The 57671-nt window shown below is 43.6% G+C and carries 41 protein-coding genes; 28 read left to right on the top strand and 13 right to left on the bottom strand.

Annotated elements, in window-relative coordinates; all coding sequences use genetic code 11:
• Window positions 1-246: 246 nt before the first annotated feature.
• From L2729_RS15135 to L2729_RS15125, 3 genes are all read right to left on the bottom strand, one after another.
• Window positions 247-1545 carry a hypothetical protein gene (locus tag L2729_RS15135; RefSeq protein ID WP_248989019.1) on the bottom strand — a complete coding sequence of 433 codons (1299 nt, stop codon included), beginning with the start codon at window positions 1543-1545 and terminating at the stop codon, window positions 247-249.
• A gap of 88 nt (window positions 1546-1633) precedes the next feature.
• Complete coding sequence (locus L2729_RS15130) at window positions 1634-5986, bottom strand: EAL domain-containing protein (RefSeq protein WP_346347763.1); 4353 nt, start codon at window positions 5984-5986, stop codon at window positions 1634-1636.
• A gap of 168 nt (window positions 5987-6154) precedes the next feature.
• Window positions 6155-8950 (bottom strand): insulinase family protein, encoded by a 2796-nt coding sequence (locus L2729_RS15125; RefSeq protein WP_428848254.1) that lies wholly within the window; start codon window positions 8948-8950, stop codon window positions 6155-6157.
• 404 nt (window positions 8951-9354) lie between these two features.
• Between L2729_RS15125 and sixA the strand changes: the two genes are divergently transcribed.
• The gene (gene sixA, locus L2729_RS15120; protein ID WP_248989017.1) at window positions 9355-9825 is read left to right on the top strand and encodes a phosphohistidine phosphatase SixA; all 471 of its coding nucleotides are present in this window, start codon (window positions 9355-9357) and stop codon (window positions 9823-9825) included.
• Window positions 9826-9913: 88 nt separating this feature from the next.
• On the opposite strand, the gene smrB is transcribed toward sixA, so the two are convergent.
• Entirely contained in the window at window positions 9914-10444 is a 531-nt protein-coding gene (gene smrB / locus L2729_RS15115; RefSeq protein WP_248989016.1) for an endonuclease SmrB, read from the bottom strand.
• Between the two features lie 79 nt (window positions 10445-10523).
• Between smrB and prmB the strand changes: the two genes are divergently transcribed.
• From prmB to L2729_RS15080, 7 genes are all read left to right on the top strand, one after another.
• A complete protein-coding gene (gene prmB / locus L2729_RS15110) occupies window positions 10524-11468 on the top strand; it encodes a 50S ribosomal protein L3 N(5)-glutamine methyltransferase (RefSeq protein WP_248989015.1) in 945 nt (314 codons plus the stop codon).
• Between the two features lie 107 nt (window positions 11469-11575).
• A complete protein-coding gene (gene aroC, locus L2729_RS15105) occupies window positions 11576-12670 on the top strand; it encodes a chorismate synthase (protein WP_248989014.1) in 1095 nt (364 codons plus the stop codon).
• Window positions 12670-13851: an MFS transporter gene (locus L2729_RS15100; RefSeq protein WP_248989013.1), complete on the top strand. Its 1182-nt coding sequence runs from the start codon at window positions 12670-12672 to the stop codon at window positions 13849-13851. The genes aroC and L2729_RS15100 overlap by 1 nt, the downstream gene beginning before the upstream one ends.
• A 47-nt stretch (window positions 13852-13898) precedes the next feature.
• Window positions 13899-15023 (top strand): ATP-NAD kinase family protein, encoded by a 1125-nt coding sequence (locus L2729_RS15095; RefSeq protein ID WP_248989012.1) that lies wholly within the window; start codon window positions 13899-13901, stop codon window positions 15021-15023.
• Window positions 15024-15107: 84 nt separating this feature from the next.
• Entirely contained in the window at window positions 15108-15377 is a 270-nt protein-coding gene (locus L2729_RS15090; RefSeq protein WP_248989011.1) for a YfcL family protein, read from the top strand.
• Window positions 15378-15440: 63 nt separating this feature from the next.
• A complete protein-coding gene (locus tag L2729_RS15085) occupies window positions 15441-15986 on the top strand; it encodes an RNA methyltransferase (RefSeq protein ID WP_248989010.1) in 546 nt (181 codons plus the stop codon).
• Window positions 15987-16259: 273 nt separating this feature from the next.
• Complete coding sequence (locus L2729_RS15080) at window positions 16260-16958, top strand: DUF3313 family protein (protein WP_248989009.1); 699 nt, start codon at window positions 16260-16262, stop codon at window positions 16956-16958.
• A 76-nt stretch (window positions 16959-17034) separates the two neighbouring features.
• On the opposite strand, the gene mnmC1 is transcribed toward L2729_RS15080, so the two are convergent.
• Complete coding sequence (mnmC1, locus tag L2729_RS15075; protein ID WP_248989008.1) at window positions 17035-18909, bottom strand: FAD-dependent 5-carboxymethylaminomethyl-2-thiouridine(34) oxidoreductase MnmC1; 1875 nt, start codon at window positions 18907-18909, stop codon at window positions 17035-17037.
• 231 nt (window positions 18910-19140) lie between these two features.
• Here mnmC1 and fabB point away from each other — a divergent pair, with 231 nt between their 5' ends.
• Window positions 19141-20352 carry a beta-ketoacyl-ACP synthase I gene (fabB, locus tag L2729_RS15070; RefSeq protein WP_248989007.1) on the top strand — a complete coding sequence of 404 codons (1212 nt, stop codon included), beginning with the start codon at window positions 19141-19143 and terminating at the stop codon, window positions 20350-20352.
• A 959-nt stretch (window positions 20353-21311) separates the two neighbouring features.
• Here fabB and L2729_RS15065 read toward each other — a convergent pair.
• Complete coding sequence (locus L2729_RS15065) at window positions 21312-22484, bottom strand: NAD/NADP octopine/nopaline dehydrogenase family protein (protein ID WP_248989006.1); 1173 nt, start codon at window positions 22482-22484, stop codon at window positions 21312-21314.
• 711 nt (window positions 22485-23195) lie between these two features.
• Between L2729_RS15065 and L2729_RS15060 the strand changes: the two genes are divergently transcribed.
• From L2729_RS15060 to purF, 9 genes are all read left to right on the top strand, one after another.
• The gene (locus L2729_RS15060) at window positions 23196-23387 is read left to right on the top strand and encodes a DUF6435 family protein (RefSeq protein WP_248989005.1); all 192 of its coding nucleotides are present in this window, start codon (window positions 23196-23198) and stop codon (window positions 23385-23387) included.
• Between the two features lie 381 nt (window positions 23388-23768).
• The gene (locus L2729_RS15055) at window positions 23769-24899 is read left to right on the top strand and encodes a 4-phosphoerythronate dehydrogenase (RefSeq protein ID WP_248989004.1); all 1131 of its coding nucleotides are present in this window, start codon (window positions 23769-23771) and stop codon (window positions 24897-24899) included.
• A gap of 2 nt (window positions 24900-24901) precedes the next feature.
• A complete protein-coding gene (locus L2729_RS15050; RefSeq protein WP_248989003.1) occupies window positions 24902-25918 on the top strand; it encodes an aspartate-semialdehyde dehydrogenase in 1017 nt (338 codons plus the stop codon).
• Window positions 25919-26094: 176 nt separating this feature from the next.
• The gene (locus tag L2729_RS15045) at window positions 26095-28995 is read left to right on the top strand and encodes a FimV/HubP family polar landmark protein (protein ID WP_248989002.1); all 2901 of its coding nucleotides are present in this window, start codon (window positions 26095-26097) and stop codon (window positions 28993-28995) included.
• A gap of 165 nt (window positions 28996-29160) precedes the next feature.
• The gene (gene truA / locus L2729_RS15040) at window positions 29161-29946 is read left to right on the top strand and encodes a tRNA pseudouridine(38-40) synthase TruA (protein WP_101091499.1); all 786 of its coding nucleotides are present in this window, start codon (window positions 29161-29163) and stop codon (window positions 29944-29946) included.
• Between the two features lie 4 nt (window positions 29947-29950).
• A complete protein-coding gene (folC, locus tag L2729_RS15035) occupies window positions 29951-31231 on the top strand; it encodes a bifunctional tetrahydrofolate synthase/dihydrofolate synthase (RefSeq protein ID WP_248989001.1) in 1281 nt (426 codons plus the stop codon).
• On the top strand, window positions 31224-31829 hold the full coding sequence (locus L2729_RS15030) for an SPOR domain-containing protein (RefSeq protein ID WP_248989000.1): 606 nt from the start codon (window positions 31224-31226) through the stop codon (window positions 31827-31829). Before folC ends, L2729_RS15030 begins: the two co-directional genes overlap by 8 nt.
• 115 nt (window positions 31830-31944) lie before the next feature.
• Window positions 31945-32433 carry a CvpA family protein gene (locus L2729_RS15025; protein ID WP_101091502.1) on the top strand — a complete coding sequence of 163 codons (489 nt, stop codon included), beginning with the start codon at window positions 31945-31947 and terminating at the stop codon, window positions 32431-32433.
• Window positions 32434-32531: 98 nt separating this feature from the next.
• Window positions 32532-34046 carry an amidophosphoribosyltransferase gene (gene purF / locus L2729_RS15020; protein ID WP_248988999.1) on the top strand — a complete coding sequence of 505 codons (1515 nt, stop codon included), beginning with the start codon at window positions 32532-32534 and terminating at the stop codon, window positions 34044-34046.
• A gap of 457 nt (window positions 34047-34503) precedes the next feature.
• On the opposite strand, the gene L2729_RS15015 is transcribed toward purF, so the two are convergent.
• On the bottom strand, window positions 34504-34776 hold the full coding sequence (locus L2729_RS15015) for a hypothetical protein (protein WP_248988998.1): 273 nt from the start codon (window positions 34774-34776) through the stop codon (window positions 34504-34506).
• Between the two features lie 159 nt (window positions 34777-34935).
• Here L2729_RS15015 and L2729_RS15010 point away from each other — a divergent pair, with 159 nt between their 5' ends.
• The 5 genes from L2729_RS15010 (at window position 34936) to L2729_RS14990 (ending at window position 43544) form a co-directional block, all read left to right on the top strand.
• Window positions 34936-36924, top strand: a complete 1989-nt coding sequence (locus L2729_RS15010; RefSeq protein WP_248988997.1) for a DNA topoisomerase III — start codon at window positions 34936-34938, stop codon at window positions 36922-36924.
• 167 nt (window positions 36925-37091) lie between these two features.
• Window positions 37092-37496 carry a hypothetical protein gene (locus tag L2729_RS15005; protein ID WP_248988996.1) on the top strand — a complete coding sequence of 135 codons (405 nt, stop codon included), beginning with the start codon at window positions 37092-37094 and terminating at the stop codon, window positions 37494-37496.
• A 244-nt stretch (window positions 37497-37740) separates the two neighbouring features.
• Entirely contained in the window at window positions 37741-39096 is a 1356-nt protein-coding gene (locus tag L2729_RS15000; RefSeq protein ID WP_248988995.1) for a TolC family protein, read from the top strand.
• Complete coding sequence (locus L2729_RS14995; RefSeq protein ID WP_248988994.1) at window positions 39096-40391, top strand: efflux RND transporter periplasmic adaptor subunit; 1296 nt, start codon at window positions 39096-39098, stop codon at window positions 40389-40391. The genes L2729_RS15000 and L2729_RS14995 overlap by 1 nt, the downstream gene beginning before the upstream one ends.
• 12 nt (window positions 40392-40403) lie before the next feature.
• A complete protein-coding gene (locus tag L2729_RS14990) occupies window positions 40404-43544 on the top strand; it encodes an efflux RND transporter permease subunit (RefSeq protein WP_248988993.1) in 3141 nt (1046 codons plus the stop codon).
• 68 nt (window positions 43545-43612) lie between these two features.
• Here the strand turns inward: L2729_RS14990 and L2729_RS14985 are convergent, their stop codons facing one another.
• A complete protein-coding gene (locus L2729_RS14985; RefSeq protein WP_248988992.1) occupies window positions 43613-43810 on the bottom strand; it encodes a DUF4250 domain-containing protein in 198 nt (65 codons plus the stop codon).
• A 140-nt stretch (window positions 43811-43950) separates the two neighbouring features.
• Window positions 43951-45240 (bottom strand): alpha/beta fold hydrolase, encoded by a 1290-nt coding sequence (locus tag L2729_RS14980; protein WP_248988991.1) that lies wholly within the window; start codon window positions 45238-45240, stop codon window positions 43951-43953.
• Window positions 45241-45804: 564 nt separating this feature from the next.
• Between L2729_RS14980 and L2729_RS14975 the strand changes: the two genes are divergently transcribed.
• Window positions 45805-46449, top strand: coding sequence for an MBL fold metallo-hydrolase (locus L2729_RS14975; RefSeq protein WP_248988990.1), 645 nt, complete (start codon window positions 45805-45807; stop codon window positions 46447-46449).
• A 63-nt stretch (window positions 46450-46512) separates the two neighbouring features.
• Here L2729_RS14975 and L2729_RS14970 read toward each other — a convergent pair whose 3' ends face one another.
• From L2729_RS14970 to pdsR, 3 genes are all read right to left on the bottom strand, one after another.
• The gene (locus L2729_RS14970; RefSeq protein ID WP_248988989.1) at window positions 46513-47691 is read right to left on the bottom strand and encodes a cystathionine beta-lyase; all 1179 of its coding nucleotides are present in this window, start codon (window positions 47689-47691) and stop codon (window positions 46513-46515) included.
• A gap of 90 nt (window positions 47692-47781) precedes the next feature.
• Window positions 47782-49968 carry a proteobacterial dedicated sortase system histidine kinase gene (pdsS, locus tag L2729_RS14965; RefSeq protein ID WP_248988988.1) on the bottom strand — a complete coding sequence of 729 codons (2187 nt, stop codon included), beginning with the start codon at window positions 49966-49968 and terminating at the stop codon, window positions 47782-47784.
• Window positions 49969-49972: 4 nt separating this feature from the next.
• Window positions 49973-50665, bottom strand: coding sequence for a proteobacterial dedicated sortase system response regulator (gene pdsR / locus L2729_RS14960; RefSeq protein ID WP_248988987.1), 693 nt, complete (start codon window positions 50663-50665; stop codon window positions 49973-49975).
• 224 nt (window positions 50666-50889) lie between these two features.
• On the opposite strand from pdsR, the gene pdsO reads away from it, so the two are divergent.
• The 3 genes from pdsO (at window position 50890) to L2729_RS14945 (ending at window position 54677) form a co-directional block, all read left to right on the top strand.
• Complete coding sequence (pdsO, locus tag L2729_RS14955) at window positions 50890-51639, top strand: sortase-associated OmpA-like protein PdsO (RefSeq protein WP_248988986.1); 750 nt, start codon at window positions 50890-50892, stop codon at window positions 51637-51639.
• Window positions 51640-51711: 72 nt separating this feature from the next.
• Window positions 51712-53997 carry a marine proteobacterial sortase target protein gene (locus L2729_RS14950; protein ID WP_248988985.1) on the top strand — a complete coding sequence of 762 codons (2286 nt, stop codon included), beginning with the start codon at window positions 51712-51714 and terminating at the stop codon, window positions 53995-53997.
• Window positions 53994-54677, top strand: coding sequence for a class GN sortase (locus L2729_RS14945; RefSeq protein WP_248988984.1), 684 nt, complete (start codon window positions 53994-53996; stop codon window positions 54675-54677). The genes L2729_RS14950 and L2729_RS14945 overlap by 4 nt, the downstream gene beginning before the upstream one ends.
• 17 nt (window positions 54678-54694) lie before the next feature.
• Here the strand turns inward: L2729_RS14945 and L2729_RS14940 are convergent, their stop codons facing one another.
• Complete coding sequence (locus L2729_RS14940; protein ID WP_248988983.1) at window positions 54695-55720, bottom strand: diguanylate cyclase domain-containing protein; 1026 nt, start codon at window positions 55718-55720, stop codon at window positions 54695-54697.
• Between the two features lie 191 nt (window positions 55721-55911).
• Here L2729_RS14940 and L2729_RS14935 point away from each other — a divergent pair, with 191 nt between their 5' ends.
• Window positions 55912-57510, top strand: a complete 1599-nt coding sequence (locus L2729_RS14935; RefSeq protein ID WP_248988982.1) for a M28 family metallopeptidase — start codon at window positions 55912-55914, stop codon at window positions 57508-57510.
• Window positions 57511-57671 lie beyond the last annotated feature (161 nt).

Below are 57671 nucleotides of genomic sequence, written 5' to 3'. Positions count from 1 at the left end.
AAATGTTGTAACCCTTCAGGAAGCTGTATTTTTTTACGTAAAGGCTTTCTTAGTCCTAACATCTGCATCAAAGAAATAAGCATGGTCGTTCTCCTTAGGCATTAAACGGGTGTGTACTAGTTCCACCAACCTTTAGCTGGAATGACTTCAAGATGATTTAACCCTTCAGGAAGCTTAACTTTCTTACGAACAGGTTTGCTCAATCCAAGTGCTTGCATTAATAAATCAAACATAATTATTTTCCTTCTATGCCGCAGCTTGGTTAATGAACTTAATATGTGGAACGCCAGCTGTCTGTAGCGGCTTAAACTTCACGTTTGGGATACCAGCTGTTTGCAGCGGCTTAAACTTCACGTTCGGAATACCAGCTGTTTGCAACGGCTTAAACTTCACGTTCGGAATACCAGCTGTTTGCAGCGGCTTAAACTTCACGTTTGGGATACCAGCTGTTTGCAGCGGCTTAAATTTCACGTTTGGAATACCAGCTGTTTGCAGCGGCTTAAATTTCACGTTTGGAATACCAGCTGTTTGCAGCGGCTTAAACTTCACGTTAGGGATACCAGCCGTTTGCAGCGGCTTAAACTTCACGTTCGGAATACCAGCTGTTTGCAACGGCTTAAACTTCACGTTCGGAATACCAGCTGTTTGCAACGGCTTAAACTTCACGTTCGGAATACCAGCTGTTTGCAACGGCTTAAACTTCACGTTAGGAATACCAGCTGTTTGCAACGGCTTAAACTTCACGTTTGGGATACCAGCTGTTTGCAGCGGCTTAAATTTCACGTTTGGGATACCGGCTGTTTGTAACGGCTTAAACTTCACGTTTGGGATACCAGCTGTTTGCAGTGGCTTAAATTTCACGTTTGGGATACCGGCTGTAAACTTCACGTTTGGAATACCAGCTGTTTGCAGCGGCTTAAACTTCACGTTTGGGATACCAGCTGTTTGCAGCGGCTTAAATTTCACGTTCGGAATACCAGCTGTTTGCAACGGCTTAAACTTCACGTTAGGGATACCAGCTGTTTGCAGCGGCTTAAACTTCACGTTTGGAATTCCAGCTGTTTGCAGCGGCTTAAACTTCACGTTAGGGATACCAGCTGTTTGTAGCGGCTTAAACTTCACGTTTGGAATACCAGCTGTTTGCAGCGGCTTAAACTTCACGTTAGGGATACCAGCTGTTTGTAGCGGCTTAAACTTCACGTTCGGAATACCAGCTGTTTGCAACGGCTTAAACTTCACGTTTGGGATACCAGCTGTTTGCAGCGGCTTAAACTTCACGTTTGGAATACCAGCTGTTTGCAGCGGCTTAAACTTCACGTTAGGGATACCAGCTGTTTGCAGCGGCTTAAACTTCACGTTCGGGATACCGGCTGTTTGCAGCGGCTTAAACTTCACGTTTGGAATGCCAGCAAGATTTATAGCTTGCTCTTGATATAGAGAATAATCCTTGTCGTACTCGGCGACTATGGTGTGGCTTGACGCCATCACTGGGAATGAACACGCAAACGCTACAGAGGCAACTAATCCATTAATTATCTTTTTCATTTTAAACCTTTTCGAAGTTTCAGTCTTTTTGACTATTGAAAAGGTTATTGCAGATGTCGTGCCAATGTTTTAGTTGTTGTTGTTGAATTTAGGCGTTATTTAGGGATATGGCTTTTAATGGTTTTGAGTTTGTATCATTTCGTAGCAGAGTTGTGAACTCAGATTCCGTTACTGCTTTACTAAATATGTAACCTTGGATCTCTTCGCACTTGAGTGCTCGGAGAATATTCAGTTGAGATGCTTCCTCAACTCCTTCTCCTACCACTGAAAGCCCCATGTTATGGGCGATAGTGATGATTGAATCGACCATCTTTAAATCGCGGTCGGATTTGTCGATATCATCGACAAATGCTTTATCAATTTTCAAGGTATTAATCGGGAATCGTTTTAAATATGATAGTGATGAGTAGCCAGTACCAAAATCATCTAAGGCTAAACTTACACCCATTTTTGATAACTGTTGCATTACTTTTATCGCTTTTTCTGGCTCACGAATCACGGTGCCTTCCGTTATTTCAAGCTCTAAATTGGCAGCTGGGAGTTGAGTGAGACGTAAAATTGACTCTATACGCTGTTGAAGATCGGGTAAGGCGAACTGTTTCGAGGACAAATTAACGGCTACGCGACCATTAAAGAGTCCTAATGAGCGCCATTTTTGCGCAGCAAAACAGGCTTTCTTTAATACAATATCACCAATCTCAACGATAAGGCCGTTCTCTTCAGCTAATGGAATAAAGTTGTTTGGTGGTATTAGTCCATGTTGTGGATGATTTAGTCTAACAAGTGCTTCCATGCCAGCCATATGACCAGTCTTTAAATCAACTTTAGGTTGGTAGTAAACTTCAAATAGATCATCCTTTATACCCTCGCGGATCAAGTTTTCAACTTCGAGCTGTCTAATGGCATTCTTGTTTAGTGATTCTGAATAGAACTGGTAACGGTTTCCGCCGCCTGATTTTGCGTGATACATAGCAATATCCGCTTTTCGGAGTAATGCTTGCTCGTTTTGATCATCTTCAGGGTACAACACAATGCCGATACTGACGCCAACCACCACTTTTTCTGCTGACAGTTGAAACGAAGTTTCAAATGCGTGGATGACTGTCTTGGCGATAACAGCACTTACACCTATATCGGGATTCTTATCTATTAATATAGCGAATTCGTCACCGCCTAAACGGTAAATGCTGGTGTGATCGGGTACTGCAGCTTGTATTCGCTCGGAAACCAATATGAGTAGTTCATCACCAACTTGATGACCCAAAGAATCGTTAATCTTTTTAAAATTATCCAGATCCAAAACCATCAAAGTATGGTGGGAATCTCTTTTAACTAAGTTACCCAGTGTGACCATCAGGTTTGAGCGGTTTGGCAGATTAGTCAACAGATCGTTATTGGTCAGTTTTCTTAGCTCTTCCTCTTGTTGTTTTCTGCGGCTAATATCGGAGAATACACCGACATAATGCGATAGCTCACCTTGTTCGTCATATATCGCATCAACGGTCAGTTCCATCAAGAAGCTAGTACCGTTGCCTCTGGCTGATTCAACTTCGTTACTCCAACGACCCTGTTGTTTGAGAATGGAACGGATCTGCTCCGAGTAACTGTCGGGGTATAAGTCAAAGTTAAATAGGGTACCAATAAAGTCCTTCTTGCTTAGCATGGATAGATCGCAGCAAGCTTCGTTAACCTCCACGAAATTAAAATCATTATCTAAGATGAACATACCTTCAGAGATATTTTGAATCGCTCGCTCAAATAAGCGAAGTTGTTCTTCAGCTTGTTTGAAATTATTAATATTCTTAATCGTTCCTGTCATTCGCAGTGCATTATCATTCTCATCACGTTCAACAATTTTTGCGCGGTCTAAAATCCATACCCAGTCATCTGATTTGCCTTTTACCCGATATGCAGCCTCAAAATGATCAGTTTCACCGTAAAAATGTTTGTTTAGAGCATCACGGACGCGAGTTTGATCCATTGGGTGGATATTGCTCTCTTCCCCCTCTTGCCCTGATCGTTGTCCATCTCTTGGAAACTCTAATGATCCCCAGATGTTAGAGCGGTATATTTGACCTGTTTCAATATCCCAATCCCACATCTCGTCGCCACTGCCCCATAGTGATAACTTTAGACGCTCTTCGCTTTTGGCTATCTGTCTTTGAATTTCACGACGTTTTAGAGAGAACTTAATGATGGTGACAGACAACAACAGAGCAAAAATAAAGTAGATTATTTTTGCTGGTAGTGATAACCACCATGGTGGGGTGATCTCAATAGTTAAAGTTTTTTCTTCGCCTTGCTTACCGGATATTGGGTCAATAGCATAGACTGTAAACTCATATTCACCGGGAGATAAGTTTGTATAAGTTGCAGAATTTATCCCCTCTGAGTTAATTAATGAATCAGATAAGCCTCTCATTTGGTAGATGTAATTGATATCTTGCTGAGGGACTTTAGGGCTGTTAAATAACAATGTGAATGGGTAGTCTGAGTATTTTAGCTTTATTTTTTTAGTGTTGTTTAATTGATTTGTTAAAACTTTTCCACTAGGTACTACTGGGATGTTGAATATTAAGAGTTGATTTAATGTTACACTGGCCGGCTCACGGTTAGTCAAATAACCATCTAGTTCTTCCAATGATATCAAGCTTATCCCTGTGATTCCACCTATGTATACTTTATCGTTTCGCTTTAGAATTGCGTGAGTATTGTATTCATCTTGGACACCTACCTGTTTATTTAAGATGTACCTGTATCCGTTCTTTTTATTCTTAATAAAAATTTCATTTACCGAAGTTGCTATAATGAACTTATCACTTTGTATAATAGAAAAAATAGGTTTTTTGTTATTGTATATCTCTTCTATAACTTCTGTCCCATAACTAATTTTTTCAAGACTTGTACTTGTCCCAAATAGTATGTGATCATCGAATATATCAACGCTAAGTACCATCTGTTTTGTGTAAAGAGTGCTTACCATATCATTTTCGAGTTTAAATAGTCCTCCCTGAGTAGCGATTAACAGAGCATTATTATACTGTTTTATATCAAAGATAGGATTGCCAGGGTCAACTGAATACGCTTGCGTTAAGCCTGTGTCTATAGAATAGTGTAACACTTGACCTGACGTTGAGCCTATGAATATACTGCCGCCATTATTATTTGCTCTTATAACAAAAAATTGCCCATCAATAATCTTTTCAATTTCCCCATTGTCAGTGTTCAACGAGATAAGACCTTTTAAACTGGCAATATATAAAAACTGACCGAGTTTGACTACTGATTTAGGTCCTTTTACTTTTGAATTGTATTGATTGAAAATATCAAGTTTTGCATCATATATGCTAATCATTGGATCGTCAGCACTAACAGTAATATTTGATTTATTGTTTGAAGAAATGGACCAAACGTTACCACCATCTACTACTTTTGTTTTAACCAAATCACTATTGTCATTTATAATTAAAAACCCATTATTTTGATTGGATATAAATGTTTTAGTACGGCCTCTAAACACTCTAGGGTGTTCTAAGTTTTTTTCGGGTATATTTATATTGCCTATCAACACTGGTCGTTTAATGTTATCTATGTTGAAAAGTGAACTTTTATTTAAACCTAAGTTATAATTGTTTTTTGTTGAAATACTCGAGTAAGCTGAAGTGGTAAACTGGCTTGTTGAACCGTCGTTATACTTTAGTACCCCTTTACTATTGAAAATAAATAACTCATCATTAATAACTTTCATTGCAATAGTATTATTAGCGACTTCAGTTATTTTGTTAGTAACTGAATATATAGTCCCATGATAATTTCTAATAAACATTTCATTTTTGAAAAACAAAATATCTTTTACAAGTCCAAAAGTCCCAGTATATTTATTTCTGATAGATAGTTTTTTATTACTTAGTTCATTTATAATATAGATAGAGTTTTCTGTACTAATGAAAATATTATTTTCATGTTCATATATGGTCCATACAGCTTCATTTATTTCAAAACCTAATACGTTAGAAGATACTATTTTGTCTTGTTTAGGATCGTATACGGATAAACCTTTATCAGTTCCAATGTACATAGATCCAGATTGGCTAATGTAGAGGCTGCGAATGAAAGTGCTGGCTAACTGGTTCCTTTTCGATGGAAAGTAGTGGCGGAAGGTTTTACCATCGTATCTGTTTAGCCCATTAAGAGTACCAACCCAAACATAGCCATCAGCATCTTCGACAATCGATGTAACGTTACTTTGGGAGAGTCCTTCAGGTACGCCTAGAGAGACAGAGTTTAGCGTGAATGCTAAAGAAGACTGCATCGACGAGAAGAGCAGGAACAAAAATAGTGTAACTTTTAGCAGTGTCTTAGGCATATTTATTATTTTATTTTTAACCAATGTCATAAGGCAAAAGTATCTAATGCTCACTTTTTCAGAAAGTGACGTCATTGTCAAAAATCTTCGTGCATTTTGTAGCTAATTATCATTACTCACATCCTTTCAGTATGATATATGTCCACTTTGTATTTTCTCTTGTCTAAACGGGTTAACTTTAATACTTATCCGTTTAGACATTCCATTTTTCATCGTTTTACTATTTACCCACTATGGCGCACTTTAGTAATCAAATTGTTCAGCTTTGAGTTTGAATGCACGGAGATCAAGGATCATATTATCGGACTTTAGCTGCGCTTGATCTTGATGGGACTCACCCGTGCTAAAGAGGACTAGTCGGTCACAGTGTTTAGTCCGCATCTTCTTCATTATAAACTTGATTAAATCAGAGCGAGTTAACGTCTTTATTTGCTCTACAACATTTTCCCTTTGGTTAAAGGCATAGTCTTTGTTACCTATGCTAGACCAGTAACGTTGACTGCGCGTTTTAAGGTTCGCATCATGTTCCATGACTTGGTTCACAAGGCCGGTTTTAGTTGATTCCCACTGCTCATTGGTGATCTGTAATATTGCATAGGTAAAATCTGCAATGAACTCGTCTATCGCCTGTAATAGTACTTGTGGTCCAGAGTTCGGTGATTGAATATAAAAAATAATACCAGGGTATCGATTCAGAGGCAGATAACCCGTGCCAACCATATAACCCAACTGTTTTTGCGTTCTTAGCTCATGAAAAAAGGTAGATGACATAGTGTGGTTTAGCAGACTAAACAGCGCCATATTATCTGGAGTCGCAGTATCAGATTGATAGTAGACAATAATGCCACTGTCTTGATGAGAGGCTGAAACCTCTCTCAACAATGTGCCTTTATTTGAGAGGTCGATAAGCTCCCTTGAAGACTCTGAACTTGGGGAGGTGACCAAGGACAAAATTCTATTAAGCTTACAACCTAGGGCCTTAGCTTCACTTTCCAGCCAGTCGCCATAAACTAAGCCTTCTAAATGTATTTTTTCATAGAAACTTTTAACATGTGCATGTAAGTCTTCTAAGGTGATCTCTTCAAGTAACTCAGCCATCCGAGCCGGTTCAAAACTGCGCTTTTGCAGCGTCACTGTTAAACTGGTAAATAGCTGGGATATTGGCTTAGCTTGAGTATGATTATACCAGCTGCGTAAGATCTGTTTTTTTATCAATTCAAAGCGGTTCTGAGTAAACTTGCGTTCGCGTGCTTTTTCAATAACAAGTGAGAGCAGTGCTTCTTGTTTGCCAGAAAAACCGGTCAAATGTAAGGTGATCCCACCTTGATGAGGGTAAATGTTGTAGCTCAGGCCTGCGACCTCTGCTTGATAGGTATACTCGGTGAGGTAATCAAGCAGCATTTCTACATAAAGTCGCGTTAATGCAGCATGCTTGGGCGATGCAGCGGCTTGAGCTGAGTCCAAAGAAAGATAGAGATGCCCTTTAGGCACGTTAAATTCATCATCTTTTTTATGCCAAATTCGATAGCCTGGTTCTTGTGATACCACGAGTGGCACTGGCCCGTTACTTTTATCTGCTCTTGCGATGCAATGGTCAATAATGAACGGATTAGGCGAGGGTAAGGTGAGCTCGGAGCGCACTTTAGGTGCTGACCAACGAGTGATATCTTCCGTGGCAATTTTACGGATCTGATACGGTGAGTGATACCATGCGGCTTGTTTATCGGTTTCTAACTCAGGAGCAATAAGTTGTAAGCGCATATTAGTCGGAGTCATCATCGCTAATAACTGCTGGGTTTCGATAACATCAAGGCCATCCATGCGGTAATCACCGAAAACCACATCTTCAACATCATAATGATGCATGTTAATGCTCAGATGACTTGCCAAATCCAGTGCCTTAACTTGCTCCTGGTATTGAAAAGCAACTTTGAGCAAAGCAGCCCTTTCTTTGTATCGCCAGTCGCTTAACCCTGTCTCTCTGATTAAAGCAATGTACTCAAAAGCACAATCAATAACATCTTTAAGGTTGTTCAACCCTAGATCTGTAAGTTGGATACTAATATTATAATCTTTGAAATTGTAACCGTTTACACCACCGCCAGCCGATAAATTGTTGGCCAGCCCTCGTTCTTTTAAATAGGAGAGCAAGCTACCTTTACCTTCGTAACCTAGAAGGTGACTAATAAATGTCAAAGGCTTACGCTTATAAAAGCGTTCAAGCGCTGGCAAAGCAAACGTAATCGCAATTCGTCGCTGCTCTTTGAGAGGAACGATGTTGATTTTTGCTTGTAATTGTTCTGCTAGATAAATGGGGGTATCTGGATATTGAGTCGGTTCAGGCTGGTGGCTAATCGCAGCAAAATAAGTGTGAGCAAGCTTGGCCAAATCATCTAAAGAGGTGGGAGCCACGATGCATAATGTCATTATGTTAGCACTGTACTTTTCGTTATAAAAAGCGATTAACTCCTCTCTCAAGTTTTGTTGTTCGCCAGCCAATGTTTCTAGGTTACCCACTGAAAACTTGGAAAAAGGATGAGCTGGGTTAACCGTTTCTTTTTGCACCTGGTAGACACGTCGAATATCGTCTTTTAGCTTCATACTGAATTCAGATTCGATAGCATGACGCTCGCGATCAACTAACGCTACATCAAATAATGGTGCGATGAAAAATTGACTAAAACGGTCGAGTGAAGCTTCAAATTGTGCGGCGTTGATGCTATAAAAAAAGTTAGTGTGCTCAGTGCCAGTCCAGGCGTTGTTGCTTCCGCCATGCTGGTTGATAAAGGCCGAGTATTCTCCTGAGTCAGGGAATTTTTCAGTACCAAGAAAAAGCATATGTTCAAGAAAATGTGCCATACCAGGACGAGCAACTGGGTCGTCAAAATGACCTACGGCCACAGCCATTGATGCTGCAGCTTCTGTTGACTGCAGATCTTCAACCAATAACACCGATAACCCATTTTCTAAGGTGATATTACGGTACTTGCGATGGTCATTTGGACTCGTGATAACTTTTTTGTTTTTTGGCAAAAGCATGGCTCCAATTGATCGAACAGCATCTAACCTAGACACTTACTTTAGTAATCACTTGCCGATAAAGCACGTAAAAGATCCAATTTACATCTCTTGGTCGGCTTGTGATATTGAGTCGATAGGCTAGCGTTGTAAATGATTCTAGGCTGCTGTAATAATGTAACTTGCCATCATTTCTACATATCTTCAAACACAAGATCTCCAAACGGTAAAATAATCTGTTGTTTGGCTGATTTTGGTTCAATTTGATGTTCAATTAACCTTTTGACTCTTTAATGGTTAGTATCTTAAATCCATCACAAGTTATATTCGACTAATTAATAACTAAAAAACGGTATGTTGCTGTCAAGATTCAGACTACAATTGATTAATTAATAAGAATAAAAAGTTGGGAGTAGCAAAGCGGTATGCAGCTATTTTTAATGCGACATGGTGAAGCGGGCTTTAATGCCCATTCAGATAGAGAACGGACATTAACGGATACTGGTCGCCAGCACACAGGCTTGATGAGTAATTGGCTAGGACAGAGCGTTACTGAGTTTGATTTAGTGCTCGTGAGTCCGTATCTGCGAGCGCAACAAAGTTGGCAAGAAATGCATCAGCATTTTCCTGAACCCCGTCAATGGTTAACATTAGATGAATTGGTACCTTCGGGAGACCCGGCGACAGTTGCGGAAACCGTCCTTGCTTATGCTGAACATTATAAAGCTGAAAATGTATTGATTTTGGCACATATGCCACTGCTAGGCTATTTGGTGAGTGAGTTGGTAGCAGGCTTTGAGCCGCCATTGTTTGCCACCTCGGGTGTTACGCTTATTAATAAGCAACCGACGCAAGCCTCTGTAGAATGGCAATATGCACCTCATATGATCTGCTAGCATCGTTTAGGGTTTAGGAAGGAGTGAGTCCCAAAAGACTCACTTTTTTGTGCTCGCAGCCTTAATCTGTATTAATACACTGCAACACTTAACGGCGGTAAGGTTGGTCGCCAATATCAATCAATACCAGTAATGCCGCATCGCCACCCCATTCTTTAGTCGCTTGATGAAAGGCCTTTATGTGAGGGTGTTGCGCTAACCACATTGGAATATTCTGTTTCAACACTCCCGTACCATGCCCATGCATAATGCAGCAGCAATGACTTTGTTGTTTAATACAGGCTTGGATCAAAGCGGCTAGCTCAAGTTTTGCCTCTGATTGGCGTAGACCATGCAAATCTAGTAATAGATCGGGCACGTAATCTCCGCGGCGCAGACGTTTTACTTCATAGCTATCAACGTCATCTCTTGCCCACTTCATTGGGCCAATTTCGGGCAGTAGTGGTTGATAAGTATCAGAGAAGAAGCTGTCAGCATGTAGCTGTTGCTCTTTTTCCTCAATCACTTTGCGGTCTTTTGGGGCTGATTTAAAGTGGCGTTTGTTTTGCTCAAAAGGTTTCACTCCTTTCGTTAGCTCTGCAAATAGCGCCAAATCATCTTTATCGGTTCTTTTATTCATAAGGGTATTTTATTGAATCCGATGCCATATGAATAGAGTTCAGTTACAATGAGTCGGAATTAAAATGTTGGAGTGAATTTTGGATAAGATTTTTGTTGATGAAGCCGTTACTGAATTAAGAACAATTGGTGATATGTTACGCTGGGGTGTCAGTCGTTTTAATGATGCAAATATTTATTACGGACACGGTACCGATAATGCGTGGGACGAAGCCATTGCCTTGGTTTTTCATGCATTGCATTTACCAGAAGAGCTCGGCCAACAAGTCATTCACTCTAATCTGACTATTAGCGAAAAACATAAAATTGTTGAACTCATTATTCGCCGAGTCAAAGAGCGTTTACCTGTTCCATATCTAACCAATAAAGTGATGTTTGCTGGTCTTGAATTTTATGTTGATGAGCGGGTATTGGTTCCTCGTTCGCCAATTGCTGAGTTAATCGCTAACCGTTTCAGCCCTTGGTTATATAACAAACAAGTTAATCGCGTAATGGACTTGTGTACAGGCAGTGGTTGTATTGCCATCGCTTGCGCTTATGAATTTGAAAATGCCGAAGTCGATGCGTTAGACATCAGCGAAGATGCCTTAGACGTGGCGCAGATTAATATTGAAACTCTTGGGGTTATGGACCGGGTGTTCCCGATGGAATCAGATCTGTTTTCTGCCATCCCTAAAGGCCCACACTACGACTTAATCGTCTCTAATCCGCCTTATGTTGATGCCGAAGATATCGGTGATATGCCGGATGAATATCATCATGAGCCTGAAATTGGTCTAGCTTCTGGTCGTGACGGTTTAGATCTCACCAAGCGTATCCTTGCCAATGCAGCTGATTATTTGACTGAAGATGGTCTACTGGTGGTTGAAGTGGGTAACTCAATGGTGCATTTAATCGCGCTATTCCCTGATGTGCCATTCACATGGGTAAGCTTTGAAAATGGCGGAGACGGTGTTTTCATTTTGACGCGTGATCAACTAGTTGAAAATGAATCATTATTTGTTATCTATAAAGATAGTGAATAATAGAAACTAGCCACAATGCTGGTTGTATTGTGGCCATCTAATTTGTGTATCTACTTTTTTAGTCGTAGGTGCTCGTTTAATTTGCGTAATTGAGGTGTAGAAAGCGGATGTCGGGAAACAGTATTGGTCAAAATTTTGTAGTCACTACATTTGGTGAGAGCCACGGAGTTGCCTTAGGTTGTATTATTGATGGTTGTCCTCCTGGGATTGAGTTAAATGAAGCGGATATGCAGCATGATCTTGACCGCCGTCGTCCAGGGACCTCTCGATATACCACCGCTCGTCGTGAGGCGGATGAAGTGCGTATCTTATCTGGCGTGTTTGAAGGTCAAACAACGGGGACTTCAATCGGTCTGTTGATTGAAAACACTGATCAGCGCAGTAAAGATTACTCGAATATTAAAGACTTGTTTCGTCCTGGACACGCCGATTATACCTATCAACAAAAGTATGGTTTAAGAGATTATCGTGGTGGTGGTCGCTCTTCTGCGCGTGAAACCGCAATGCGAGTTGCTGCTGGTGCCGTGGCCAAAAAGTACCTAAAGAAAATTCATGGTATTGAGATAAATGGCTATTTGTCACAACTTGGTCCAATCAAAGCTGAGTCTGTTGATTTCGCCGAAATAGAGAAAAACGCATTCTTCTTCCCTGATGCGTCGAAGCTTGTGGCTTTAGACGAATACATGCGCGATCTTAAAAAAAGTGGTGATTCAATTGGCGCTAAAGTGACGGTGGTCGCCACGGGCGTTCCTGTTGGCTTAGGTGAACCTGTATTTGACCGACTAGACGCTGAAATTGCTCATGCACTCATGGGAATAAATGCTGTTAAAGGTGTTGAGATTGGTGACGGCTTTGATGTGGTTAATCAAAAAGGCTCTGAGCATCGCGATTTGATGTCGCCAGAAGGTTTTGCCTCTAACCATGCGGGTGGCATTTTAGGCGGGATCTCTTCAGGCCAACCAATCGTCGCTCATATTGCGATGAAGCCAACATCAAGCATTAGTGTGCCGGGTGAGAGTATGACTGCCCAAGGTGACACTGCTGAAGTTGTGACTAAAGGTCGACATGATCCTTGTGTGGGCATTCGTGCAGTACCCATTGCAGAAGCAATGTTAGCGATAGTATTGATGGATCACTTACTGCGTCATCGCGCACAAAATATGGATGTGAATAGCAGTACACCTGTCATCGGAATGCGTTAATGTTTCAGCCTAAAAACACAGAGCAGCAATTACGCTGGCTCTGTGCTTGTTATTTCTTTTTCTTCTCTATCCTTGGCGTCATGGTGCCTTATTTAGGTGTCTTTTTTGATAGCCGCGGTTTTAATGCTCAAGAGATTGGCTTTTTATTAGCCATCCTCATGGGGACTCGAATTATCGCCCCCAATTTGTGGGCAATAGTGGCAGATAGAACCGGGATGCGCTCTGAGTTAATAAAAATAGGCGCAGGTGCTGCCGCAGTCTCTTACCTCAGTTTTTTCTATGATGGTAGCTTGACGTATCTTGCTATCAGTCTGGCGGTATATACCTTTTTTTGGAACGCTATTCTAGCCCAGTTAGAAGTGATTACACTTGAAACATTGGGGGAGAATACCACCCGTTATGGTGCAATACGGAGTTGGGGCAGTGTTGGCTATATCGTTCTTGTGGTCGGTGGTGGTTTTGCCATCGGTCATTGGGGGCCTCAGATCCTGCCCTACATTGGTATGGCATTATTTGTCGGTATGCTGGTCAGCGCACTCCCACTACCCGCTAACAGAGCTAAGGTTCAGCGGGATGTTAAACGTCCACCGTTAGTGTTTAATAAAGCCGTTATTTGGTTTCTTATCTCAGCGATGTTATTGCAAATGAGCGCAGGGCCATTCTATGGTTTCTTTGTTCTATATCTTAAACAAGCGGGCTATACCGAAGCGGTAGCCGGTATTTTTGTGGCATTGGGCGTTGCGGCAGAGATCATTATGTTTATGTATGCGCCACGCCTCCTTGGACGTTTTGGGGTGAAATTTTTACTCTTTATCAGTATTGGGTTAACCGCTGTTCGTTGGCTATTACTTGCGTTTGGGGTCGACAGCTTATTGTGGCTCAGCCTAAGTCAAATATTGCATGCGTTCACTTTTGGGTTAACCCACGCTGCTTCAATTCAGTTTGTACATAAGCATTTTGATATTAGTCGTCGTAGCCAAGGGCAAGCGCTCTATGCCAGCTTGAGCTTTGGTGTTGGCGGTGCATTGGGTACTTGGTTATGTGGAATGATATGGGGTGATGGCTCCGGCGCGGTCACAACGTGGATTTTTGCTGCATTCTGCGCAGTGCTTTCAATGATTGCAGTGTTATTTATTCCGTCATCGCAGCGCCCGCCGGCTAGATCGGTCACTGCGGCCTAAACAGCTAATGAGTCCGTCTCTAACTGCTTTTAAATGGAGTCAATGAAGTGAGCACGTTTCGTCTTGGTTTAATTATTAATCCACTTGCGGGTTTAGGTGGCAGTGTTGCTTTAAAAGGCAGTGATGGTGTGGCTGAGTTAGCTATCGCTAAAGGCGCTGTCCCTAAATCACAGTTGCGAATGCAACAAGCTCTGCAAGTCATTTTACCCTATAAAGACCAGCTTGAGATCATAACCGCATCGGGTGATATGGGCGAATCGTTAGCCCGTAAAATGGGTTTTAATGTGCGTGTGGTCTATCATGCGCCCGCGCTCACAGAGGCGCAAGATACTCAATTGGTAGTTGAGAAGCTGCTGAGTGAAACACTCGATTTGCTTTTATTCGCAGGGGGGGACGGCACTGCAAGGGATATTTTTGCCATCGCTGACGATAATATCCCAGTGTTAGGTGTGCCCGCTGGGGTGAAGATTCATTCAGGGGTTTACGGGATAACGCCCCATGCATCAGGCGTGGTGGTCAAGATGTTGTTAGAGGGTGAATTAGTCAGCCTGATGTGCGCTGATGTGATGGATATCGATGAAGTCGCCTTTAGAACAGGCGTAGTCAAAGCCAAGCGGTTTGGTGAAATGCTGGTGCCCGCTGAGCCGCGTTATGTTCAAGCGGTAAAAATGGGGGGTATAGAAACCGACGAACTCGTGCTTGCTGATATTGCCGCTGAAGCGATTGAACTCATGGAAGATGATCTTATTGTTATAGGATCTGGTAGTACCGTCGCGGCGGTGATGGAAGAGCTTGGACTCGACAATACCTTATTGGGTGTCGATCTCGTTCAAGCGCGACAATTAGTCGGCAGTGATTTATCAGCTGATGAATTACTACAATTAACCGAAAAACAATCAGTTAAACTATACATTACCCTTATCGGCGGCCAAGGCCACATTTTAGGTCGAGGTAACCAGCAGTTATCACCTGAGCTAGTAAGACGGGTGGGTAAGAACAATATTGTTATTTTAGCGACAAAAACAAAGTTAAAAGCACTTGAAGGTCGACCCTTAATTGTGGATAGTGGCGACCCAGAATTAGATAAAGAACTTACTGGCTATTATAAAGTGGTGACGGGCTATCACGATTATGTGATGTACCAAGTTGCGAACCCAGATCTAGTTGAGTAATTACGACTGCAAACACTGAGTCGATTGACCGTTATTAATTGTATGTTGGAATGATTCCAATAGTTTGAGAATGTGGAGCCCTCAATGATAGAGAAGTATGAGCAAACACTTCAGGAATGGATTGAAAGTATTGTTGCTGAAGGTGATGATGATGCCTTGTTTGCAAGCGGATACCTTCAAGGCCATTTTGCGGTAGTGTTATCGAAGTTAGAAGTCAAAACCGACCAAGGTACTCAAGCTTTAGCTATAGAGATGGTTGAATGTTTGGCGCTAGCTAGAAAAGAGCTCGATGATAATGACTATGCTTTAGTTAACGATGCATGGTTACAGTTAAGCAGCAAGTTAGCGGCTTAACGTGCTAAGTGTTATGCCGTATTCTTAATGCGGCAGTGAGTTTTTTCGACTGAGTGAGCAAGCATGAGTACCAAACAATATAGCGCAATAGGATTAGTTAATCCTAAAAGCCCAACCAATGTTGGCGGCGTAATGCGCGCTGCTGGATGTTATCAAGCCGAAGATGTGTTCTATACCGGCAAACGCTACCCTTTGGCGGCCAGTAACGGCAATTCGCAATACAATACTGATACTCAAGCCGCTAGCGAAATCATAGCGCTAACCGGCGTTGAGTCTTTAATTGACGCGGTAGAAAAAGATGTCAGCATTGTATGTGTCGATTTAGTGGAAGGCGCCATCCCACTACCAGAATTTCAGCATCCAGAAAAAGCGCTCTATATATTTGGACCTGAAGATGGCACTATTAATCAGCAACTTATCAATAGAGCTGACGCAGTAGTGTATGTGCCGACTGTCGGTTGCATGAACCTAGCGGCTTCAGTTAACGTGCTGCTTTATGACCGACTATCCAAGTCTAACGCGATGATAATCGGTGATGATTTGATCCGTTCTAGTCGTGACAATAATAACCGGATTAAAGTTAAGCGTAGTTTCAATTTCCCTAAGTGATTAACGATTTTAAGCTTATGCGCTGCTAAAGGTGCGTTAGGTTACTTAAGACTGCGTCAATTAAAGGCCACTTTAAAAAGTGGCCTTTTTTATTTAGTCAATTGCAGCTTTAGTAAGTTTAGACCTCTATGTTAATGAACGTACATCAGTGTTGCAGGCTGTTTTGGTGACGTGCTTGCTCTGGAAATCAAAAAATGTGCCGATTATTTAATTGACGTATAGGCCATCGCTACTAATATTTACTAGGACCATTTTAATTAAAGGATTGATTCAATGCGACTATTAAGACAACAAACCGTATTGCTGGCGCTATTGATAGGACTAGCAGGCTGTTCCTCTGTGCCTCCTTCAATGCAATCTGGGCCAGATGCACAAGTGACTAAAGAGGGCTTGGTTAAAATTGACAACTCGGTGTTAGATATCTCTTTCGCCAGGCCAAATGTAGACTGGGGAAAATATCGAAAACTGTATTTTGAACCCGCAGCAGTGACTAACGATCATCCTGCTGATTATAAACCTCCACGTATTGACAGAAGGGCGGATGGGCTTAATGCAACCTACGATCTGCCTGATGAAGCCCTCAAAAGAATGTCGACTGAATTTGCGACAATCGTTGCCAGTGTGTTCAACGAAGATCAACCGTTTGAAATTGTCGATAAAGTAGGACCTGATACCCTGATCATTCAGGTCGCGGTAACCGATATTCGGCTGAGTGCACCGATAGAGTCCTCAAGACGAAGCTATAACTCAATGGGTAAAACCTATACTCAAAACTCAGGCTCCATGATGTTATTGGCAATGATTAAAGACGGTCAGAGTGGCGAGGTACTAGCAAAAGCGGCTGATCGCGGAGAAGGATTTGACCAGTGGCAACTCAATACTCAAGTCTTTAACTGGGGGGACGTTAAAACGGTTTACCGTCGCTGGTTAAATGATTTTAAAAATGCTTTGATGGCAGCAGGTGCAAAATAGCATTTACATGTAAAGCAGAGGCGGAACGTTCGTGCCGCCTCTTCTTAGATCACTATCAAATTGTTAATTTAATCATTTAGCTAATGTCTAATGCTTTGCCTTTTAGCAGTTTGCGCATCCACATTCTGTTTGGGTTTAATAGCGCGATAAAGTCTGTGCTTATCGGCATGGCTTCGCCACAAATTTGAGACGCAAGCGCTTCAGCAGCCAAAAGACCTGAACTTAATCCCCGAGAACCTAACCCTCCTAGTAAATAGAGTCCGTTATGAACGGGGCCGGCCTTACTTTGCCAGAACTTTTTGCTTTCGGGTGTGAGCTGATGTTTATCGTAGAGCGCCATAATGGCCTCTAAATCGGGAACGGGTCCCATCATCGGCGCGTGATCGCGAGTCACCATCCGTACGCCGACTCTGGCACTGTGTTTGGATATATCTATGTCACGATTCCAGTCTTTACCTAGATAGCTCTCTTGGATTTTGTGGAGGTTATCGACTTGCTCTTGCGGACTATAATCTAAGTTGGGAGCATCCTTGACATAACTCGCACCTAAACAATGCAGTGCATTATTCATTGGTGTCATATAGCCATTAGCGCACAAAACAGTGCTTAGCTTAGATAATTTCGCTCTCGTTGGCGCATGACTGACTTGACCTCTAAACCCAGTAACTTGTAGATGCTTAGTTTGCTCAAACTGTGTGAGTGACTTGCCATTGGCGACGACGACTGTTTTATAAGGGCCTAAACGTTGTTGGTCACGGACTAAAAACCAGCCCGCATCGCTCTTTTCTAGCGCGGTTATTTGGCTATTTAAGTGTATGGACACATCTGATAATCGACGTGCTTGGTTGAAGGACGCTTTGGCGAGGTCTTGCGGTGCAACCCAACCGCCTAATGGATAGAATATTCCTGCTTCGTCAATGTCTACGCCCGCCAGCTCACTCGATTGCAGTGGCGTAACGGCGTGTGCAATATCAGCGCACCAATGGTGACCGTTAATAATTTTTTGTACTCGTTTTCTGCTGCGCTCATCATGACCTGTGTGTAACACACCACAAAGGTCAAAGTCGATTGCATGATTTTGATTGGCGAGTGAAGTTAATCGATGCAAGCTAAAAAGATAGGCCTGTTGAAAATACTGACTTAAAGTATTGTTATCGGGTGTAAGGAGTGGATATATAGCCCCTTGTCTGTTGCCTGATGCCGCTAGGGCGAGATCACTATCTTCACAAAACACCGTCATTTTTTGATGACGCTCAGCGAGTGACAACACTAAGCTAGCACAGGCAATGCCGCCACCAATGACAGCTATTTCATCAGCGCTATTTGCTGCATGAATAGGATAGGGGGCTTGCTGACTTAATTGCTGTGCTCTAAGCGCTTGGCGCTCCATCAGAGGCACATTATCTGTGTTGCTTGAATTTAAACCGCTAAAGCCGACCAATTGACTCAGTTTGCATAGTTTTTGCTGAATATCGACTGGGAGCTCATCTGAGATTAAGCAATCGCAGCTATCATTACTGTGTTTGGCCATTTGCCAGAAGAGGGTCTCTTCAATGCAATGTAAATTGATTGCGGCGGCGCAAATCCAATGCGCTATTAAATGTGTGCTGTTGACGGGGATCTGACGTAATTGCTGTTCATAATGACCAAGATGAAAATCAATGATTAGGGCACCTTGGTTTAATTTGACACGCTGACAACCTTCGATAGCCACAAGCTGAGTTTGGGGACGAGTCTGCAACATATCTCTACATGCTTTTGATGCAAATAGTTGTTCAATATGCTCATCAATAGCGCAAAATATTTTAACTGTTAGCCTGGATTTTGATACAGATTGATACTCAATGAGGTCCGTTATTGTGCTTACTGAGTCTAATCCGAGTATGGCTATGACGGTGTCTTTAGTGTTTTTAATGGCTAAGATAGACTGAATAATTTTACTCACTGTCATGATTACGTCTTTAATGTTAAATTAAACCCTCATAAAAACAGGGTAGGGTTTGCTGAACTTGGGTTAAATTGTACATTTTAATCCTACAATTTAGGCAAGGATTTTACTCAATATCCCATATTAGGCATTATTTTTGTGTTCTTTATGGAAAGCTGACCACTTAAATGGAATAAAAGCGCTACCATTGGCTCAGCAAAATGGGTACTACCTGTATAGAATGGATCATTAATAATGAAAAGAGTCGTGATCACCGGACTTGGCGTTGTCTCAAGCATCGGTAATAACAAGCAAGAAGTCACTGAATCATTGAAAGCGGGTCGTAGTGGTATTACTCACTCCGATCAGTTTGAAGAAATGAAGCTGCGCAGCCATGTTTGGGGCGATATCAAGTTAGATCCTAAAGAGCACATTGATCGTAAAGCACTTCGTTTTATGGGCAATGCCGCGGCATACGCTTATATTGCAATGGCAGAAGCGATTGAAGATGCGGGTTTAACTGAAGAACAATATTCAGATCCTCGGGTCGGTATTATTGCGGGTACGGGTGGAGCATCTTCAGCCAACCAAGTACAAGCAGCTGATATTTTGCGAGAAAAAGGTGTGAAGCGCGTTGGGCCTTATATTGTGCCGCGCATCATGTCGAGCACAGCAAGTGCTTGTCTTGCAACACCATTTAAAATTAAAGGCATGAACTATTCAATTAGTTCTGCTTGTGCAACTAGCGCACACTGTATTGGCCATGCGGCTGAACTTATCCAAATGGGTAAGCAAGACATGGTGTTTGCTGGTGGCTCAGAAGAGGTCGATTGGACGCTCACAATGGGCTTCGACGCGATGGGTGCATTGTCAACTAAGTACAATGATACACCTGAGAAAGCGTCACGCACATATGATGCAGACCGCGATGGTTTTGTTATCTCTGGTGGCGGCGGAATCGTTGTCGTTGAAGAGCTAGAACATGCGCTTGCACGTGGTGCAAAAATATACGCAGAAATTATAGGTTATGGCGCATCATCAGATGGTTATGACATGGTGGCTCCATCAGGTGAGGGCGCTGTACGTTGTATGCAGATGGCTCTAGCTGATGTTGATACCCCAATCGATTATATCAACACACACGGCACTTCAACGCCTGTTGGTGATATGCGTGAGCTTGAAGCATTACGTGAAACGTTTGGTGAAGATTTACCTCCAATTGCATCAACTAAGTCTTTGACTGGTCATGCACTCGGTGCAGCGGGCGCTCATGAAGCTATCTACAGTATGATCATGATGGAAGAAGGCTTTATTGCACCAAGCATCAATATCGATACCCTAGACGAAAAAGCAGCCGGTATGCCAGTAGTGACTGAATACCGTGAAGCTGAGCTGAACACTGTGATGAGTAATAGCTTTGGTTTTGGTGGTACAAACGCAACTTTGGTTATGCGCAAGTATAAGTAAGCCAATGGTTGTCATCTAAAAAGGAAGCTTCGGCTTCCTTTTTTTGTATCCGACTTTTATGAAACTCAAGGAGCAATCGTTCATTATTGCAGTGTCCAATCTCATTGGACTCGCTAACACGTTGTCCTCGTCGCCTATCCATAAACTGCGTAAGCCTAACAGCCAGTATAGTGTCCAATGCATCAAGGATTCGAGCTATGAGTCAACAGTGCAGATGGGATGAATGCTTGATTGACGCCCTCAATAATCTACCACTACGCCGTTGTTGATATTGAATTGCTCATATTAAGAGGCTCGACATTTAGAAACCAGTAAGATGGTAAATCTCAGTGCGCTGTAAACTCCTTTATGCGGCTATTTTCGAAGAGTTTATTCGGTCTGGAAGAGTCAAAGTAAAGACCATGGTCTCTAAGGGAACAGAACGTAGTAATAGCCATGCCATTGGATTGATGCGTTGATAACTGGTATTAGCAGGGTGTGAATAGATTGAATTTGGCTGCAAATGCAGCCAAATAAGTTAAGATTGTCAGTCGGAGGCTAGGGGCTGCTGATCTTTCACGGTTGTTTTTTCCGCAGTTTATTGGTTATTTTAACAAGGCGGAGACTATGTCGTTTAGTCATTCTCCACAAATAGCCTACAACACCGTAAAATAGCCAAGAAGCGCGGCCCTTAGGGTACGTTTCAATGCTTTTAGTCTTTTATGACTAGAATACGTTACGCGCTTTTCGCTTAGCCAGCTAAGCATCATCGCTCAAGCTTTGTACTAAAAGCATTATTCTTTACGGGAAAGAGTGGAACAAAAACTAAGCTCGAAAGATCAGCAGCCCCAATATGACAAGTGGTGCTGACTCCTTTACGGCGACGCCATATTGAAACCTGCCACTAATCCAAAGTATGCTTTGGATTAGTGGCACAGAGTGAAGATACATAGGTGTTGATGACACTTCACTCTTGGTCATTACGCGATGAGTTTTTTGGTTGGCAGCACGTTTCCAATGACAAAGTTTAACAGATCCTCTTTTGATAGTTCATCAAGCCCGAGTGATGCTAATGTTCTGCCTTCTGCAAAAAAGTCTCTTGTTAAGATCCCGCCACACATCTCAATCAAACGGTTACATTCAGGCATGTTAATGCCTAATTTGTCACCTAATGAAGATAATAAAACGAGCCCCATAGGCACATCTTCAGTTACGTAGCGGTTATCGAAACTATACGGCCCAGGAGGCGATGAAATTTTATAGCTTTCAAAAACGGCTTTAGGATTCTGGTTAAGATCTTCTTCATTCCTAAATAAACAGGCTTTTAGATAGGGAATAGGTTCACAGCCTAAAGCTGTTAACACGGCCATTTTTTCAGCGTCTAATTTGTCAATCATCAACCATGCCATTTCAGTTGAAAGCGCATCCCGGTACATATAGGGCACTTCATCAGGATGATGTTTTGCACAATACTCAAGCATTGGATACATCACATACAGGCCTATTGTGTGAACAATGATATTGGGATTATGCAGTGCTGATTCAAATATATGCTTTCGAACGCTGTTCATTTCAATGTCGTAGGCTGGGAATAAGCGCGATGCTATGGCCATGCCTTCAGCTGTTCTTGTGGCGGGGAAAAACGATAGTGCGTTTCTAGCATTTTTGAATAAGACTTTCACTGTACCAGGTGCAACAATTCTCGCATCGTTAGGAGTCGATTCTCCTTCGGCAAAGATGGGATTATTGGTGCAATATTTTTTATAAAAGATACTACCAGCGTATCCAGGTATTAAGATAACAAGCTGATCATCCTGAAAATACTTTGCGATTCTTTCTGCTAAAGCTGGATGGTATGTGGTTTGAATAAAAACCATTACCACATCAGCTCCGTTAATCGCTTCTTTGGGATCTCGAGTAATCAATTCCAGTGGTTGAAAAGTTTTTTCGGCATCATCAGCGCTATCGGTAAAATGGCCATTTTTGGTGTTATCGATACAGTATATGCCCTTGTTTTTGACCATTGCTTCAAAATGGTCATCATGAGTAATACGATTCGAAGTTTTCAGTAGTGTTACTTTATGTCCTGCCTCAGCAGCCATAAACGCACAAGCAGAACCTGCATTGCCTGCTCCAACTATGGTGATTTTCATTTTATTCCTTTGTCTTTATGTTTTTATTCAAGATGTTATTAAATTTAAGCCTCTTGAAAATATAAGCCCTTGGAAATATGAAAGCATGGAGATGTGTAAACATGGAGATGTGGATGTATCAATCTTCTAAGATACTAATTAAGTTAATGAGTATGGTCATCAAGCTGACCAACTAATTTGAACGATTGAGTTGTTGGTGTTGATTTTACGGGGGATATTATAGCTTATATTAACAGCCACGCTGTCAGGATAGTTGTCTGTTTTTTGAGTTGTGTTAGCAAGATAAGTCGTTGGAAGATGTTTTTGGAGGTTTAAATATTGTAAAGGAAGATGGTAAGTGTTGAATCTGACTTTTTGACTTTATGTTACCGCTCTCGAGTCACTCGTGAATGGAATGTAAAGATATGCAGTAAGTTAAATCCCAAGTAATATAGGTTCACAGCATATTTTACCGTGCTATCCAAATTTGATTTCATATAGCACGATTGTTTCACTAAAACTTTAGACTGTGCAAACGATATCCGGAGTGGCTAAGGGATATTGAACCAATTAATCATCCAATCATCCAATCAGTCAACAAGCGAAACTCTGAACAAGTCACGACTAATTTACTGGCGTAGGCATCTTGCTAAGGGGTAATTCGCAAGATAAGTAATCGAATAGTGGAATTTAGTCGTATAGGGAACTAACAGACCTGATTGAGACACGTAAATGTTTTCTATATTTAAATCAAATCCAACAAAAAAACTGAATAAACTTCTCTCTATAAAACTTGAACAAGCTATGCATGCTCAAAGAAATGGAGACATAAAAAGTTATTCTCAACTAAGTTATGAAGCTGATCAAATAGACAAACAGCTATCACTAATAGAAAGGGACAAACAGCAGTTAAACAATGAGTAAACTGTAGGTTGTCATATATTTATATGTCCTATTTCATTTCGCCATCATCTATATTTCAATACAACGTTAAGATAGAAAATTCAGAGTCGATGTTCTTTACCCCTTCGGCTTTGGTATTTTTACCCTTAGCGAGGCTAAAGAGATAGGTACCTATGATTAATGGCCCAACAGTCTTGTCACCTTGTCGGGTAATGCTTATAAGTTTCTGTATCAAGATTCTCAGCGTAGCTGCGCTCAGAGAGACTATCGGGAGTAAGCTAAACCCGTCAATCAAGGGTTTTGGTAAAACATGTCTGAAAATACCTTCGGCTCGATATTCAAGTTGCAACCATCTTGCTAGAATGCACTCCTTACGGATTCAGCATACGTTTAGGAACCATAATGAAGATCCTTGCCGATGAAAACATGCCTTATGTTCAACAACTATTTGGCCATTTAGGCACCATAGAAACCGTTAATGGCCGAGAGTTAACTGCAGAGCAAGTTAATGACGTGGATATATTGCTGGTGCGTTCGGTTACTCAAGTGAACCAAGCATTACTCGCAGGAAATAACCAACTTAAGTTTGTCGGTAGCGCAACAATTGGCACTGACCATATTGATTTAGACTACCTTGCCAGCCGTAACATTCCTTTCTCCAATGCTCCTGGCTGCAATGCGACTGCCGTTGGTGAGTTTGCCTTTATCGCCATGTTAGAACTTGCCCAGCGCTTTAAAAGTCCTTTAAAAGGCAAAGTGGTGGGGATTGTTGGCGCAGGGAATACCGGTACTGCCGTTGCCAAATGTCTAGCAGCTTATGGAATTGAAGTCTTGCTTTGTGATCCTGTACTCGAAGCAAAAGGCGATCCTCGTAGTTTTGTTTCTTTGAACTTCCTCATTGATAAATGCGATGTGATTAGTTTACATGCGCCCATTACTAAAACGGGTGAACATAAAACATGGTATCTATTCGATGAGGCTCGTTTAAATCGTTTGCGTGAAAACACTTGGCTGCTTAACTGCTGTCGCGGGGAGGTAATTGATAATCGTGCATTACTTAAGTTTAAACAGCAACGAGATGACATAAAAGTTGTACTTGATGTGTGGGAAGGTGAACCTCATCCTTTGCCTGAACTGGTGCCTTATATCGAATTTTGTACCCCGCACATTGCCGGTTACTCATTAGAGGGCAAAGCGCGTGGGACTTACATGCTGTATCAGCAGTTGGCTAAGATACTGAACATTGCGGGTGAAAATAAGATGGACGCCTTGTTACCCGCGTTGTGGAGTGAACAAGTGACAGTGACTGACATCGCTACCGAAAGAGCGCTATTACAGCTGGCGAGATTTGTATATGATTTGCGCGATGATGATGAGTTATTCAGAAAAAACTTTCTTAATAACCAGGGGTTTGATCATATGAGAAAAAATCACAAGCATAGACGTGAATTTAGCGCATTAAAGGTAGGCAATATGGGGCAAACTAATGTAAATTGGTTATCCAATTTAGGGTTTTCAGGAGTCGGGCTGTAATTATGTCGCAGGAATATAATGTTGTCGTATTAGGTGCATCGGGCGCAGTGGGTCAAGTTATCATTGAGATCCTCGAAGAGCGTAATTTTCCGGTTGCAAAGTTGTACCCTCTAGCCAGCAGTCGCAGCGCCGGTAATACGGTCAGCTTCCATGGTAAACAGGTCGAGATTTTGGACGTGGATACCTTTGACTGGTCGAAAGCTCAGATCGGTTTCTTCTCGGCGGGTGGTGATGTGTCTGAAAAGTGGGCGCCAATTGCTGCAGAGCAAGGCTGTGTTGTTATCGATAACACATCGCACTTTAGATATGACATTGATGTGCCACTTGTTATCCCTGAAGTTAACCCAGAAGCGATTGCCGACTTTAGAAATCGCAATATTATTGCGAATCCTAACTGTTCAACCATTCAAATGTTGGTTGCACTTAAACCGATCCATGATGCTTTCGGGATCTCGCGTATTAATGTCGCGACATATCAATCTGTATCAGGTTCAGGTAAAAAGTCAGTAGAAGAGCTAGCGACGCAGTGTTCTAAGTTACTGCAAGGTCTGCCTGTTGAACCGAAAACCTATTCAAAGCAAATTGCGTTTAACGTATTGCCACAAATTGATAAGTTTATGGACAATGGCTACACCAAAGAAGAGATGAAAATGGTGTGGGAAACGCAAAAGATCTTCGGTGATGAAAATATCGTAGTGAACCCAACAGCAGTGCGTGTACCAGTATTTTACGGTCACTCAGAAGCTATCCATCTCGAAACACTACAACCTGTCGATGCTGAAGAGGTTAAAGAAGTGTTGCGCGGTGCTCCTGGCGTTGAACTGTTTGAGTCTGATGAAGATTATCCGACTGCAGTCACCGATGGCACGGGCTCAGATCCTGTTTATGTTGGTCGAGTCAGAAAAGATATTTCTCACGACAATGGCATAAACCTTTGGGTTGTCTCTGATAATATTCGTAAAGGCGCTGCCTTAAATAGCGTACAAATTGCAGAAGTGCTTATCAGAGATTATTATTAATCTGATCCTGCATTGAGCATAATTGTTTAAAAAGCCCGCACTATGCGGGCTTTTTATGTTTTAGAGTTGTGAACAGTAGCAGGGCAACTTAATCTAGTTTATAGTAATCTCAATAAATACAATTGCCTAAAGCTTGTCACTAAACAGTGGCTCCTATGCTTCAAAGGGAAGGATTGATGAATTTTCGCACTTCACATCTTGTTGGCATTTTTGCCGTCGTTTTAACTGTCTTAACTGTTGGCCCTTCGATTAATCTTGCCGTTGCAGAATCTTTAAAGATCACCGGTCCTGAAGGCCAAGTTCAGTCGGTCAAGCGACAATATGGTCCTACCACATCATCTGATACCTTTTGGAGTATCGCTCAGGCGGTAAAACCAGATAATAGCGTAACGGTTTATCAAGTGATGTCGGCACTATTCGATGCTAACCCTCACGCCTTTAGCGGAAAGAATTATAATAGCTTAGAACGCGGAATGATCTTACTGGTGCCGTCAAAAAACGTCATGCAGCAGGTATCAACAACAGATGCTAAAAAACGTGCTGAATATAACGATCGTGGTTGGTCGTCAACGGCGCCAACAAAAGCGAAACCCGCCGAGAGCATCGTTAAGCAACGGGTTAACCCCGTCGTCAAACCCACAGTTAAAACTGTTATCAAAGCAAGTGAAACACCCACTGAAATTAAATCGCTCAGCGATAAACTTGAGCAAGCAGAAGCGCTTAATTTAGCACTGACAGATGAATTGGCTCGGGCTACAGATGAAATTACCATCAGCTCGACTGATACTGAATCCTTTCAGGAAAAGATCTCAGAGCTGAAAGCAGAAAACGCACTGCTAAAGCAGGCGTTGCAAGATAAAAATTTAGAAAATGACGCGCTTAAGAGTGACGTTACTGCTAAGCAAGAAAAGATTGATTTACTGAGTCAAGAAAAAGAGCAACCAACATCAACACTTTGGCGCTCTTTGATGGATAACCCCTTGTTGCTGATCTTCGGTGCAGTGGTTCCAGCGCTTCTTATGCTCGGGCTTTTCTGGATGTTTATCCGTCGCCGTAATGACAGTGACACCCCCTTGGAAGCTAATCCAGAAACCAGTGAAGCTGAGGTATTGACTGAGAGTGCTGCGAGCGATGAAGCGTCTGATACCGATGATAGTTTAGCAATACATTTAGATTCAGAGCAGGCTGAAAGCTCAGTTGACTCAATGGATGTGATTGAGCTGCCAAAGTCGAACGACTCAGCTGAATTTGTGGTTGAAGAGGCGGCAGATGAAGGGCAGTCGTTAGATGATTTGTGGGCGGAGGCGATGGGTGAGCAAGATGGCGAAGTTGAAGCCTTTGATTCACTAGAGCAGCCCTCTGCAGAAAACGAAGATGACCTCGATGCCTTGTTAGCGGGTTTTGATGAAGATACTACAAATGAATCAATCGCTGATGAAGATGACCTCGATGCATTGTTAGCAGGTTTTGATGAAGAATCTAACACTGATGCTGTAGCAAAAGAAGATGATCTTGATGCGCTACTTGCTGGTTTTAATGAAGAACCTAAAAGTGAATCAATCACAGCTGAAGACGATCCTGATGCATTGCTAGCGGGCTTTGATGAAGAACCTAAAAGTGAATCAATCGCTGATGAAGACGCTCTCGATGCATTGCTAGCGGGATTTGATGAAGATACCACAAATGAATCAATCGCTGATGAAGACGCTCTCGATGCACTGTTAGCGGGATTTGATGAAGATAGTACCAATGAAGCGCTTAACCGCGAACCAGAACTCGATGAACTAGACTTGCTTCTGGCGGCCAACAGCCCAGCGATAAAGGAAGACGTTACTCCTAACGATGATTTAGACTCACTGCTTGCAGAGTTTGATATCACAGCTGATGAGCAAGATACATTGGCCAATGATAGCGATATTGATGCATTGTCTGACGAAATCGCTGCTGAGCTTGAACTGCCTTTAGAAATTGCCGCCGAGCTTGACCTTGGTGTCGATGATATCAGCGTGAATGAAGCGGACTTAGATAATGAACTGGATGCGTTACTCGCCGATCTCGACGCCCCGGTTGATGAACATGCAATTCAACTCCCGCAAGAGTCGAAAGCATTAGTTGATGATATCGCTGCAGAGTTAGCGACAGAAGTGCCAGAGCAACCCGTTGAAGAGGGTGAACTTGATAGCTTATTGGCAGAGTTTAATTTGTCAGCAACATCTGCAGATAATGTTCTTAGTGAGTTACATAGCAGCGAAGAGAACAAGAGCACACTGACGGAGGCTACCGATGTTGATTTCAGCTTGGATTTTGATACCTCTGCGCTAGATACGACTGAGCTTCCTGAATTCAAAAGCGATGTGGCAACTGACGTCGACGTAAGTATCGATCTAAAGATAGATGCAGATGAACTGCCACAAGCTGCAGACAACATGCTTGAATTTAGTTCTACACCGATAGAGCCAAGTGTAAAAGTTGAAAAAGACAGTGGTTTCTTTGATGATCTTAAAGGCACCAAAAAAGCCGAACCTGCAGCACTTGATTGGGATGGAGCATCCACTGAGTTAAGCAATTCGACACTAACCGATGATGAACTACTCAGTGCACTTGCTGCAACCGGGGCATCAGCTGTTGAGGGTGAAGACGAAGAGGACATTAACTCGTTTATCATCGAAGATGATAGCAAGCTAACCGTTGACCAAGCATTGGCCGCACTTGATGCTAATGAAGGAAGTGTTTCTGCGAGTCATATTCCAGAGCATGACTTAACGTCTTTCCAAAAAGATAACGGCTTTATTGATATCGATCGATTACTCAATGAAGCAGACGAAGACAGTGTTGAAACGGATCTTTATAAAGAGTTAGACGTCGACATGGGCGAGCTTGATTCGTTTATGGGCAATATTGCGATGGTGGACGTTGATGATGCGGAAAACTCAATCAATGCCAAACTCGACTTAGCGCGTGCTTATATTGAAATAGATGATAATGACAGCGCTCATGCGTTGCTTAAAGAGGTTGAACTCGATGGCAATGAAAGGCAGCAAGAAGAAGCGGCAGGATTGATAAATGAGTTAGTGTAAAATAATCAGTTGAAAACGGCGCTTAAGGCGCCTTTTTTATGCTTATCGTTTGGCACTGGTATGCTAGAATCGCCGCCTATTAAATGATTTCGTTTAGCGATACTGTCGATTAATCTTTTTGGCATTGTCGTTCAAACATAGTTGAACCGAGTTAAGAGGTGTGTGATGCGGGTTGCGTTAGGTATAGAGTATGATGGTAGTCAGTATTTCGGGTGGCAACGCCAACTCGATGTCGACTCTGTGCAAGCCCAGTTAGAGAAAGCGCTCTCTATTGTTGCGAATGAACCTATTACGGTCCAATGTGCGGGAAGAACGGATACTGGCGTGCATGCAACTGGCCAAGTGGTGCATTTTGAAACGAATGCCATCCGCAAAGATACCGCTTGGACATTAGGGGTAAATGTTAACTTACCTGATAATGTCGCAGTGCGTTGGGTCAAAGTCGTGGATGACGAGTTCCATGCTCGTTTTTCGGCGACGGCAAGACGCTACCGCTATATGATTTATAATCATCAATTACGTCCGGGCATTTTAAGAAGTGGCGTTAGCCATTACCGTGGCGAAATTGATGAGAACAAGATGCACCAAGCGGCACAGCTATTTGTCGGTGAACATGACTTTACTAGTTTTAGAGCACTTCAATGCCAGTCAAAAACACCATTTCGCAAAGTACATGAAGTGAATGTGACTCGCCAAGGTATGTATATCTGTGTTGATATCAAAGCCAATGCCTTCTTACATCACATGGTACGTAATATTGTTGGCACCTTGCTTGAGATTGGAAAAGGTAAGCAGCAAGCTGAATGGGTTAATACCTTGCTCGCATTGAAAGACAGATCCAAAGCAGCAGCCACTGCAAAACCCAATGGTTTGTATTTGGTTGATGTTACCTATCCAGACCAATTTGAATTGCCTAAGTTGGCCCTGGGCCCGTTATTTATGTTGGACTAACACCGTGATTGAATCCATTAAGCCGAGCGCCCCAAAAGCACAAGCCCCATTGAACATTTGGCTCGATTATCTGTTGGCGATCCATCCAATTGAGATTGATATGGGCCTTGAGCGGGTATCTGAGGTTGCTAATCGTTTAGAACTCACTGAGCTTGGGATGACAAAAGTCGTCACGGTTGCGGGTACTAATGGTAAGGGGACGACCTGTGCCATGATCGAAGCGGCGTTGCAGCAGACGGGTAAAACGGTAGGGGTATACAGCTCCCCCCATTTACTCAAATACAATGAGCGAGTTCGGATCAATGGCATCGACGCAGCAGATGAAGCACTTGTTAGTGCATTTGAAGCTATCGAAGCCGCTCGTGCTGAAATTTCGTTAAGTTTCTTTGAATACGCAACACTCGCAGGACTGGTGCTGTTTAAGCGTGAACATCTCGATGTTATTTTACTCGAAGTGGGCTTAGGCGGACGACTGGATGCGACTAACATTATCGACGCCGATATTAGTGTTGTCACCTCGATAGACCTTGACCATCAAGAGTATTTAGGTGACACGCGCTCATTAGTCGCAGCCGAAAAAGCAGGTATATTTAGAGCGGGGCGACCTGCAATTGTGGGCGAGCCAGATTGCCCGTCAACCCTGATTGATTATGCACAAAGCATTTCGGCCGACTTGTACCGCGTTGGTCATGAGTTTAGTTATGAGTGTGATGAATCAGATTGGCATTATAGCGGTCAACTTTTCGAATTGAGTTCCTTGCCATTGCCAACGTTACCGCAACCCAATGCAGCAACGGCTATTGCGGTGCTAGAACATTTATGTCCTGAAATCGATAAAACTTGTATTGCGGATGCTGTCGGCAATACTCAGCTTGCTGGGCGTTTAGAGCATGTCTGTGATAAGCCATCTGTCATGGTTGATGTGGCACACAATCCCCATGCCGCAAGGTATCTACGTTCTCGATTAAAAAAAATCAATAAGCAGCGCTTATTTGCTATTTGTGGCATGTTAAAGGATAAAGATGCTTCAGCAGTACTGGCTGAGTTGTCATTAGACATAACGCATTGGTATCTTATTGATTTAGATGTTGCACGTGGCTCAACGGCGTTGGCGTTAAAAGCGTTATTACCCGCCGAGAGTCAAGCGAGTTGCTTTACGAATATGAGCGCGGCCTGGGATGCTGTTAAACAAGATGCTAAAGCCGACGATATGGTTATTGTGTTCGGCTCATTTTACACCGTGGCCGATTTTAAAGAGTTACTAAAGGGAGAGCGTTTTGTCTAGTCATTTTCAAAATCGTCTAGTAGGTGTGATTGTTATTGTCGCGTTAGGAGTCATTTTTTTACCCGATATTCTTGATGGTAAAAAACAGCGTCAAGAAGAACAGTTTGCCGAGATCCCGTTACGACCAAAGGTCGAAGACGCAACGTTACCGCAGCAAACCATTGGAACGTTAGAACTCAATAATGAAGTGCCAGCAACTTCAAATGGTGATGACAGCTGGCAAATTGAGCCAGCACAAAAACAAGATCAAATAGCGGTTGCCGTTGAGCCTAAAACAGAGATTAAAAAAACCGTTACTAAAGTGGTAACCACGACGCCCACCGCGAGCAAAACAGTGGCGGCGCCTAACGCCAGTGCATGGACTATTCAGCTGGGCAGCTTTAACAATGCCGCGAATGTACAAGCGTTAGTCAAACGCTTACGTAGCAAGGGATTTACCGCTTATACCTTGCCGACAAAACCCATTGATGGTCAGCTGACCAAAGTGTTTGTAGGGCCGAATATTTCAAAAGATAAATTAGTTGCAATGCAGTCTAATATTGCAAAACTGACGAAGTTGAAAGGCCGCATCGTGGCGTACAACCCCGTCGAAAAATAACAAGGTGTGATTGTCCTTATCCGAGAAATAGTTATTTCGTGCCTAAAGCGTGTGAAATAACTCTGTCTCTGTTAGAATCGCGCCGTCTTAACCCCTATGCCGGATATACTCTTCAATGGTTTGGATTGATTACGCCATAATAATCGTTATTGGACTGTCTACGTTGATCAGTTTAGTACGAGGCTTTGTAATAGAAGCGATGTCTCTCGTCGTGTGGTTTTCTGCATTTTTCATCGCCAGTCAGTTTTACCTCAAACTCGCCACTTATCTTACTCAGATACAAGATGAACTCGTTCGTAATGGCGTCGCAGTCGCTATTCTATTTGTCTCAACACTCATTCTGGGTGCATTAGTTAACTATTTAATTGGCCAATTGGTCTCAAAGACCGGTTTGTCTGGCACTGATAGAGTGCTTGGCTTGTGTTTTGGTGCGCTTCGAGGCGCACTCATCGTAAGCGCAATACTATTTTTCTTGGATGCTTTTACCGGAGCGCCCAATGCAGATTGGTGGCAGAGCTCAACGCTTGTGCCCGAATTTGGAGTTGTGATCCAGTGGTTCTTTGACTACCTGGAAAATACCTCAAGCTTTGTACCTAAAATATAAAATGCACTAAAGCATTATTTGGCCTTTAGCTAAGTTAAAGCTTAACTAAAGCAAAAATATTTAAATAATAGAACATCTTACAATGAGGAAGCTTACCCATGTGTGGTATTGTCGGAATAGTTGGTCAGTCATCGGTTAATCAAACCATTTATGATGCATTGACTGTGCTTCAGCATCGTGGACAGGATGCTGCTGGCATTGTGACCGTAGACGGCTACGCGTTTAGATTGCGTAAAGCCAATGGTTTGGTCAAAGACGTATTTGAGCCAAAGCATATGCAACGCTTGCAGGGAAATGCAGGTATCGGTCATGTGCGTTATCCTACGGCAGGGAGCTCTAGTGCATCTGAAGCTCAGCCATTTTATGTTAACTCACCTTTTGGTATTTCATTAGCGCATAACGGTAACTTAACCAATACGGTTGAGCTGCATGATCGTCTTCTCAAGCAACGTCGTCATGTTAATACGACTTCTGATTCAGAAGTGTTATTAAACTTGATTGCCGATGAGTTGCAACATACTACAACGCAACATCTCACTTCTGATGAAGTGTTCAATGCGATCACTAAAGTACATGAGCTTACACGTGGTGCTTATGCTGTCGTCGCTATGGTCATCGGCCAAGGCTTAATGGCATTTAGAGACCCATTTGGCATTCGACCATTAGTGATTGGTAAGCATGAAACTGAAACCGGTACTGAGTACATGGTTGCTTCTGAAAGCGTTGCGCTGGATGCGGTTGGTTTCGAGTTTATGCGCGATGTAGCGCCAGGTGAAGCGGTTTACATTACCCTAGAAGGTGAGTTGTTTACCCGCCAATGTGCGCATACTCCAAGCTATGCACCGTGTATTTTCGAATTCGTCTATTTCGCACGTCCTGACTCCACTATTGATAATGTTTCTGTGTATAGCAGCCGCGTTAACATGGGGACTATGCTGGGCGAGAAGATCAAGAAAGAGTGGGAAGATCATGATATTGATGTGGTTATACCCATCCCAGAAACATCTTGTGATATTGCACTAGAAATCGCACGTAATATGGACCTTCCATATCGTCAAGGCTTCGTAAAGAACCGTTATATCGGTCGTACCTTTATTATGCCTGGGCAACAAGAGCGTAAGAAGTCGGTTCGTCGTAAGTTAAATGCGATTAAAGCCGAATTCAAAGATAAGAACGTATTGCTGGTTGATGACTCTATCGTTCGTGGTACAACTTCTGAGCAGATCATACAGATGGCACGCGATGCTGGCGCTAAGAAAGTATACTTTGCTTCTGCGGCACCAGAAATTCGTTTCCCTAATGTTTACGGTATCGATATGCCGACCACTAACGAGCTTATTGCTCATGGTCGTGATGTTGAAGAGATCACTAAGCTAATTGGCGCAGACGGCATGATTTTCCAGTCGTTGCCTGATCTGATCGCTGCGGTGCGTCAAGAAAACCCCGCCATTAAGCGTTTTGAAACATCGGTATTCGACGGCAAATATGTCACCAATGACGTTAACCAAGAATACTTAGATTATATTACGCAGCTTCGTAACGATGATGCCAAAGCTAATCGCAGCAAAGATGTCGGTACTAACCTAGAGATGCATAACGTTTGCCATCCATAAGTTAATCCAGATCTTTGACAAAAAAGCCGAGCAATAGCTCGGCTTTTTTATGCGTAAATAGAACTTATACCCGTTGCATTAAAAGTTTGACCATTCAGCGGGAACTCAAAGCCCTGTAGGCAACTGGGAGATTGAAGCTAATCGTGATTCTCGGCTCTGGCATCCTCGGTAATGGCTCCATGCCTTACTCGACCTCCTAAATTTGACAGCCAAGGAGGGGGGAATGTCTTATTTTGTATGGAACAAAATAGACCATTTAGTCGTATATCTAAAAGCCCACAGTCAAGCTTAAAGGGCTTTGCAATTTGCTTTAAACACCGGCCGCACTCGTGAACGGCTCAGATATTCCCCCTCAGCTTTGCATTGGTTTAAAGGGGAATAGATTGCTTCAGCAATGTGCCTTGAATTGTAAAGCCTGATGCGCTCTGAATGGGTCAAATACTGAGTGCAATGGGTATTAAAGGCTAAACAGCTGAGCGACCCAAACAGCCATCCAGCTGATAAACAACAAAGAATAGGTATTTTTGCTGAATCCATGCGCCATTTTCAAGCCAATCAGGGTGCTGATACTGGTAAGAACAATGACCAAACTACTCAACACTAATGGTTCGAGACTCGGGCTTTGCGCAATTAGCGGGGCGCATAAGATGACCCAAGCAGTCACGAGTAGAAAGTGATATAGCAGTAACCTGTCGAGTCTTGTTGTTGGATTGCTTAGCGTCGTCAACATTATCGTTCCTCCGAAGTAGAGTAAAGATTAAATATCAAATGAGAACTATTCGCAATAAAGTTTACAATCTTTGAGCTGTTAGCTGGCTTTTTATTGCACCCGCAGCAACCACAGGTTACAGTTACTGTTAATTTATACAGTGATAGTAAATGTGTGCCAATGATCCTATATATTGCAGAAAAACCCAGCCTAGGCAGAGCGATAGCTGATGTATTACCTAAACCGTTAAAAAAAGGTGAGGGATTTATACGCGCCGCTAATGGTGACTGTGTTTCATGGTGCGTTGGACATTTATTAGAGCAAGCCGAGCCCGATGCGTATTCGCCAGATTATAAATCTTGGAAATTTGAACATCTTCCGATAGTGCCAGACATTTGGAAAATGAAGCCAAAATATAAGATGCGTGGTCAAATATCAGTGCTTAGAGGGCTGGTTAAAGAGGCGACTCAACTGGTTAACGCCGGTGATCCTGACCGTGAAGGGCAGTTGTTGGTCGACGAGATCATTGCTCACTTAGGCGTCAAAGGCGCTAAGTTACAGCAAGCAAAACGTCTGCTAATCAGCGATTTAAATCCCCAAGCCGTTACTCGTGCCTTAGGGCAATTACGCTCAAATCGTGAGTTTATCCCATTGTCGACTTCAGCCTTAGCACGTTCACGTGCTGACTGGCTTTATGGAATGAACATGACTCGGGCTTACACTATCCAAGGCCGTAAGGTCGGTTATCAAGGCGTTCTCTCCGTTGGACGGGTACAAACCCCGTTATTGGGGTTAGTGGTCAGGCGCGATGAAGAGATTAACGATTTTGTCTCTAAGCCATTTTATGAGGTCGTAGCGCATCTAATGACGGACGCTCAACAGGCGTTTACAGCTAAATGGCAACCCAGTGAGGCGTGTCAGCCTTATATGGACGAAGATGGACGTGTGCTGTCCAAAGGGCTGGCGCAGAACGTTGTTGGACGGATCTCAGGCAAAAATGGCACGGTCGAAAAAGTCACGGCGCAAGATAAAAAACTAAATGCACCGCTGCCATACAATCTATCTTCATTACAAATTGACGCGGCTAAGCGCTTTGGCATGAGCGCTAAAACAGTACTGGATACCTGCCAGTCGTTATATGAACGCCATAAACTGATCACTTATCCTCGTTCTGATAGCCGCTACTTGCCCGCAGAACAACATGGGATGGCGCCGAGCGTGATCGCTACCGTCAATAAAGGGGCACCCGAGCTGACGCAAGGGATAGACGCGCCGAACGCTAAGCTCAAATCTAAAGCATGGAATGACAAAAAGGTCGATGCTCACCATGCGATTATTCCCACCGAGAAAGTCGCCAATCTAGCCAGCCTCAGTCCGGCTGAAAAGCAGATTTATTTGCAAGTTGCACGGCAGTATTTAATGCAGTTTTATCCCGCTTATCAATATAAAGAGACGGTGGTAGAGATTGTCATCGCCGGGGGACTGTTTAAGACGAAAGCTAAACAAGAGATAGCGATAGGCTGGAAGCGACTTATCAAGCAGAGTAAATCTAGCGCTGACGAGAAAGGCGATGATGAGGATTTAGCCACCATACCGCCATTAACGAAGGGGCAATCGTTATTATGTGAGCGTGGAGAGTTATTGGAAAAACAAACTCAACCCCCAAAGCACTTTACTGATGCGACGTTACTTGGCGCTATGACGGGGATAAACCGCTATGTTACCGACCCTGACATTCGTAAGATCCTTAAAGACACTGATGGCCTGGGTACTGAAGCGACTCGTGCTGGCATAATTGAACTGCTATTTAAGCGCAGTTTTTTAGTGAGACAGGGTAAAACCATTATTGCGACGGATGTGGGCAAAGGTCTCATCAACAGTTTGCCACTCAGTGCAACAACGCCAGATATGACTGCCTTGTGGGAAAATACCTTAGATTCTATGAGCCGCAAGGAAACCCAGTATCAAGCCTTCATGCAGCCTCTTATCAGCAAATTAGATGAGTTGATTATCCAAGCTGGCTCGGTGTTACCCACTGCGCTACAAGGGGTAAAAAGTCCTACACCATTTAAGCGAAAATCCTACTCGCGCACCGGCGCAAAAACACCGTCTACGGCAAAAAAAGCGGTGAAAAAACCACGTGCACTAAAACATAACGTTAAACCTTAACCCGGGTTTGACTATGGCTACGGGCTGGAATCTTTTGATCGCGGTCAAGTTTCGAAAATCTTTTGTCTGAAGTACTATTTACCTGAGATAAAAGCGGTTATCATCTGCCGCTAATCGGTAAAGGATGCTGGCTCCGAGGCATCCGTCTTAGTTATATAGGAATATTGTTGTTTAATTCACATTTATCAATGCAGATGTTTCAATCTAAATTGACACTAGTTTTATTACTGGTGGTATTTGTGTCGCAATTATTTCCGACTTGTGTTGCTGCTGATCTTCACAGTACAGAGCTTCACTATGCAGAGAAGGGCCTCACTGAAGCTCATCACTTAGAAAACAGATTATCGCAAGAGCTGCAGCAAGACTGTTGTCACACAGCCACTGCGAAGTGTAGCCATATGGTCGAAGTCAACGACCAAGATGAACATGATAATGACTTCCATACTGCTTGCCATCCACCTGCCCAGTTGAGCTTTATTGCACAATCGAGCGGTGTAGAAGATAAAAGTCAGTTTATTATTAGCTATCAAGACAGAAGCTACGCGCCGCCAATTCCTCCCCCGTACTGTTAATTCCTGTTCCGTTTAATTAAATCGTTTTTGAGCCATTAGGTTATCGAGTGTGTCGAGATCTGTGTGTCATTGTGCCAACCCATTTTCAAGTTAACGTATATTTGTTGATTATGGATTGCCATTGAGTTCACTCTCGTCACCTCAGTTAGCCTGATACTCAAGTCAATAAGTCTATACGTTGTTGTGCACTGCATGTTATTGCTGTGACAATAAGTAATGACTGAATTAACAGGAGTTTAATCTCGTGATTAGAGATAAAAATATCTTCTATGTGGCATGTCAGCGGGCATTAGTCACTTTGGCTATCTGTATTTTGGGGCTTTATTGCGCTCAAATTATGGCCGCGCCAGCCACTCAGCAACAAGATGCTCAGACACCTACGGTTGCCAATGGCATCAAACTGCCGTGGGCATTAGAGCAAGCCTTACTGCATAATATTTCGCTGAAAGCCTATCCATACTCGCTGCGAGCAAGTGAAGCATTAACCTTGCAAGCGGGGATCACACCTAACCCTGAGTTATCGGTTAATGTGGAAAACATTCTCGGCACGGGTGATATGCAGGGGGTCGACAACGCGGAGATCACCTTGGCGTTGAGCCAGCTTATTGAGTTAGGGGATAAGCGCCAACGTCGCATTGATTTTGCCAGTGCGAATGAACGGCAGTCGCTAACTCAGTATGAAATGCTACGGTTAGCGGTACTAGCACAAACTACCGAAAGGTATTATCAGTTATTACGGCTTCAAGCGTTACAGCAGTGGATTGAACGTCGAATCCAACTGGAGCATAAGTCACTGCAAGCGATTCAAACCCGCGCTAAAGCGGGCGCTGTTATTCAAGCCGACGTCAGTAAAATGCAGCTGCGGTTATCGCGCTCAAAGGTGATAAAGCAACGTATTGCAGGTGACTTTAACGTTGCTAAACAACGCTTAGCCGCAATGTGGTCGAGTGATGTTCAGTTCTCAATGGCCAATGACGAGCTTAATTCGCTGCATATACTGCCGACCGCTGCGAGTGTGCTCAATGCCATCGAAACTGCTCCGCAATACTTGGAGTTGCTCAGTGTTGAACGCATGTTAATTGCAAAGCGTCGTATGGAAGAATCCAAAGCCCGTGCAGACATTACAGTTGGTGTAGGGCTGAAAAGCTACGACGGTTTTGATGATGGCGCGTTAATGGTTAACTTTTCAATGCCACTGCAGTTCTCGAACCCTAACGAAGGTAATATTCTGGCGGCCAAAGCCGAAGAAGATAAAGCCAACGAGCAACAACGCTTAGCAAGAGATCAGCTTAGACTGACCTTGTTAGAGTTGCATCAGTCGATGGTCAACAACGCCAAGCAAGTGCAACAGCTCAAGGCACACGTGTTACCACTGGCTAAACAGTTACTTTCCCACACGCAAACCGCCTACCAAACCGGACAAGCCAATGTGCTGCAGCTTGCTGATGCTCAATCGGAGCTCTTTAGTATTGAACGAGAGTTGATTGAAGCTAAAACAGCCGTTTATCTAGAGTTGTTAGCGATAGAGCGGATCACAGGGCAATCGATGACGGTTGCAAACTCCAATATTAAGCCTGTTGTGGCAATGGAAAATCAATAATGAATATTAATGTTAACGCATTACAAGCAAAACTCATTGCCGCCGCAATGTCTCTATCGATACTGGCTGCGGGTGCTTTCATTCCGTTCAATGTCGCTCAAGCTAGCGGTGACCACGGCCATGAAGAAGAGGAAGAACACCATGATGATGCAGAAGGCCCACACGGTGGTCGTTTACTAAAACATGATGACTTCGCTTTAGAAATTACCATGGCAGAATCTGGTATTCCTCCTGAAATGCGGGTTTATGCTTTTTATAAAGGCGAGCCAGTTTCTCCTGAAAAGGTCGATTTATCGGCATCGTTAACCCGTTTGGGAGGCGTTATCGATGAGGTAAGTTTCGTTGCTGAAGAAATGTATCTTGTCAGTGATAAAAGCGTGGCTGAACCACACTCTTTTGATGTAGAAATAGACGCTAGTTTCAAAGGTGATACATATGATTTTCACTATGAAAACCATATGGGCCGAGTCACCATCAATGATCGTTTACTGGCATTGTCAGGTGTAAAAACTGGTTTTAGTGCGGCAGCAGAACTTAAGTTTACTGATCATCTGTTTGGCGTTGTAGCCGCGATTACCGATAAGCAGTTTAGTGTTTCTGCGCCTTATACCGGTGTGATAGAGCAGCTTAATGTCACCATTGGCGATACTGTCGTTAAGGGGCAGATCATAGCGACGGTGCGGAATTCGACAACCTTGCAACGCTACAGTGTAAAAAGTCCTGCAAATGGTCAAGTTACCGCGCAAATGTTAGCGGTTGGCGACAGTACTTTTAATCAAGCACTACTGCAAATTAGCGACCTTTCCAGCGTGTGGATTGATATGTCAGCGTTTCCAAAAAACTTAAGCCGAATCGCGTTAGGGCAAGCGGTTACGATTGGTGATGACGACCATGGTAATAGCGAAGAGGCTCACGGCGAAGGTCGTGCCAGCAGCACTATTAGTTATATTGCACCAGTAATGACGGGTGGTCATATCGCCAGAGTGCGTGCTGTGATTGCCAACCCTGAGGGGCATTGGCGTCCAGGTATGCATATCCAAGCCAACATCGAGACACGTACTAAGCAAGTGCCTCTAGCGGTGCGCGCTGATGCTTTACAAACCTTTATGGATAAACCGGCTGTTTTTGTTAAGTTCGGTAATACCTTTGAGGTGCGTTTGCTGACATTAGGCGAGAGTGATGGCGAATTTTTTGAGGTGCTTGATGGCCTAGAAGCTAACGCAGAGTACGTCACCGACAATAGTTATTTATTGAAAGCTGACATCATGAAAAACGCTGCAAAGCACGTACATTAAGGACGAACTGACATGGATACTATTATCTCTTTCGCCCTTAAACGGCGATTACTGGTATTAGCAATGACACTGTTCATTGCGGCGTTAGGTGTATATAACACCTTAAAACTGCCGATAGATGCAGTGCCTGACATTACCAACGTACAAGTACAAATCAATACCGCTATTGCGGGTTATTCACCGCTCGAATCCGAGCAGCGGCTGACCTATGTGATTGAAAATGCTATGGCGGGGATCCCAAGCCTTGACTACACCCGCTCAATTTCCCGTTATGGCTTGTCGCAAGTCACGGTGATTTTTGAAGAGGGCACTGATATCTATTGGGCTCGTCAGCAGATCTCTGAGCGCTTGCAAGGCGTACGCAGTGAACTGCCTGTCGAGGCAGAACCTGCACTTGGGCCTGTAAGTAGTGGTTTAGGGGAAGTGTTTACTTACTCTATTCGAGCACTCGACGGTGCGCTTAAAGAGGATGGCAGTCCCTATAACGCCGAAGACTTACGCACCATTCAAGACTGGATCATTCGCCCACAGCTGGTCAAAGTTAAGGGTGTGACTGAGATTAACAGTCTCGGCGGTTATGAGCGTGAGTACCAAGTTGCGCCAGATCCGGCGAAGTTGCTGGCTTATAAAGTGACTGTCAATGATGTCATTAAGGCATTAGAGCTTAATAATCGTAACGCTGGCGCAGGTTATATCGAGCGCAGTGGTGAGCAATGGTTGGTTCGCTCACCAGGTCAGCTTAAAGATTTGGGATCTATTCGCCAAGTGGTGGTCACTAAACGTGATGATGCCCCGGTGCGTATCGGTGATGTCGCTGAGGTATTTTACGGTAAGCAACTACGAACCGGCGCGGCTAGCCAAGACGGCGAAGAAACCGTGCTCGGTACCGCGTTTATGTTGCTCGGCGAGAACAGCCGCGTTGTTGCCAAAGAAGTTGGCGAAAAGCTTAAACTGGTTAATGCGAGTCTACCACAAGGTATTGTTGCTGAAGCGGTTTACGATCGCACCACGTTAGTGGATAAAGCGATAACAACCGTACAGAAAAACCTATTTGAAGGCGCTGTGTTAGTTATTGTGGTGTTGTTTGCACTGCTAGGTAACTTCCGCGCAGCCTTGATAGCGGCATTGGTTATTCCTCTGAGTATGTTGTTTGCCATTACGGGGATGACAGCTAACCGTGTATCAGGCAACTTGATGAGCCTTGGCGCCATTGATTTCGGCATCATTGTTGATGGTGCGGTGATTATTGTTGAAAATGCGCTGCGCCGATTAGGCATGGCACAACATCAACACGGTCGATTATTGGTACTGGAAGAGCGCATAAAAGTGGTTTTTGACGCCACTAAAGAGGTGTTTCGTCCGGCAGTATTCGGTGTATTGATCATTATGTTGGTGTACTTGCCGATTTTCGCCCTAAATGGCGTAGAGGGTAAGATGTTCCACCCAATGGCCTTTACCGTGGTTGCAGCGCTTATTGGTGCATTACTGTTTTCAGTGACGTTTGTCCCTGCAGCAATAGCCATATTCGTTAAAGGTAAAGTGAACGAGAAAGAAAACTGGTTGATGGCAAGCGCACGTAAAGCATACGAGCCAGTGCTATTTTTCTCGCTTAAACGTCCTTTTATTATTCTTGCTGGCGCGATAGTCCTCATCATTGTGACGAGTGTGCAGCTTAGTCGATTAGGTTCGGAGTTCTTACCTAAGCTGGATGAAGGTGATATTGCCATGCATGCCATGCGGATCACCGGTACCGGGCTTGAGCAATCAATTGAGATGCAGAAAAAACTCGAAATTATCATCGGCGAGTTAGATGAAGTGCAGCGAGTGTTTTCTAAAGTGGGTACTCCAGAGGTAGCGACCGATCCTATGCCACCAAGTGTTGCTGATACTATTTTGATCATTAAACCGAGATCAGAATGGCTTGATCCGAGTAAAACTAAGGCGCAGTTTATCGAAGAACTACGTGAGCAAGTTGAGCAGGTACCGGGTAACAATTATGAGTTTACCCAGCCGATTGAAATGCGCTTTAATGAGCTTATTGCCGGTGTGCGCGCGGATGTGGCATTAAGGATCTATGGCGATGATCTGGATACCTTAAAAGATGCTGGCGATCGTGCTGTGGGATTATTCCAAGGTATTGATGGTGCAACTGATGTGCGCGTTGAGCAGATGTCAGGTTTACCGACATTATCTGTCGAGCCCAACCGCGACCATTTAGCGCTGCTTGGGTTAACGATTGTTGATGTACAGCAAGCATTGCAAACTGCAGTGGCTGGCGTACCCGTTGGTCTTATCTATGAAGGTGATAGGCGTTTTAAATTAGTCGTCAGAATGGCTGATACTATCAGTCAAGATCTCGGCAAACTCGCTAATATCCCTATTGCGTTGCCAACGGAGCTCAATCCTGATCTAAGTTATGTCCCGCTTGGAGAAGTAGCTGAACTTAATTTCAAAATTGGCCCTAACCAAATAAACCGTCAAAGCGGTAAGCGCCACGTGGTGGTGACGGCTAACGTCGATGGCCGCGATTTAGGCTCGTTTATTGAAGACACTAAACAAGTGATGTCCGAGCAACTCGCGCTACCGAGTGGTTATTGGAGTGAATATGGTGGCACCTTTGAGCAGTTAGAATCAGCATCAAATCGTTTGATGATCTTAGTTCCTCTGACATTAATGCTCATTTTCGGCTTGTTATACAGTGCCTTTGGCTCTGTTCGCGATTCGTTGATTATCTTCAGCGGCGTACCCTTAGCGCTCACGGGTGGCGTGTTGGCATTGGTGCTGCGTGACATGCCATTATCAATATCGGCAGCGGTTGGCTTTATTGCGCTATCGGGGATCGCGGTGCTTAATGGCGTGGTGATGTTGAGCTTTATTAAGGAGCTTAAACAACAAGGTCTTGAGCTTATTGAGGCGATTAAACAAGGCGCAATTCAACGTCTTAGACCAGTGATGATGACAGCATTAGTAGCCAGTCTAGGTTTTGTGCCTATGGCGCTAAACGTGGGTACCGGTGCTGAGGTGCAACGACCTTTAGCGACAGTGGTCATTGGCGGCATAATCTCATCGACGTTACTGACCTTAGTGATTTTGCCTGTGCTTTATGCATTAGTTTATCGCTATACCCGTAAGAGCAGCACCAAACCTGCTTAAGCAGTACTGGACACTTAGCAGTATTTTGTAATGAGTGAATATGACGATAAGGATGAACGCCTTATCGTCTATTTTAGGTTGCGATACTGATTACTGAGCGAATGATAATGAAAGCCTATGTTAGCAAGCTTTGACTCAAGCAACTTATTATCCATATCGAGTTCGTAAAATAGTGCAGCTTGATCAGCGCAGCTCAGCCGCAATTTTTCGTTGACTATGCCTAACAATATCTCTGCACTGAGTTGTTCAAGATGAGTGATGTCCATCAGGCGTGACCTCATTGGGGGATGTCTATTAAATATGGTTTTTGAGGCAAAAAAAAGCAAGCCTTAAAAAGGCTTGCAAAAGGTGATACTGGGTGAGGAACAGATTACATTATGTCCCGCTAATCTTAAGTGATTCTTAATTAACGCAAGTTTTCCCCACGATTAATTGTAATTAATCTATCTAAAATATGTTCTCCATCCATTCTAATGCCATTATGTTCATATTCCGACGTTAGCCAGTACTTTAGGTTGCCCACTTTGGCAGCGGTTTCTAGGCTGTAACGCATTTCAACAAACATATCTTCAGCGTAGATAGCTGCGGCAACGGGCACTTTATTTTCTGCCAGCACAGCTTCCTGATATAGGGCCGGCCAATCGTCCTTCATTGCAAGACTGGTGGCGGCTTCTTTTAACGGTTTTAGATTAGAGAACTGATCAAACATCCACGGGTAGATCATCTCTCCGGTAAAGAGAAATGGTTTATCAGCCGTGTAGTTGAACTGTGGATATTGTGCTCTCACTCGGTGAGCGGACCAATTTGAAGCACTTTGCTGACAATAAATAGACTCATGCAGCAGCGCAAAAATCGGGTTGGTATTATAATCTAACAAATGGCAAAAATGCGCTAGAAATAGTGGGTTAACCAAGGTGCCATTCGACGTTTCAATCAGTGCATGTTCTAGCAGGTAATAGATGCTTTCTGGACCTTGCTCCATACCAATGTTGATCCCAAGCAGCTGTAACATTTCAACCGTGAGTCGCTCGCCTGTCGCCAACTTTACATCGTTAACACTGATATGTTGTGCCAGTGCTTTAACCAATGCTTGGGCGTCACTAAAGCGCTTAAAAAAGTCATTGTTTTTAGCGATAACGCGCTGATAAGTGGCTTGGTATACTTCATCTGAGTTGCGGCTGAGAGAGGGGATCCCCCCTGTTATGTAGGCTTCTTTAACACCTTGTGGTGCATCATTAAGGTATTTTAAAACACAAAATCCACCAAAACTTTGACCGAGAATAGCCCATTTCTCATCACCAACAAGCTGTTGACGAATCGCTTCAGCATCTCGAATAATGTTGTCAGCCCTAAAATGACTTAGATATGCGCTTTGCTGCGGTGTGGATAAATGTGCAAGGCTAGCTGAGCTCACTGGGCTCGACAGTCCGGTGCCGCGTTGGTCGAGTAAAAGCACGCGAAACTCTTGTAGAGCCCGCTTTATCCAACCGCCACTCGCGGCAGGCCTTACCGCACCAAATCCGGGGCCACCTTGAAAAAAGACGATGAAGGGCAGCGCTTTATGTTGATTTTCTGGGCTGACAAGCTCGCGCGCAAAAATGTTTATTGTCTCACCGTTAGGTTGCTGGTAATCAAGAGGGAGTGTGAAGGTGTGTTTACGAGCAACCATGCCTGCAAAGGTGAGATGTGTTGTCATTGAATAAGCCTTAGTTTTTTTTGAGTATTTTTAGGGGCAACAGAGCTGAAGATTATATACCCATCTTACCTGAAGGTGCAGGATTCAGTGGGGATTTAATGGTCTTTAATCAAAGCCAGTTAATGCTCCATTATAACTAGCATTCACGCCATTCCTGGTGCTTGCATTGATTGCGACTAATGGTCGCTCCCTTGGTAAAATCAATAACTCAGAGTAAAGACCACTCTTAATACAAAAAGAATACCCATCGCAGAAGGTGTTGTGCAAGCCCACTTCGTTGGTGCAGTCACTTCAAAGGGAACAACCATTTCTACATTAATGCGCCTAGAATTGAACTAGCACAATGCCTCTGAAACGAGCATCTTCTAGTAGGATGGGTATAGACCGAAATAGTCACTAGGTGAACGGTTTCAACTTATTGCTAATCAGCTGGGATCGTGTAAACGATAAATATGATGTTTTGTGAGCGTTAGTTCATGTTCTATCATTTATTAATAGAGGAAATGGCCAAGGTGGCGTAATCTTTAGCTATTCCACGGCTAAATAACCTTTAGGTGAGTTTTGATGAAATATCAGTTAATACCCGTCACGCCATTCCAACAAAATTGCAGCTTAATTTGGTGTGAGCAAACCTTGAAAGGAGCTGTGGTCGATCCCGGTGGTAATCTTGAGCGCATTTTAGAAGAAGCAGCCAAAAATAATGTCGTGGTTGAGCAGGTGTTGTTGACTCACGGACATATCGATCATGTGGGCGCTGCGCAAGCCCTTGCGGAACAGTTAAATATACCGATTGTTGGCCCACACGTGGCGGATAGCTTTTGGTTAGAAACGTTACCTACACAAAGTAAGCACTTTGGTTTTGTACATTGCGATCCATTTACTCCCACTCGTTATTTAGAAGAGGGTGATGAAGTCAATGTTGGTAATCAAGTATTATCGGTACTCCATTGTCCTGGACACACTCCTGGCCATGTGGTCTTTTTTGCCAAAGAGGCTGACATTGCATGGGTTGGCGATGTGTTATTTAGAGGCTCAATAGGCCGTACTGATTTCCCGCAATCTAATCATCAAGATTTAATTAACTCTATTACTAAAAAGCTCTGGCCTTTAGGTAAAGAGGTACAATTTATTCCCGGTCACGGTCCGTTGTCCACCTTTGGGGAAGAGCGGGTACAAAACCCATTTGTTGCTGATCAGCTCTTTAGTTAATTAAAAGTAAAAATCCGAGTTCTATCGCTAGGTCTCGGATTTTTATGTCGGTCAGCGCTAATGCTATTGGTTTAATTCGGCATTGAAACGGTCAAATGCGGCGTCGAGATCGGCAATCAGATCATCGACGTTCTCCAGACCAATATGCAGCCTAATAAGCGGCTTGCTACTGTCCCATTGAGTGGCGGTACGTATTTTATCGATACCAAACACACCTAAAATAAGACTTTCAAACCCGCCCCAAGAAAAGCCCATCTTAAAGTGCTGCATGTTTTCAACAAATGCGGTGACTGATTGCAGATCGCCCTGTTTTAATACGAATGAAAATAGACCATTAGAAGCACTAAAATCGCGTTTGAAAAACTCATGCCCTGGACACGTGTCAAAAGCCGGATGACGCAGGTGATCAACTTCAGGTCGGCTATTAAGCCAGTTAGCGACCTTTAATGCGTTCTGCTCATGCTGGGCTAAACGAATACCTAGGGTGCGCAGACCACGACTCGCAAGATAGACATCATCAGGGGAGGTGCACTGGCCTAAAAGGTAGCTGTTTTCGCGCAACTGTTCCCAATGGGGTTCATTGGCTGTTGCGGTGCCCATCATGACGTCGGAGTGGCCAACTATGTATTTAGTTGCTGCCTGAATCGAAATATCGACGCCCATCTCAAATGGACGTGAGTTGATGGGGGATGCCCAAGTATTGTCGAGCATCACCACAATGTCTTGTTCATGTGCAATACGGCTTAATGTGGGCACATCCTGAATTTCCATGGTGATAGATCCTGGAGACTCTAAAAACAACACTTTAGTGTTTGGTTGGATAAGATCGCGGATGCCTTCGCCTATCATAGGATCATAATAAGTAGTTTCAATGCCATAGCCTGCTAATAACTTATTACATAAGTCGCGGGTAGGTTCATAAACACTGTCGACCATCAGTAGATGATCACCCGCTTTTAAAAATGACAGCAAACTATTGCTGATAGCCGCGCTCCCAGAAGGGTAAAGTGCCGTGCCTACGCCACCTTCAAGTTCGGCAATGGCCGCTTGAAATGCAAAATGAGTGGGCCCGCCGCGGCGACCATAGAACATCTCGCCATTGGCCTTATTTTTTGCAGCAAAACGCAGTTCATCCATCGTATCAAACACCATAGTTGATGCACGATAAACGGGTGGGTTTATCACACCTTGGGTCCATTTTTTGTCGCGGCCAAGACTAATTATCTGCGTTTCTTTTTTCATAGGGTTTAACTTCCAAAATAGGGCTTTTTAGTTTTAGCCATCTTAACATCTAAACGGCTAAAGTGAAGTGCCAATCTGTCCATACATTCGCTATGCTGGTTTTTCTTTGCTGATAGGCAGTTGGATTATAATCTCAACCCCAAAAATAGCGCCTTGTTCATTGACTCTATTTTGCGCGCTGATTTTTCCTTTATGAAACAGACTAATTAATCGAGCAATATAAAGCCCAAGCCCTAAGTGTGGCTTATCTTGGGCTTTTTGAGCCCTGACAGAGACCATAGATTCAAAGATCTGCTGTGACATATTGTCAGGCAAGGGCGTGCCATAGTTGGCAATCGATAAATAGGCGACTTTATTGTGTGTTTTAAGGCACACTTCGATGGCACTGCCCGGATGACTAAACTCTAATGCATTAGCAATAAGCTTATCCATTAGCTGGGCAATGTATTCTGGTACGCCTTCGACATAAATAGCTTGTGGGTCAACCTCTATATTGAAAAGTTGCTTAGGGTAGGTCATTTGATACCCTTGCATACAGCCACTGATGACTTTCTCTAGTGGAAATAATGACTTTTCAGCATGGGTTAAACTCTCTTCGAGCCGAGTCGCCTCGCTCATATTATTGAGGATCATATTAAGGCGGTTAACACCTTCCTGTGCTCGGTCAACATATTTACGGCTATCAGGGTTAAGCGTTTGCAGACTCAGATGCTCCAGTGATGATCGCACCACAGCAACAGGCGTACGTAGCTCATGGGATAAGCGCGATGACATGTTTTCTAGATAGTGAGTATATTCGCCTAACCGACTTACAATACTGGCAAAGCTACGAGACAGATCGCCAATTTCATCACGGACTTTGGAGCCTTTAATTGCCTTTTTAATACGTCCTTGATTATCAATAGCTTGCTCGGCTTCATCACGCAGTTTGCGTATTCTGCTAGAGATGTTAGAAGCAAAAAAGAACAACGCCAATGTCCCCATGCTCATGATTGTTAAGATCACATTAAAGAGTTTCTCTAAGGCTTTATTACGAAGGGTGCGGATCCCATGAGTGGTTTCTTCGGCGATGACCACACCCATGACTTTATCATCGATCCAAATAGGGCTGGCAGCGGCTAACACCACCGCTTTGCTATCGGGGGTGAGTCGCCATGTGGAACCTTGTTTGCCCTTTAACGCTTTATTGATGTGACTGCCTTGCAGTACGGTTGAGTCTTGTAATGAGTCGATAAAGTCTTTAGCCGGGATCGTTAAAATTTTATAATAAAGCGGGTATAGGTATTGCTGCTTAAACCTATCCCAGGTGCTCTTACCCTCTTTTTCGACCGTGGATCGCGCCCAAACACTGTTGTCGGAGCGGATATCACCAGACTTGGCCAGTACTCGGCCATGCCTATCGACGACCCAGATTCTTGAGCTGTTGTGTGCCATGCCCTTAATGATGCTTTCAATTTCTGGCGAAGGGACTAATACCGTGCCGAGCTTATTAACATCATCAATCGCTGAGGTGCCAACAATCGCTTCTAATTGTCGAGTATTACTGTCGTTTACATCATAGATGGCAAATCCGAGTTTACTGCCGACCATCTCGAGTGGGATCCGCAGTTCGACGTTGTAGCCTTTAGCTGATTTAAGCCATTTACCCTGAATTTTGACTTCGGGTGTCACAGGCGTTGTCTGTGTTGGATCTTCTGGTAGCTCAAATGCGCTGATCCAACCATCTTTAGTGGTGGCAACCACATAGCGGCGAAACTGTCCATCGGGGGCTAAGGTTGCGATGGCGATATGATCATTACGGTCAATGCTTAAGCTGTTCTTACCGCGATAGATAACCTGCGGATCGGTGACTTCAAAAAAGCCATAAAGGTAGCCCGCATATTTACCCACCATATGGGTAAATTCGATGCCTAAAGGCTTGGCTGGATCGCGCTTATAGACTTGATAATCTTCACCATAGTGCAGTGAGCTGTGACGGTACGGCTGCCAGTCACCTAACTTGCCATCAAGTTGAATAGGGCCAGCTAATGGATAAGCGTATAGATCGCGACCTTTCTTTACCTGAGTGAGGAAGCTTGCTTGACTATCAAATAGTTTTGGCCGCTCGTGTAATGCGGTGGCAAGGGCTTGAGTGGTGCCTTCGAGGGTTTTTTCTTGGCCAAGGCGTAAATACTTTTCCATCTCCCACACATATTCATAACCGAGCCATGGCAGACACAGCAAGAATAGAGATAAGACACCGACTTTGGCACGTAGGCCAATAGGAAGATTAAACATATTATTAGCTCTGTGCGTCCCATCGATAACCCATACCATAAACAGTATCTATGCAGTTGAACTGGGGATCTTGAGCGAGGAATTTCTTACGGATCCGCTTTACGTGAGAAGTAATGGTTGAGTCATCAACAAATATCTTGGCTTCTTGCATCAGCTCTTGGCGCTGCCTGACATGACCTGGTCGCCTCGCAAGTGCGTGCACCATCCAAAACTCAGTGACCGTTAACTCAATCTGAATGCCTGACCAATACACCTGCATGCGGTTGATATCAATCGATAGCAAACCATGTTCGACCACTGGATTATTGTCATTGCTGGTATCTTTAAGCTCTGAGCGTCTAAACAGCGCTGCAAGTCGAGCAATTAAGTGTGGAAAGCTAACATCTTTACTGAGGTAATCATCAGCGCCTAGTCGTAGACCACATACGGTATCAAAGTCACTGTCTCTAGCGGTCAAAAAGATAATTGGTACTGTACTCGACATTGCTCTAAGTGATTGGCACAGAGTGAATCCACCGTCGATTTCATACTCCAAGCCGATATCAATAATGGCCAAATCAGGTAGTCGAGTATTGAAAGCGCGCATCGCCTCAGGTCGATTAGCATAAGCCTGAACACTATAACCTTGCTGCTGCAAAACGTCTTTGTAATTTTCCCTAAGGGCGGCTTCATCTTCTACTATCGCGATTCGTTTCATGGCTTGTTACTTATAGCGTTATCTCTGTAATTGATTGTGACTATACAGGATTTTATCTGCGTTTAAAGGCAGTAGAGTCGATTGCCTTTTTGTTGCCACATTTGATATTTAAATTGCCATGTTTGCTCCCTTTTGAAGACATTTGGCTGCGGTTTAATAGCGTTATTGAAATGACGCCGCATCTCGGCAACTGAATATGAGTTAACACTTAAAAGGGACATATTATGAAAAAGCATATTATCGCATCACTGGTTATTGCCGCTATTACACTTTCTTCTCACGCTAGCGCAGCTGACACGGCAGACAGCACAGAGCGTAGTCATAACGAAGAGCTCATTGGGTTAAGTTCTGGCATTGTTGTTGGTGCAGTTGTCGGTGGCCCTGTCGGCGCCATTATTGGGGCTTTTGCCGGGAGCTTATTGGGCAAGTCTGTAGGCGATGATGATGAGATAAAAAACCAGCAAGTGATGCTAGACAGTAAGCAAGGTGAACTGGCCACTCTTAATGAGCAAAATGAATCATTAATCGCATTATCAACGCAATATGAAGCTGCCCAGCAACAGTTAACCACACTTAAAATGGCACAAGAGCAAAAGCTAACTGAATTAGCATTGGGCCTTAATGTGCAATTCAAAACGGGCTCATCATCTATCGAACCTCACTTTGCTCAGCAACTTGATGATGTGGCTTACGCGATGTCGCTGTCACCGGAATTGACATTAGATGTCACCGGTTATGCCGATAGACGTGGTAATAGCGATTATAACCAAGCGTTATCGGAGCAACGTGTTGCTGAAGTGACAAGCTATTTAGTGAAGCAAGGCGTCGCTGATGACCGTTTGCATTATCAAGCTTATGGCGCGACATCGCCGTTAACGGCGGAACAGAACTTTGAAAATGACTTTTTTGACCGCCGCGTCACCCTAAAACTGCAATCACATGACAGCAAACTCGCCGCCAACCCTGCTCGCTAACCCATCTAGAGTCACTGATATAGCAGTCTGAAGATTCTGTTCAGATTGCTTTGCGTTTATAAGGAGATAAAGATGGCTAGGAAAATGACATTGGTTAACAGGCGCCAAGGAACACGGCATTGGCAACGTGCTTTGTTGCTGTTAGTTTCGACGGTTTATGCGACCGTAGTGAGTGCGACCGGATCGACTCAACCTGTTGGATTTGAAGCTGCCAATAGTGCTTATCGAGTAAATGATCAGATCCAGCAAGGCAGCTTGATTATTGTTGATGCCATGGGTAACAAAAGCGTGTCATTGCCAATGAAAACACAAGTCCATATGCAGGTCTCTGGCTGGAGCAATCGAGTGTCTGTACGGCATGAATTTCATAATGACCAACCGTTTTGGGTCAATGGTGAATATGTTTTCCCTCTGCCCAATGAAGCCGCCGTCGATGGTCTCAGCATGCTGATCGGGGACCGAGTGATCGAGGGCGAGATAAAAGAAAAACGTAAGGCTGCAACGTTATTTAATGAAGCCAAAAAGGCCGGTAAAAAAGCCAGCTTGTTGGAGCAAAAAAGAGCCAATATTTTCAGTGCTCAAGTCGCCAACTTAGCGCCTGGAGAGACCTTGGTCGTGGAGCTACATTATCAACAGCTGGTTAATTATGACCAAGGTATGTTTAGTTTGCGTTTTCCTATGGTAGTGGCGCCAAGATACTATCCCAAAGCAGCATTTTCAAACTCAAACTCAAACTCAAACTCAACTTCAGCTTTCATTCCTACATCAGTTGCACATTATGCCTCTGCAGCAGTGGATGCTTGGAATGGTGTCAGCCAAAATAAAAGCCAAAACCGGATCAATAGCGTTGATATCGAAGTAGAGCTAGATGCGGGTATGCCAATCAGTGAGATTGATAGCCCTTATCATCAAGTGAACATTAGGCGTAACGATGATGGTCAGGCCAATATTCATTTAATCGCGGCAAAGGCTAACAGTGACTTTGTATTAAATTGGCGACCGAGTGTTGGTAGTGCGCCAACGGCTGCAATATTTAGCCAACAGGGTAAAACCTATTTAAGTCATCAGGCACATCAAAACGCTAATCGAGCTTTAAAGTCACAACCAGGCCTACAACCAAGCTCACCGTTAGGCTTGAGCTCACACACTAGTGATGATGCTAAGAGCGTAAAAAGACCCGTAACACCACAAGCGCAATATGCGCTGGTCATGCTGCTTCCGCCACAACAGGGGAGTATCTCTACAGTGGTCGCCCCGAGAGAGCTCATTTTGGTCATAGATACATCCGGCTCAATGTCTGGCGAGGCTATTGAGCAAGCCAAATCTGCAATTATTTATGCATTATCTGGGCTATCAGCTCAAGATAGCTTCAATATTTTGCAGTTTAACTCTCGTGTGTATGCACTGGCAGAGCAGTCCCTTAAGGCTAATGCTAAGAACATAGGCAGGGCTCAAGCCTATGTGCATAGCTTAGAAGCCGATGGTGGCACTGAGATGTCACTTGCTTTAGATAAAGCGCTCAATCAGCAAGCCAGCTCAACTGATGCTTTACGCCAGGTGTTGTTTATTACTGATGGTGCCGTGGGCAATGAACCGCAGCTATTCAATCAAATTCGTAATCAATTACACGGCAGCAGGTTATTTACGATCGGCATTGGCGCCGCCCCTAATGGCCATTTTATGCAAAGAGCAGCAGAGTTAGGGCGCGGCACTTATACCTATATAGGCAAGCAATCGGAAGTGAAGCGTAAAATGGTGGCGATGCTCGATAAACTTGAAAAACCCACGGTCACCGATGTGGAACTGCGTTTTACTGATGGCAGTATTCCTGACTACTGGCCAGCCACCATTCCCGATTTGTATGCTCATGAGCCCATTATGGTCGCCATGAAACTCCCCCGTTATAGCGAGAAAGAGTTCGTCGTTAGCGGTCAGCTAGCGGGCCAATTTTGGCAGCAACAACTTTCAATAGATAAGAGTACTGGCGCTAAGGGCTTAGACTTAATTTGGGCCAGAAAACAGATTGCTGCATTGGAGCTATCAAAAGAAGCGGCTAACAATGACCGAATTGAAAAGCAGATCACGGCTATCTCGCTTAATTATCATGTGATGAGTGCTTATACCAGTTTGGTCGCCATTGATAAAACACCTGCTCGACCTGATGGTGTCATGGTTGTTGATGGTCAGGTTTCACCTCATATGCCAAAGGGGTGGCAGCGTTTGCCGCAAACCGCGACCAGTAGTTATGCTTGGTTAATACTGGGCAGCATGCTATTGGGCTTGTCGATACTTTACGGAGTATCCTTTTGCGGTAATGGCAGCGGTACTCGCCGTAAAGTCACGAAAGTTAGTATATGAATGTGACTTATCGGCACGCAGCAGTGCGCTACAGCTTTACATCTCGGCGGCTGCATATTGGTTTTACCTGTTTACTGTTCATTTTAGGGCTAACGTTTGTTGGTCAAGGAGCTTATATGCAAGCCAAAGCCTACTTTGCACAATTCTTAATACAGCAAGCGTGGCAGAAAACACTTGATGATCAGCAGCAACATAAACCTTGGTCGTGGGCTGACACATATCCGGTCGCCAAACTTGAGTTTATTGCTTCAAACAGCGAGTTGACGGCAACACTGAGCCAAAGAGAGACTGCATCCATCACGAAAAACCGCAGTCTATACGTGCTATCAGGGGCATCGGGTCGTAACTTAGCTTTTGGTCCTGCTCGAGTATTATCTTCTGCAAAGATAAATAGTCGTGGTAATACTGTCATAGCGGGCCATAGAGATACCCATTTCTCGCTATTAAGTGGCACTCAAGTTGGGCAACTCATCACCTTGCAAAATGCTGAGGGTGTAGAAGTGTTATACCAAGTGATGGAGACCCAAGTTGTACATGAGAGTGACGTTTCAGTGATGGATAATGCCGGAGGGACGAAGCTAACGCTAGTGACTTGTTATCCGTTTGACAGTGCAGTGGCGGGTGGGCCACTGCGTTATGTGGTTACCGCAGTGCCGTTTGACAAAGTAGAAGCGATTTAGTCGTTATGGAAAATAATCTAATGCGTCATCGGCATCACTCGGTTGCGACCAAGGCGCTTTGCTTCATAGAGCTGTTTGTCAGCACGTTCAATCAATGTTGAATCGGTATCTTTTTCTTGGTATTGAGCGACCCCAAATGATGCTCTGACATTATCGACACGTTGATCTTTACGTTTATCCTTTAAGATTAATTTTTCAAGGCTACGGCGCATCGATTCGGCGAGTTGTCTCGCCCGACCTAATTGGCTCATTGGCACCAATAAGGCAAACTCTTCACCCCCAAAGCGATAGAGTTTAATACCGTCATGACAACTTTCATTGAGTCTTCTTGCGACCGCTTTTAACACTTGATCGCCCAGCTGGTGGCCATAAGTATCATTAAAATCTTTAAAGTGGTCTATATCGGCAATCACTAGGCACAATCCTTCGGGAGTTTGCTCGATGAGTCCTTTGATATCTTTATTGAATGCTCTTCTATTTAGCGCGCTCGTTAACGCATCAAAATGCATGTCATGCTCAGACTTTTTCAGTTGAATTTTAAGCTGATTAATCTCAGATTGAGCATGGGCTAACTGATCAGTAAAGTGCTGGGTACTGTTTTTAATATCATGTGCGTCGCTGGCGAGATTTTTAACCAGTGTCAGGACTTCTTCAATAGAGAAACCTTCGTTTTCAATTCTGTTTAGCTTATCAAAGTTGGTGTTAATCTTAGTTTGATATTGGTTTGCATCGAGATTGGTATCTTTCAATGATTGCGATAGATCCGTCACCATCGCATCGAGATTTTGACGCATTTCAATGACGTCTAACTCTATTGGATCTGAAAGGTATGCTTGATATAAGCGCTCGCCCTGACTCGGGGGGCAAGTACGGTAATGGCTGATCACTTCATCTAACTGTCGATTGAGCTCTGGGCTACTTTGACCGACATACGCATACCACAAAGCATAATTGGTCGGCGTGGTGGGGATTTGGTGTTTTAGCATTAAGGGGATGGCTTTTTTTAACTTAGCCGCGGCTTCCCTTAGCAATTGATTCGACATTTTCTTGCCTTAACTTTATTAATTGACTCACTTTGTCATTATTATGCAAATGAGAGAAAGCATCATTGTGCATTTTATAAAGCCATTCTATTATGATTTACCTTTGTGGATACATCTCTTTAATGAAAATAAGCCACAAAGAAGCAAATAATTAAAATAAAAACAAGATTATAAACATTAAGGGACAATCAGTGAAAAAACTCATACTAGCAAGCGTGTTGTCTGCGTTAGCCATACCATCATTTGCCCATTCAGATAAAAGCCCTGTTGGGCTCGATCTTGATAAATATCGAACCCATGTTAAAACACTTGCTAGCGATGAGTACGGTGGACGCGCGCCTTTGTCAGCAGGGGAGACATTGACACTAAATTATATTGAAGGCGAATTTAAGAAAATTGGCTTAAAACCTGGTTTTGGCGACCGTTATTTGCAGCCTGTGCCACTGGCAAAAGTCACAGCAGATCAGAATATGACCTTAAATATTGGTTCGTTAAACCTGACCAATGGCACCGAGTTTACCGCGCGGACACAGCAAATAAGTGACCGCATTAAACTTGAAAATAGTGAAGTGGTTTTTGTCGGCTATGGCATAAATGCACCAGAGTATGACTGGAATGATTATCAAGGCCTTGATGTAAAAGATAAAACTGTCATTATTTTGGTTAATGATCCAGGCTTTGCCACCCAGAATGCAGCACTATTTAAAGGTAATGCCATGACCTATTATGGCCGCTGGACCTATAAATATGAGGAAGCGGCGAGGCAGGGGGCAAAGGCCGTTTTTATTGTGCATGAAACTGCGCCAGCGGCATATGGTTGGGGCGTGGTGCAAAACTCAAATACAGGCAGTAAATTCACCTTAATTGATGATAATAACAATCTCAGTCAAGTGGGTGTCATGGGTTGGATCCAACATCAAAACGCAAAACAAATTTTTGCTGAGGCGGGTTTAGATTATGAGCAGCAAAAGCAAAAAGCCGCTAAGCCCAATTTTAAGGCTGTCTCTTTAAAAACAACGGCGAACCTAGAGCTTAATAACACTATTGAACGGGCTCAGTCATACAACATTATGGCGTTACTCCCGGGGAGTGACCGTGCTGATGAAATGGTGGTGATGCACGCTCACTGGGATCACCTCGGTACTAGGACCGATAAAAAAGGGGTAAAGCATATCTATAATGGTGCGGTTGATAACGCGAGTGGTGTTGCTGGTGTCCTCGAACTGGCCAGAATGTTTAGCTTGCGCGCTAAAGAGCAGCCCTTTAAACGCTCAATATTATTTACGTCATTCACTGCCGAAGAAACGGGTCTCATCGGTGCGCAGCATTTTGCTAAGCAACCGCCGATCCCGACGAAGAAGATTGTCTCTTTCTTAAATATTGATGGCATGAATGTGAATAACAGTGTCGATTACATATTGCGTTATGGGCAAGGTGTATCAGAAATGGAACACTACTTGAATGATGCCGCTAAACATCAAGATCGCGTTGTGAAGGGTGACCCTCTGCCTCAAAATGGACTTATGTTCCGTTCTGATCATTTTGCGTTAGCGCAAGAAGGAGTGCCAGGATTACTATTTATGAGTTTAGGTGATACCGACCCAGACTATATCGCGCACAAGTATCACAAAGAAGCGGATGATTATGATCCTAATTGGACCTTAGGTGGAGTACGCCAAGATATCAGTTTAATCGCCGACATTCTTGCGACGCTTGCTAATAATGATGACTGGCCTAAATGGTTGGAGGAGTCTGACTTTAGCAGTCGGCGTGCTCAAGACGGAAAATAGTGACTCTGAACTCAAGTTACTTTAAGCAATAAAAAAGACACCGCAAGGTGTAATGCCGTTCACTTAAGGTGAGCGGCATTTTTGTTTCTAGCATATCGTTGAGGCCGTGGCTTTACTGTTCTGGGGAATGTTCTTTCCCGCCGGGGTTCAAGTACCAAGCT

The sequence above is a fragment of the Shewanella gelidimarina genome (assembly GCF_023283945.1).
GTDB classification, from domain to species: Bacteria; Pseudomonadota; Gammaproteobacteria; order Enterobacterales; family Shewanellaceae; genus Shewanella; species Shewanella gelidimarina.
This window is presented reverse-complemented; position numbering and strand designations above follow the sequence as displayed.

Bases quoted from the DNA above. Each gene is read 5' to 3' on its own strand.
- L2729_RS15135 (WP_248989019.1), bottom strand. From the start codon at position 1,545: ATGAAAAAGATAATTAATGGATTAGTTGCCTCTGTAGCGTTTGCGTGT.
- L2729_RS15130 (WP_346347763.1), bottom strand. From the start codon at position 5,986: ATGACGTCACTTTCTGAAAAAGTGAGCATTAGATACTTTTGCCTTATG.
- L2729_RS15125 (WP_428848254.1), bottom strand. From the start codon at position 8,950: ATGCTTTTGCCAAAAAACAAAAAAGTTATCACGAGTCCAAATGACCAT.
- sixA (WP_248989017.1), top strand. From the start codon at position 9,355: ATGCAGCTATTTTTAATGCGACATGGTGAAGCGGGCTTTAATGCCCAT.
- smrB (WP_248989016.1), bottom strand. From the start codon at position 10,444: ATGAATAAAAGAACCGATAAAGATGATTTGGCGCTATTTGCAGAGCTA.
- aroC (WP_248989014.1), top strand. From the start codon at position 11,576: ATGTCGGGAAACAGTATTGGTCAAAATTTTGTAGTCACTACATTTGGT.
- L2729_RS15100 (WP_248989013.1), top strand. From the start codon at position 12,670: ATGTTTCAGCCTAAAAACACAGAGCAGCAATTACGCTGGCTCTGTGCT.
- L2729_RS15090 (WP_248989011.1), top strand. From the start codon at position 15,108: ATGATAGAGAAGTATGAGCAAACACTTCAGGAATGGATTGAAAGTATT.
- L2729_RS15085 (WP_248989010.1), top strand. From the start codon at position 15,441: ATGAGTACCAAACAATATAGCGCAATAGGATTAGTTAATCCTAAAAGC.
- L2729_RS15080 (WP_248989009.1), top strand. From the start codon at position 16,260: ATGCGACTATTAAGACAACAAACCGTATTGCTGGCGCTATTGATAGGA.
- mnmC1 (WP_248989008.1), bottom strand. From the start codon at position 18,909: ATGACAGTGAGTAAAATTATTCAGTCTATCTTAGCCATTAAAAACACT.
- fabB (WP_248989007.1), top strand. From the start codon at position 19,141: ATGAAAAGAGTCGTGATCACCGGACTTGGCGTTGTCTCAAGCATCGGT.
- L2729_RS15065 (WP_248989006.1), bottom strand. From the start codon at position 22,484: ATGAAAATCACCATAGTTGGAGCAGGCAATGCAGGTTCTGCTTGTGCG.
- L2729_RS15060 (WP_248989005.1), top strand. From the start codon at position 23,196: ATGTTTTCTATATTTAAATCAAATCCAACAAAAAAACTGAATAAACTT.
- L2729_RS15055 (WP_248989004.1), top strand. From the start codon at position 23,769: ATGAAGATCCTTGCCGATGAAAACATGCCTTATGTTCAACAACTATTT.
- L2729_RS15050 (WP_248989003.1), top strand. From the start codon at position 24,902: ATGTCGCAGGAATATAATGTTGTCGTATTAGGTGCATCGGGCGCAGTG.
- L2729_RS15045 (WP_248989002.1), top strand. From the start codon at position 26,095: ATGAATTTTCGCACTTCACATCTTGTTGGCATTTTTGCCGTCGTTTTA.
- truA (WP_101091499.1), top strand. From the start codon at position 29,161: ATGCGGGTTGCGTTAGGTATAGAGTATGATGGTAGTCAGTATTTCGGG.
- L2729_RS15025 (WP_101091502.1), top strand. From the start codon at position 31,945: ATGGTTTGGATTGATTACGCCATAATAATCGTTATTGGACTGTCTACG.
- purF (WP_248988999.1), top strand. From the start codon at position 32,532: ATGTGTGGTATTGTCGGAATAGTTGGTCAGTCATCGGTTAATCAAACC.
- L2729_RS15015 (WP_248988998.1), bottom strand. From the start codon at position 34,776: ATGTTGACGACGCTAAGCAATCCAACAACAAGACTCGACAGGTTACTG.
- L2729_RS15010 (WP_248988997.1), top strand. From the start codon at position 34,936: ATGATCCTATATATTGCAGAAAAACCCAGCCTAGGCAGAGCGATAGCT.
- L2729_RS14995 (WP_248988994.1), top strand. From the start codon at position 39,096: ATGAATATTAATGTTAACGCATTACAAGCAAAACTCATTGCCGCCGCA.
- L2729_RS14990 (WP_248988993.1), top strand. From the start codon at position 40,404: ATGGATACTATTATCTCTTTCGCCCTTAAACGGCGATTACTGGTATTA.
- L2729_RS14985 (WP_248988992.1), bottom strand. From the start codon at position 43,810: ATGGACATCACTCATCTTGAACAACTCAGTGCAGAGATATTGTTAGGC.
- L2729_RS14980 (WP_248988991.1), bottom strand. From the start codon at position 45,240: ATGACAACACATCTCACCTTTGCAGGCATGGTTGCTCGTAAACACACC.
- L2729_RS14975 (WP_248988990.1), top strand. From the start codon at position 45,805: ATGAAATATCAGTTAATACCCGTCACGCCATTCCAACAAAATTGCAGC.
- L2729_RS14970 (WP_248988989.1), bottom strand. From the start codon at position 47,691: ATGAAAAAAGAAACGCAGATAATTAGTCTTGGCCGCGACAAAAAATGG.
- pdsS (WP_248988988.1), bottom strand. From the start codon at position 49,968: ATGTTTAATCTTCCTATTGGCCTACGTGCCAAAGTCGGTGTCTTATCT.
- pdsR (WP_248988987.1), bottom strand. From the start codon at position 50,665: ATGAAACGAATCGCGATAGTAGAAGATGAAGCCGCCCTTAGGGAAAAT.
- pdsO (WP_248988986.1), top strand. From the start codon at position 50,890: ATGAAAAAGCATATTATCGCATCACTGGTTATTGCCGCTATTACACTT.
- L2729_RS14950 (WP_248988985.1), top strand. From the start codon at position 51,712: ATGGCTAGGAAAATGACATTGGTTAACAGGCGCCAAGGAACACGGCAT.
- L2729_RS14945 (WP_248988984.1), top strand. From the start codon at position 53,994: ATGAATGTGACTTATCGGCACGCAGCAGTGCGCTACAGCTTTACATCT.
- L2729_RS14940 (WP_248988983.1), bottom strand. From the start codon at position 55,720: ATGTCGAATCAATTGCTAAGGGAAGCCGCGGCTAAGTTAAAAAAAGCC.